At 70.1% G+C, this 57671-nt stretch carries 44 protein-coding genes (2 of these 44 cut by a window edge); 25 read left to right on the top strand and 19 right to left on the bottom strand.

Annotated features, from left to right (window positions below; all coding sequences use genetic code 11):
- Positions 1–413, top strand: partial view of a type I glutamate--ammonia ligase gene (gene glnA, locus AC1MFI_RS16170; RefSeq protein ID WP_479820922.1) — the final stretch only. The gene continues 928 nt to the left of window position 1, outside the view; only the last 413 of its 1341 coding nucleotides appear in the window; its start codon lies beyond the left edge, outside the window; its stop codon occupies positions 411–413.
- Positions 414–453: 40 nt separating this feature from the next.
- Positions 454–3462: a bifunctional [glutamine synthetase] adenylyltransferase/[glutamine synthetase]-adenylyl-L-tyrosine phosphorylase gene (locus tag AC1MFI_RS16165; protein WP_479818156.1), complete on the top strand. Its 3009-nt coding sequence runs from the start codon at positions 454–456 to the stop codon at positions 3460–3462.
- Positions 3463–3481: 19 nt separating this feature from the next.
- Here the strand turns inward: AC1MFI_RS16165 and AC1MFI_RS16160 are convergent, their stop codons facing one another.
- Both AC1MFI_RS16160 and glnA (AC1MFI_RS16155) read right to left on the bottom strand, forming a co-directional pair.
- On the bottom strand, positions 3482–5638 hold the full coding sequence (locus AC1MFI_RS16160; RefSeq protein ID WP_479818155.1) for an acyltransferase family protein: 2157 nt from the start codon (positions 5636–5638) through the stop codon (positions 3482–3484).
- A gap of 237 nt (positions 5639–5875) precedes the next feature.
- A complete protein-coding gene (gene glnA, locus AC1MFI_RS16155) occupies positions 5876–7300 on the bottom strand; it encodes a type I glutamate--ammonia ligase (RefSeq protein ID WP_400484411.1) in 1425 nt (474 codons plus the stop codon).
- A gap of 253 nt (positions 7301–7553) precedes the next feature.
- On the opposite strand from glnA (AC1MFI_RS16155), the gene AC1MFI_RS16150 reads away from it, so the two are divergent.
- Complete coding sequence (locus AC1MFI_RS16150; RefSeq protein ID WP_479818152.1) at positions 7554–7991, top strand: RDD family protein; 438 nt, start codon at positions 7554–7556, stop codon at positions 7989–7991.
- Between the two features lie 54 nt (positions 7992–8045).
- Here AC1MFI_RS16150 and AC1MFI_RS16145 read toward each other — a convergent pair whose 3' ends face one another.
- The 4 genes from AC1MFI_RS16145 to AC1MFI_RS16130 all read right to left on the bottom strand — a co-directional run bounded on the left by AC1MFI_RS16145 (position 8046) and on the right by AC1MFI_RS16130 (position 11045).
- Entirely contained in the window at positions 8046–8798 is a 753-nt protein-coding gene (locus AC1MFI_RS16145) for a DUF4191 domain-containing protein (protein WP_479818151.1), read from the bottom strand.
- A gap of 85 nt (positions 8799–8883) precedes the next feature.
- Positions 8884–9885 (bottom strand): lipoyl synthase, encoded by a 1002-nt coding sequence (gene lipA, locus AC1MFI_RS16140; RefSeq protein WP_479818149.1) that lies wholly within the window; start codon positions 9883–9885, stop codon positions 8884–8886.
- Positions 9882–10613, bottom strand: a complete 732-nt coding sequence (lipB, locus tag AC1MFI_RS16135) for a lipoyl(octanoyl) transferase LipB (RefSeq protein WP_479818147.1) — start codon at positions 10611–10613, stop codon at positions 9882–9884. Before lipB ends, lipA begins: the two co-directional genes overlap by 4 nt.
- A gap of 57 nt (positions 10614–10670) precedes the next feature.
- Positions 10671–11045: a hypothetical protein gene (locus tag AC1MFI_RS16130; RefSeq protein WP_479818145.1), complete on the bottom strand. Its 375-nt coding sequence runs from the start codon at positions 11043–11045 to the stop codon at positions 10671–10673.
- A 138-nt stretch (positions 11046–11183) separates the two neighbouring features.
- On the opposite strand from AC1MFI_RS16130, the gene AC1MFI_RS16125 reads away from it, so the two are divergent.
- A complete protein-coding gene (locus AC1MFI_RS16125; RefSeq protein WP_479818143.1) occupies positions 11184–13082 on the top strand; it encodes a serine/threonine-protein kinase in 1899 nt (632 codons plus the stop codon).
- A 12-nt stretch (positions 13083–13094) separates the two neighbouring features.
- Here the strand turns inward: AC1MFI_RS16125 and AC1MFI_RS16120 are convergent, their stop codons facing one another.
- The gene (locus AC1MFI_RS16120) at positions 13095–14012 is read right to left on the bottom strand and encodes a TIGR01777 family oxidoreductase (RefSeq protein WP_479818141.1); all 918 of its coding nucleotides are present in this window, start codon (positions 14010–14012) and stop codon (positions 13095–13097) included.
- A 162-nt stretch (positions 14013–14174) separates the two neighbouring features.
- Here AC1MFI_RS16120 and AC1MFI_RS16115 point away from each other — a divergent pair, with 162 nt between their 5' ends.
- Positions 14175–17564 (top strand): S41 family peptidase, encoded by a 3390-nt coding sequence (locus AC1MFI_RS16115; protein WP_479818139.1) that lies wholly within the window; start codon positions 14175–14177, stop codon positions 17562–17564.
- 85 nt (positions 17565–17649) lie between these two features.
- On the opposite strand, the gene AC1MFI_RS16110 is transcribed toward AC1MFI_RS16115, so the two are convergent.
- The 4 genes from AC1MFI_RS16110 to AC1MFI_RS16095 all read right to left on the bottom strand — a co-directional run bounded on the left by AC1MFI_RS16110 (position 17650) and on the right by AC1MFI_RS16095 (position 23439).
- Positions 17650–18081 (bottom strand): OsmC family protein, encoded by a 432-nt coding sequence (locus AC1MFI_RS16110; RefSeq protein WP_479818137.1) that lies wholly within the window; start codon positions 18079–18081, stop codon positions 17650–17652.
- Between the two features lie 205 nt (positions 18082–18286).
- Positions 18287–20101, bottom strand: coding sequence for a 2-oxoglutarate dehydrogenase, E2 component, dihydrolipoamide succinyltransferase (gene sucB, locus AC1MFI_RS16105; protein WP_479818136.1), 1815 nt, complete (start codon positions 20099–20101; stop codon positions 18287–18289).
- 143 nt (positions 20102–20244) lie between these two features.
- Positions 20245–21627 (bottom strand): dihydrolipoyl dehydrogenase, encoded by a 1383-nt coding sequence (gene lpdA / locus AC1MFI_RS16100; protein WP_479818134.1) that lies wholly within the window; start codon positions 21625–21627, stop codon positions 20245–20247.
- A gap of 264 nt (positions 21628–21891) precedes the next feature.
- Positions 21892–23439 (bottom strand): leucyl aminopeptidase, encoded by a 1548-nt coding sequence (locus tag AC1MFI_RS16095; protein ID WP_479818132.1) that lies wholly within the window; start codon positions 23437–23439, stop codon positions 21892–21894.
- Between the two features lie 214 nt (positions 23440–23653).
- Here AC1MFI_RS16095 and AC1MFI_RS16090 point away from each other — a divergent pair, with 214 nt between their 5' ends.
- From AC1MFI_RS16090 to AC1MFI_RS16070, 5 genes are all read left to right on the top strand, one after another.
- Positions 23654–24709 carry a proteasome assembly chaperone family protein gene (locus tag AC1MFI_RS16090; RefSeq protein WP_479818131.1) on the top strand — a complete coding sequence of 352 codons (1056 nt, stop codon included), beginning with the start codon at positions 23654–23656 and terminating at the stop codon, positions 24707–24709.
- Positions 24710–24887: 178 nt separating this feature from the next.
- Positions 24888–25757: a universal stress protein gene (locus AC1MFI_RS16085; RefSeq protein ID WP_479818129.1), complete on the top strand. Its 870-nt coding sequence runs from the start codon at positions 24888–24890 to the stop codon at positions 25755–25757.
- Between the two features lie 98 nt (positions 25758–25855).
- Positions 25856–27199: an MFS transporter gene (locus tag AC1MFI_RS16080; protein WP_479818127.1), complete on the top strand. Its 1344-nt coding sequence runs from the start codon at positions 25856–25858 to the stop codon at positions 27197–27199.
- A 123-nt stretch (positions 27200–27322) separates the two neighbouring features.
- A complete protein-coding gene (locus AC1MFI_RS16075) occupies positions 27323–28705 on the top strand; it encodes a DUF4192 domain-containing protein (protein ID WP_479818125.1) in 1383 nt (460 codons plus the stop codon).
- 347 nt (positions 28706–29052) lie between these two features.
- Complete coding sequence (locus tag AC1MFI_RS16070; protein WP_479820920.1) at positions 29053–30243, top strand: RNA polymerase sigma factor; 1191 nt, start codon at positions 29053–29055, stop codon at positions 30241–30243.
- 236 nt (positions 30244–30479) lie between these two features.
- Here AC1MFI_RS16070 and AC1MFI_RS16065 read toward each other — a convergent pair whose 3' ends face one another.
- The gene (locus tag AC1MFI_RS16065) at positions 30480–30701 is read right to left on the bottom strand and encodes a DUF7455 domain-containing protein (protein ID WP_400484429.1); all 222 of its coding nucleotides are present in this window, start codon (positions 30699–30701) and stop codon (positions 30480–30482) included.
- 251 nt (positions 30702–30952) lie between these two features.
- Here AC1MFI_RS16065 and AC1MFI_RS16060 point away from each other — a divergent pair, with 251 nt between their 5' ends.
- Entirely contained in the window at positions 30953–33061 is a 2109-nt protein-coding gene (locus AC1MFI_RS16060; RefSeq protein ID WP_479818123.1) for a DNA gyrase/topoisomerase IV subunit B, read from the top strand.
- Between the two features lie 61 nt (positions 33062–33122).
- Here the strand turns inward: AC1MFI_RS16060 and AC1MFI_RS16055 are convergent, their stop codons facing one another.
- Complete coding sequence (locus AC1MFI_RS16055) at positions 33123–34115, bottom strand: M56 family metallopeptidase (protein ID WP_479818121.1); 993 nt, start codon at positions 34113–34115, stop codon at positions 33123–33125.
- 7 nt (positions 34116–34122) lie between these two features.
- Positions 34123–34491: a BlaI/MecI/CopY family transcriptional regulator gene (locus tag AC1MFI_RS16050; RefSeq protein WP_400484432.1), complete on the bottom strand. Its 369-nt coding sequence runs from the start codon at positions 34489–34491 to the stop codon at positions 34123–34125.
- 218 nt (positions 34492–34709) lie between these two features.
- Here AC1MFI_RS16050 and AC1MFI_RS16045 point away from each other — a divergent pair, with 218 nt between their 5' ends.
- The 4 genes from AC1MFI_RS16045 (at position 34710) to AC1MFI_RS16030 (ending at position 42092) form a co-directional block, all read left to right on the top strand.
- Entirely contained in the window at positions 34710–36287 is a 1578-nt protein-coding gene (locus AC1MFI_RS16045) for a cytochrome ubiquinol oxidase subunit I (RefSeq protein WP_479818119.1), read from the top strand.
- Between the two features lie 90 nt (positions 36288–36377).
- Complete coding sequence (cydB, locus tag AC1MFI_RS16040) at positions 36378–37400, top strand: cytochrome d ubiquinol oxidase subunit II (protein ID WP_479818117.1); 1023 nt, start codon at positions 36378–36380, stop codon at positions 37398–37400.
- 20 nt (positions 37401–37420) lie between these two features.
- Positions 37421–40969, top strand: a complete 3549-nt coding sequence (gene cydC, locus AC1MFI_RS16035) for a thiol reductant ABC exporter subunit CydC (RefSeq protein ID WP_479818115.1) — start codon at positions 37421–37423, stop codon at positions 40967–40969.
- Between the two features lie 73 nt (positions 40970–41042).
- A complete protein-coding gene (locus AC1MFI_RS16030) occupies positions 41043–42092 on the top strand; it encodes a GNAT family N-acetyltransferase (RefSeq protein WP_479818113.1) in 1050 nt (349 codons plus the stop codon).
- Between the two features lie 44 nt (positions 42093–42136).
- On the opposite strand, the gene AC1MFI_RS16025 is transcribed toward AC1MFI_RS16030, so the two are convergent.
- Positions 42137–44746: a DNA gyrase/topoisomerase IV subunit A gene (locus AC1MFI_RS16025; RefSeq protein ID WP_479818112.1), complete on the bottom strand. Its 2610-nt coding sequence runs from the start codon at positions 44744–44746 to the stop codon at positions 42137–42139.
- Between the two features lie 124 nt (positions 44747–44870).
- On the opposite strand from AC1MFI_RS16025, the gene AC1MFI_RS16020 reads away from it, so the two are divergent.
- From AC1MFI_RS16020 to AC1MFI_RS16005, 4 genes are read left to right on the top strand one after another with little or no spacing between them, the layout of a single operon-like run.
- Complete coding sequence (locus AC1MFI_RS16020) at positions 44871–47696, top strand: bifunctional acetate--CoA ligase family protein/GNAT family N-acetyltransferase (protein WP_479818111.1); 2826 nt, start codon at positions 44871–44873, stop codon at positions 47694–47696.
- Between the two features lie 47 nt (positions 47697–47743).
- Positions 47744–48421 (top strand): DUF5998 family protein, encoded by a 678-nt coding sequence (locus tag AC1MFI_RS16015; protein ID WP_479818110.1) that lies wholly within the window; start codon positions 47744–47746, stop codon positions 48419–48421.
- A gap of 6 nt (positions 48422–48427) precedes the next feature.
- Positions 48428–49627, top strand: coding sequence for an alkaline phosphatase family protein (locus tag AC1MFI_RS16010; RefSeq protein WP_479818109.1), 1200 nt, complete (start codon positions 48428–48430; stop codon positions 49625–49627).
- Positions 49620–50399: a thymidine kinase gene (locus AC1MFI_RS16005; RefSeq protein WP_479818107.1), complete on the top strand. Its 780-nt coding sequence runs from the start codon at positions 49620–49622 to the stop codon at positions 50397–50399. The genes AC1MFI_RS16010 and AC1MFI_RS16005 overlap by 8 nt, the downstream gene beginning before the upstream one ends.
- Before the next feature lie 114 nt (positions 50400–50513).
- Here the strand turns inward: AC1MFI_RS16005 and sepH are convergent, their stop codons facing one another.
- Positions 50514–51851, bottom strand: a complete 1338-nt coding sequence (gene sepH, locus AC1MFI_RS16000) for a septation protein SepH (RefSeq protein WP_479818106.1) — start codon at positions 51849–51851, stop codon at positions 50514–50516.
- 188 nt (positions 51852–52039) lie between these two features.
- Between sepH and AC1MFI_RS15995 the strand changes: the two genes are divergently transcribed.
- Positions 52040–52363: a DUF4193 family protein gene (locus AC1MFI_RS15995; RefSeq protein ID WP_479818104.1), complete on the top strand. Its 324-nt coding sequence runs from the start codon at positions 52040–52042 to the stop codon at positions 52361–52363.
- A 33-nt stretch (positions 52364–52396) separates the two neighbouring features.
- Here the strand turns inward: AC1MFI_RS15995 and AC1MFI_RS15990 are convergent, their stop codons facing one another.
- Positions 52397–52873: a DUF3093 domain-containing protein gene (locus tag AC1MFI_RS15990; protein WP_479818102.1), complete on the bottom strand. Its 477-nt coding sequence runs from the start codon at positions 52871–52873 to the stop codon at positions 52397–52399.
- A gap of 210 nt (positions 52874–53083) precedes the next feature.
- Here AC1MFI_RS15990 and dut point away from each other — a divergent pair, with 210 nt between their 5' ends.
- The 4 genes from dut (at position 53084) to AC1MFI_RS15970 (ending at position 55728) form a co-directional block, all read left to right on the top strand.
- Positions 53084–53602, top strand: a complete 519-nt coding sequence (gene dut, locus AC1MFI_RS15985) for a dUTP diphosphatase (RefSeq protein WP_479818101.1) — start codon at positions 53084–53086, stop codon at positions 53600–53602.
- Between the two features lie 78 nt (positions 53603–53680).
- Positions 53681–54499 (top strand): DUF3710 domain-containing protein, encoded by an 819-nt coding sequence (locus tag AC1MFI_RS15980; protein ID WP_479818100.1) that lies wholly within the window; start codon positions 53681–53683, stop codon positions 54497–54499.
- Positions 54500–54506: 7 nt separating this feature from the next.
- The gene (locus tag AC1MFI_RS15975; protein WP_479818099.1) at positions 54507–54923 is read left to right on the top strand and encodes a hypothetical protein; all 417 of its coding nucleotides are present in this window, start codon (positions 54507–54509) and stop codon (positions 54921–54923) included.
- A gap of 10 nt (positions 54924–54933) precedes the next feature.
- Positions 54934–55728: a DUF3159 domain-containing protein gene (locus tag AC1MFI_RS15970; RefSeq protein ID WP_479818097.1), complete on the top strand. Its 795-nt coding sequence runs from the start codon at positions 54934–54936 to the stop codon at positions 55726–55728.
- Here the strand turns inward: AC1MFI_RS15970 and AC1MFI_RS15965 are convergent.
- On the bottom strand, positions 55725–56402 hold the full coding sequence (locus AC1MFI_RS15965) for a potassium channel family protein (RefSeq protein WP_479818096.1): 678 nt from the start codon (positions 56400–56402) through the stop codon (positions 55725–55727). The two genes, AC1MFI_RS15970 and AC1MFI_RS15965, sit on opposite strands and share 4 nt — an antisense overlap.
- On the bottom strand, positions 56399–57073 hold the full coding sequence (locus AC1MFI_RS15960; RefSeq protein ID WP_479818094.1) for a potassium channel family protein: 675 nt from the start codon (positions 57071–57073) through the stop codon (positions 56399–56401). Before AC1MFI_RS15960 ends, AC1MFI_RS15965 begins: the two co-directional genes overlap by 4 nt.
- A gap of 102 nt (positions 57074–57175) precedes the next feature.
- Between AC1MFI_RS15960 and AC1MFI_RS15955 the strand changes: the two genes are divergently transcribed.
- Positions 57176–57671: the 5' end (the start) of an APC family permease gene (locus tag AC1MFI_RS15955; protein ID WP_479818093.1), read on the top strand. The gene runs 1481 nt beyond the window's last position; the window shows 496 of its 1977 coding nt (coding positions 1–496); it begins with the start codon at positions 57176–57178; its stop codon lies beyond the right edge, outside the window.

Below are 57671 nucleotides of genomic sequence, written 5' to 3'. Positions count from 1 at the left end.
GGGGTCATAACAACCGCTCCGCCCTGGTCCGCGTCCCGCTCTACAAGCCCAACAAGGGCCAGTCCGCTCGCATCGAGTACCGCGGCATCGATTCCGCGAGCAACCCCTATCTCGCCTACTCGGTGCTGCTGGGCGCCGGCCTCAAGGGGATCGAGGAGGGCTACGAGCTGCCGCCCGCCGCCGAGGACGACGTCTGGAGCCTGACCCCGGCCGAGCGTCGTGCGATGGGGCACGCCCCGCTGCCCGCGAGCCTCCACGACGCGATCCGCGTCATGGAGGATTCGGAGCTCGTGGCCGACATCCTGGGTGAGCAGGTCTTCGAGAACTTCCTGCGGAACAAGCGAGCGGAGTGGCACGACTACCGGATCCAGGTGACCCCGTACGAGCTGCGCCGGAACCTCAACATCCTGTAGGGCCTGCTGACAGGCCTGCTGCGATGGCTAGTGTTGGCGCATGAGCCTTAACCGCAAGCTGATCAGTTACGGCTTCACCGACCTCGAGAAAAGCCGGCGCTTCCTGGATGCGCCGGAGCTGCAGGGGCTGAACGACGACGACCTCTTCGGAGGACTGGCGGTGGCCGCGAACCCGGACCAGGCCCTGCAGTCCTTCGTGCGGCTGCTGGCCGTGGACCGGAAGGCCGCCTCGGACGCGTTCTCCGACGAGGGGCGGCGGGGGCCGTTCTTCAGGCTCCTGGGGGCGTCCGAGGCGCTCGGCGAGTTCCTCATGCGGCATCCCGAGCACCTGGACGTCGTGCGGCCGGGGCCGGTCGCACCGCCCGTCGTGGCGCCCGAACATCTCAGATCGGAGCTGCTCCGCTCCGTCGGCGCCGATCCTGCCGGGGACAACCCGGTGGCAGGCGTCCTGGGGCTCGACGCCTACTGCGGTCTGAGAGTGGCCTACCGGCGGCTCCTGACGGACCTGGCCGTGCGGGATCTGTGCCACTGCTCGCCGGTCGACTACCTGCCCGTCGTCGGTCGTGAACTGGCCGACCTCGCCGCCGCGGCGCTGGAGGCGTCCCTCGCCGTCGCGCGGGCGGAGCTGGGCGAGGTGTACGGGCCCGACGCCGTCGCGCGGGTGAGGCTGGCAGTCATCGCCATGGGCAAGAGCGGTGCCCGTGAACTGAACTACATCTCCGACGTCGACGTGGTGTACGTGGTGGAGGGCCAGGACCTCGACGACACGACCCTCACGCGGATCGGTACCGGCCTGGCGTCCGGAGTGTCCCGCGGCGTCTACTCACCGGGGCCGGAACCGGCGCTCTGGGAGGTCGACGCGAACCTGCGCCCGGAGGGCAAGGACGGGCAGCTCGTGCGGACCCTGCAGTCCCACGTGTCCTACTACGAGCGGTGGGCGAAGACCTGGGAGTTCCAGGCGCTGCTGAAGGCCCGGGCCGCCGCAGGGGATCCGGAGCTCGGCCGCCGCTACGAAGAAGCCATCGCTCCCTTCGTGTGGGCTTCGTCGCAGCGGGAAGGGTTCGTCGAGGCCGTTCGAGCCATGCGTCGCCGCGTCACCGACAACATCCCCAGGGACGAGGAGGCCCGACAGCTCAAGCTCGGAGCGGGCGGGCTGCGCGACGTCGAGTTCACCGTCCAGCTGCTGCAGCTCGTCCATGGCCGGCTGGACGAGTCGGTGCGGGCCAGGGACACGGTCTCGGCGATCGGAGCACTGAGCGCCGCCGGCTACATCGGCCGTTCGGACGCCCTGGACCTCGATGACTCCTACCGCTACCTGCGGGTCCTCGAGCACCGGATCCAGCTCATGCAGATGCGCCGGACACACCTCATGCCGGAGGACGAGACCGCACTGCGGGCGCTGGCGAGATCGTCCGAAGGATGCATGGTCACCGTCCGCCCGAGCGCCCAGAGCCTCCACGACCAGTGGCAGCGCACCCGGCGGCTGGTGAAACGGCTCCACGAGTCGATCTTCTACCGCCCCCTGCTCAACACTGCGGCGACGCTCCAGCCCGAGGACATCCAGCTGACGGCCGAGGCCGCCCAGGCCCGGCTCGCCGCCCTCGGCTACCAGGACCCGCGCGGTGCCCTGCGCCACATCGAGGCCCTCACCGGCGGCCTGCGACGGCGGGCGATGCTGCAGAGGCAGCTCCTGCCCATCCTCTTGGGCTGGTTCGCCGACGGCGTCGATCCCGACGCCGGCCTCCTCGGGTTCCGCCGCCTCAGCGAATCCCTCGGCGAGAGCCACTGGTACCTGGGCATGCTGCGTGACTCCAATGCCGCCGCAGAGCGGCTCTGCGCCGTCCTCTCGAGCAGCCGCTTCATCACGGACCTGCTCGAGGTCTCGCCGGAGTCGACCCAGTGGCTCGGTTCCGACACGGCCCTGGTGCCCGTGAGTTTCGACGATCAGTGGCAGGAGATCCGGTCCAAGATGAGCCGGCATCCCGAGCCGGGCGAGGCCATCCGGCTGATCCGGCTCATACGGCGTCGAGAACTGCTGCGCATCGCCATCGCCGACAGCTCCAGCCTGATCTCGCAGGCGGAGGTGGGGGAGGCCCTGGCCGACGCGGACCGCGCGGCGGTCCTCGGCGCGCTGCACGTCGCGGAGAAACAGGTGTTCGGGCAGGAGGATCAGCTCACCGACGTCGTCGTCATGGCGATGGGCCGGCAGGGCGGCCGCGAGATCACCTACGGCTCGGATGCCGACGTCATCTACGTCCATCGTCCCCTGCCGGGCGTGGACGAGGCGGCCGCACAGAAGCAGGCCGAAGCGATCGTCGCCCGGTTGTCGGCCCTGCTCACCCAGCCGTGCAAGCCACCGGTGCTCGCCGAACGGGTGCTGGAGATCGATGCGGCACTCCGGCCGGAGGGCAAGCAGGGAGCCATGGTGCGGTCCATCGACTCCTACCGCGAGTACTACCGGCGCTGGTCCCTCGTCTGGGAGGCGCAGGCGCTCCTGCGCGCACGGCCCTTGGCGGGCGACGACGGGCTGGCGGCCGAGTTCCTCGACGTCATCGATCCCGTGCGCTATCCGCAGCAGCTCGGTGAATCCGACGTCCGGGAGATACGGCGCATCAAGGCCCGGGTCGAGTCCGAGCGGCTCCCGCGCGGGGCCGATCCGTCGCGGCACCTCAAGCTCGGGCGGGGCGCCCTCAGCGACGTCGAGTGGCTGGTCCAGCTCCTCCAGCTGCAGCACGCCCGGGCGATACCGGCCCTGCGGGTGCAGTCCACGCTCGCGGCCCTGGACGTCATCGCCGCTGAAGGCCTCCTTCCGGTCGAGGATGCGGCTCTGCTGCGCGACAGCTGGAGCCTGACGACGCGGATCCGTGCGGCGATCGTGATCTGGAGCGGTCGCGGTTCGGACGTGCTGCCCTCCCCGCGGCGGGACCTGGAGGCGGTGGCCCGGTGGTGCGGGTACGGACCGGGCAGCGGCTCGGAACTGGAGGAGGACTACTTGCGGATGACGCGACGCAGCCGGGCCATCTTCGAGCGGCACTTCTACGGGTACTAGGTCTTCCCGGCCCTGCCCGTCACCCCTCGGCCGCAGCGAGGCGTTCGGCGAGGATCGGCGACAGGGACCGCATGAAGGTGCTGGTCACATGGTTGGAGTCGAAGTAGACGTGCACGCCGCCGATCGCGGAATAGCAACGCCCGTCCGGGCAGAACTGGTCCTGCAGGTCGAGGACCGTCACCATGGGCGAATCCAGGGCCACGGCGGCATCGGCGAGGGGATCGCCCGCGAGCGCCTCATGTGACGGCAGGGAGCACGCCAGGGGCGAGGAGGCATTGTGGGTGAGGCACGCCGGGCCCATCGTGCCCTGCGTGAGGGGTGTGTCACGCAGGACATGGACGCGCACACCGGCGTCGACCCAGGGGCTGATGCGGGCGGCGAAAGCATCCCGGTACTGGCTGGCCTGGTCCCGACCCGACCCGTCGTCGATCACCTCGCGCGCGCCGAATGCCGAGACGAACACCGTGTCCGGTTTCTCCGCAATGATGCGGTCGGAGACTTCCTGGCTCCAGCCGAGGCAGGCCTCCTGCGACGGCGCGTCGGTCGGCTTTCCGTCGAACTCCGTCCGACGAACGCCGACGTAGGGACAACCGCCGACAAGGCTCTCCTGAACGTGCCATGAGGATTCCCTCGCCAGCGCGTAGAGGGCGGTCTTCCATTGTTCCGCGTGCGAGTCGCCCACGAACCAGACATCGGCGGTTGCGGGCCCCCCGCCGGCGAAGTCGCAGGTACTCAGGCGGGCACCGCCACTGACCACGATCGGGTCCTCGGCTTCAGCGCATTCCTCAACGGTGAACCAGGGCGCTTCGTCCGGCCCGACGTTCGCGAGCGCCGGTGGTCCGAAAGCATCACTGCAGTCCGGGTTGGAAAGGCTCTTCGCGCCGAAGCACGGACCACCCGACATCGCATCGAGCGCCGCCTGCTGGCGGTTTCCTGCAGCGCCTGCGGAGGCGGTCATCGCGATGGCGGCGAGGATCATCGCGAGCATGACCGACAGCAGGACGACCATGACCCTGCGGGTGCCGTAGCGGGCCAAGAGTGTCGTCCTCGCGGGGTCCTCGACGACGACCTTGCTCAGGGAAGCGAGCACGACCGTCCCCACCAGGAGGAGCACCGTGTCGAACGGCCGGAGCTCCCGTCCGAGGACGGCCGGCACGAGGAGCAGGGCCGGCCAATGCCACAGGTAGAGGGAATAGGAGACATCACCGAGGTGCTGCACCGGACGTACCGCGAGGACCGAGTTGGGTGACCAGGAAGGATGCTCCGGGCCCGCGGTGATGATGAGGACCGTACCCACCACGGGGACGAGCGCCAGATAGCCCGGGAACAGTGTCCGGTCGGTGAAGGAGACCGCCGAGAAGAGGATGAGGCCATAACCCACGCACTGCGCCATGCCGACGAGCGCGAGCCTCGTGGGGACGGGTCGGGTTCTGTCGCTCTTCCGTGCACCGAGGGCGATGAGCGCCCCCGCGGCGAACTCCCACGCCCGACCCGGCGTCACGAAGTAGGCTGCGCTCCTGCTGGTGTACGTGAGGTAGACGCAGAAGAGCAGCGAGAGCAGGAACACCAGGCCGAGTACCACCGTGAGCAGCGCGCGGTGCCGAAGGCGACGGCGGACGGCGAGGGTGAAGACGACGACGAGGAGGAGGGGCCAGACGAGGTAGAACTGCTCTTCGACCGACAGCGACCAGTAGTGCTGCATCGTCGACGCGGATTCGGTGTGCGCCGAATAGTCGACGGACTTGAGCGCCAGGACCCAGTTCTCGACGTAGAAGTTGGCGGCGAGTGTCTCCTGTGCGATACCGGCCCACCGCGTGAAGGGCATCACGATCCACGCAGCGACGAGTGAGACGACGGAGACGAGGAGGGCGGCGGGAAGGAGCCGGGCCGCCCGGCGCGCATAGAACGAACCGAGACGTATCCGTCCGGTGCGCTCGAGCTCGCCGAGAAGATGTTTGGTGATGAGGTACCCGGAGATGACGAAGAAGATGTCCACGCCCACGTACCCGCCCGGCAGCAGGCCCGGCGCGGCATGATTGGCCACGACGAAGGCGACGGCGAGGGCGCGCAGTGCCTGGATATCCTTGCGCGGCGCTCCGCCCTTCGTCGTGCCGGTGCGGGCTCCGCCGGCCCGCAGCCGACTCCGGCGTGCGGCAGCGTCCTGGGTAACTGTCATCGGTTCTCCTGAGGAGCCGCAAGAGGAACATTCAGCCCAGGTTCGGTGACGTTGATCAAGGACATATGCGGCCTCGACGAGTATACGAGCAGTGGCTGCCGACCGGGGTCATGGTGGATCGAAGCGATCATCGGAGTGTCGGCCCGTCAAGAAGGGATCGTCCTCGGCCCGGGCATGACGACGGCGGCCCCCCGCACCGGGAGACCGCCGTCGTCGTGCTGTCGCGAGACGCTACTGCTAGACGCCGTAGTAGAGCTCGAACTCGTAGGGGTTCGGGCGCATCGACAGCGGCAGGATCTCGACCTCGCGCTTGTACGCGATCCAGGTGTCGATCAGGTCCTGCGTGAAGACATCGCCGGCCTGCAGGAACTCGTTGTCGGCTTCGAGGGCCAGCAGGGCTTCCTCGAGCGACCCCGGTGCCTTCTGGATGTGCTTCGCTTCCTCGGCGGGGAGCTCGTAGAGGTCCTTGTCGATGGGCTCGGCAGGCTCGATACGGTTCTTGATCCCGTCGAGGCCGGCCATCAGCTGGGCAGCGAACGCCAGGTACGGGTTCGACGAAGGATCCGGTGCGCGGAACTCGATGCGCTTGGCCTTCGGGTTCGATCCCGTGATCGGGATGCGGATGCCGGCGGAGCGGTTGCCCTGCGAGTAGACCATGTTGACCGGGGCCTCGAAGCCCTTGACCAGGCGGCGGTAGGAGTTGACCGTCGGGTTGGTGAAGGCGAGGACGGCGGACGCGTGCTTCAGGAGCCCGCCGATGTACCAGCGGGCCATGTCCGACAGCCCGGCGTAGCCGCGCTCGTCGTAGAACAGGGGCTGTCCACCGCTCCACAGCGACTGGTGGCAGTGCATGCCCGAGCCGTTGTCGCCGAAGATCGGCTTCGGCATGAAGGTCGCCGACTTGCCCCACGCGTTCGAGACGTTCTTGACGATGTACTTGAACTTCTGCAGGTCATCCGCAGCGTGTGTCATGGTGGTGAACTTGTAATTGATCTCCGCCTGGCCGGCGCCGCCGACCTCGTGGTGCGAGCGCTCGACCTCGAGGCCTGCCTTGTCCAGTTCGACGCAGATCGCGTCGCGGAGGTCGGCCTGCTTGTCGACCGGCGACACCGGGAAGTAGCCGCCCTTGAAGGGTGTCTTGTTACCCAGGTTGCCGCCGACTTCCTCGCGTCCGCTGTTCCACGGAGCCTCGATCGAGTCCACCTTGTAGAAGCTGCCCTGCGGCGAGGACTCGTACTGGACGTTGTCGAAGATGAAGAACTCCGCCTCGGGGGCGAAGAACGCGGTGTCCGCGATGCCGGTCGAGGAGAGGTACGCCTCGGCCCGCTCTGCGACGCTGCGCGGGTCGCGGTGGTAGGGGTCACCGGTGCGGGGGTTGACGATGGAGAAGTTGAGCGCGAGCGTCTTCTCCGTCCGGAACGGGTCGATGAAGGCGGTCGTCACGTCGGGGATGAGCTGCATGTCCGATTCGGCGATGCCCTGGAAGCCGCGGATGGAGGATCCGTCGAAGAGCTGGCCATGCACGAAGAAGTCCGCGTCGACTGACTTGGCAGGAACGTTGAAGTGCTGCTGCACTCCGGGGAGGTCGGTGAACCGGACATCGACAAACCTGATGTCTTCGTCGGCGATGAACTTGAGGACCTCGTCCGCATTCTTAAACATCGATTCATGCTCCTAACGCATGGCTGGGGGAAACCCGGCGCCAGCGCGTGTCCCTGTACCGCACGGGAAGTCACGAGCTCGGGCAGGATGGAACGCTGCCGCCGACTCGCTCCAACTCTAGGAGCGGGCAGTTTCCCGCTGGTGTCGTCTTTGTTTCCGGGACGTTACATGAGGTGGACTGCGCTCCCCACCCTAGCGCGTCCGGCGGTGCGCGGGCATAATGCGGGTGCCCGCGGCCGGGTAGGCTGGAAACGTGGTCAACAGAGAAGACATCGGGTCGTGGATGGAAGGCCCGCCGCCGTCGGGCAACCAGCAGTGGCCCGGTCAGCGGCTCGGGCGGCCGGAGTCCGGCCCCGGCTCGATCGCGCGGTTCGGCCCGAGGGCGGGCGCGCTCCTGATCGACTGGGTGCTGTGCTCGCTGGTCTCCGCCGCGTTCTTCGGCTACGACGGCTTCGCCACGCTCGCCATCTTCCTCGTGGAGCAGATCCTGTTCGTCGGGTTCTTCGGATACAGCATCGGGCATCGCCTGCTCCGCATGCAGGTCCAGACCCTCGACGGAAGACCGGCCGGATACCTCACGGCGACCATCCGCAGTGTGCTCCTGTGCCTCGTCATCCCTGCGCTCGTCATCGACGTCGATCAGCGCGGTCTCCACGACCGGGCCCGTGGGACGGGCCTCTTCCGCATCTAGGCACGGCCGCGCCCGTGGGCCAGGCCTCTTCGCATGCCGACGCGAGCGGGAGGGTCACCGTCCGCGCATGGCCTTGCGGTCGGGCCGCGCCTTGAACGGATCGACGCCCTTCGGGACGGGCAGCTTCGTGCCCAGGGCCGTCAGGCGCTTGTCGACCGCGTAGACCTCCTGCTTGGTCAGCGTCTTCTTCAGCTTCTGCACGGTCTTGGGGACCTTCGCGAGCGGGACCTGCCGGTCGCCCCGGCCCGTCTCGATGACATGCACCGGCACGTTGGGGATGATGCGGGCCATCTTGCGCTTCTCGCCGTCGACGAGCTGCTTCACCCGCGTGGAGGGTCCCTCCGAGACGAGGATGACGCCGGGGCGGCCCACCACGCGGAACACGGCGTCCTGGGTCCGGGGATTCACCGCGACGGGCTGCTCCTGCAGGATCCACCCACGGCGCAGGACGCTCAGGGCCGCGCCCGCGGCGCCCGGCTTCCCCTCGATCTGGGAGAACGCGGCGCGTTCGGCCCGTCGGGACAGGATGAAGATCGCCGCGAGGAACGCGAGCGGTAGGGCGATGATCATCAGGGTGATGACGTTGTCGATCAGGAGGCCGATCAGCAGGCCCGCCGCGATGACACCGACGAACGCCAGCAGCATGAACCAGACGGCGCTGGGGTCGTTGCGCCGGGTCATCTTGAAGACCTCGACGACCTGCTTCATCCGCCCGGTCTTCTTCGGCCCCTTCTCGGCTTTCGGCTTCCGCGAGAAAAGACGGCGTTTGGGCGTGGGTGAGCCTGAAGGATCGATCATGTGCGACATAGTGCTTCGATTCTACGTGATGAGATCGGCAGGGCTGCCGGGTCGACGGCGGCGTTGTGCGCTACGGGAGGCGGCAGGAGATGCGTCAGCCGGCGAGGAGGGAGGACGCTTCCTGCGACGCCGAACCGGACTCGTCGAGATGCGCGAGTTCAGGGGGTAGCTCGAGGCCCTTCTTGCGCATGGCCCGCGCCCAGAGACGACCGGCGCGGTAGGAGGAGCGCACGAGCGGCCCGCTCATGACGCCGAGGAAACCGATCTCCTCGGCTTCCTCGCTCAGTTCCACGAACTCTCCGGGCTTCACCCAGCGGTCGACCGGAAGGTGGCGCTCACTCGGGCGCAGGTACTGGGTGATCGTGATGAGGTCGCATCCGGCCTCGTGCAGGTCCCGCAGGGCTTCGGAGATCTCCTGGCGGGTCTCGCCCATCCCCAGGATGAGGTTCGACTTCGTGACCATCCCGCGGTCGCGACCCTGGGTGATGACATCGAGCGATCGGTCGTAGCGGAACGCGGGCCGGATGCGCTTGAAGATGCGCGGTACCGTCTCGACGTTGTGGGCGAAGACCTCCGGGGCGGCGTCGCAGATGGCGGCGATGTGCTCGGGGCGGCCCGAGAAGTCGGGGATGAGGATCTCCACACCCGTACCGGGGTTCATGCTGTGGATCTGCCGGATCGTCTCGGCGTAGAGCCAGACGCCCTCGTCGGCGAGGTCGTCCCGGGCCACGCCGGTGACCGTTGCATAGCGCAGGTTCATGGACTGCACCGACTGGGCGACCTTGAAGGGCTCGCTCCGATCCAGCGGCTGGGGTTTGCCGGTGTCGATCTGACAGAAGTCGCAGCGCCTGGTGCATTCGGAGCCGCCGATGAGGAACGTCGCTTCGCGGTCCTCCCAGCACTCGAAGATGTTGGGGCAGCCGGCCTCTTCGCAGACCGTGTGCAGTCCCTCCTTCTTCACGAGGTTCTTCATGGAGACGAATTCCGGGCCGATGTTGACCTTGGCCTTCATCCAGTCCGGCTTCCGTTCCACCGGTGTCTCGGCGTTCCGCGCCTCGATACGCAGCATGCGGCGGCCCTCGGGTGCAAGGCTCACAGTGAAGCTCCTTCTGTGTCATGAACGGGACCGGCGGTGACGGCGGCGTCAGCAGGGTGGTCCGGGTGCGCGCCGGCCATGTTCCCGCCCACCAGCACCGCCTCATTGTTGCGCAGTTCGGCCTCGATGTGCGAAACGACCTCGGCGGGCGTGACGGTCCGGCCGCACTCGGCGGAGATGGACGTCACCCCGGCATCGCTGATCCCGCAGGGAACGATCTGCTGGAAGGGTGCCAGGTCGTTGCTGCAGTTGACCGCGAACCCGTGCATGGTGACGCGGTCCCTGACCCGGATGCCGATCGCCGCGATCTTCCGCGCCGGTCGGTCGTCCGCCGCCAGCCACACGCCGGAGCGTCCGTCGATCCTGATGCCCTCGATACCGAAGGGTCGCAGTGAGGAGATGATGACCTCCTCGAGGACATGGACGTATTCGGCGACCCGGGCCGGATCCCGCAGGGCGAGGATCGGGTAGCCCACGAGTTGGCCCGGACCGTGCCAGGTCAGTTTCCCACCCCGGTCGACCGGGACGACGGCGGTTCCGTCGAAGGGGCGTTCGTGGTCCTCGGTGCGCTTGCCGGCGGTGTAGACGGGCGTGTGCTCGAGGAGGAGGACCGTGCTGGGAGCCGTGCCCCCGACCACCTGCGCATGGAGGGTCTTCTGCATCTCCCACGCCTGGATGTACTCGATGTAGTCCGGGGCGAGGCCGACGCGCGACAGCACAAGAGTCATGGTGCAAGAGTAGTCCCGCGTACCGACACATTCCTCACGGGGGGATGCAGGCGCCGGTCACCCTTCATCCAGTCGGGGGCTCCCTGCCCGCCCCGGGACGTCGAAGGTGGCACCGAGCCGGACCAGGCGGCAGCCGCAGTCGGTCTGCCTCACTTCGAAGTGGAGCACGGGGGAGCCGGGACCGGCCTGAGCGCGGAATCTCCAGAAGTCAGCCCTGTAGCCGCGTGCCCTCTGCATGTCGTCTCCTCGTGGCGGAACGGGCAGCGCGCGCCAGGTGGACCAGTGACGGCTCTCCCCGATGACGCGCCACAGCGTTCCGCGCCAGTGCAGGTCGAGGGGCTGCCCAGTACCGTCGGTGTCCTCGAGTGTGAGCGCTACGGCCTCGTCGAACAGCCGCCAGGTGCCGACGTAGTCGGAGGTACTGGACGTCATGGCATACCTGTTCCTCGGAGGAGATGGAGGGTTAAAAATAGAACACATGTTCTATCGGATCAACCGGCCGGAGATCATCCGGTACTGGCACCTGTGGATAACGGAGAACACGGCGACCCGGTGGCCTAGAACAGATACATGAGTGAAGCAGCGCGACGGGGGCAGGCAGGGCAGCACCCGGGGTCGGAGGACGGCGAGGGGCGGCCGACGGTTCCCGGTCTGCAGGTGGGCCGACTGCTCGGACGCGGCGGCTCCTCCTCCGTCTGGCTGGTGACGGACGACGACGATCAGCGGTTCGCACTCAAGGTGGCGCAGGGTCGTCGGCCCGAGGAGGGCGCGGCCGGGACCCCGGCGGCGGACGACGGCGGCAGGCGGGGCAGGCGGGCCGCGAGGGTCCCCGGAGAGATTTCCCCTGGAGCACCACCGGAATGCCCTGGACTGCAAGCGGCAGCACCACCCGGCTCGGACGCGACGGACGAGGTAGCCGCGGAGCTCCGGCTGCTGCAGAGGTTCACCCACGACCACCTCGTCAGGGTGAAGCGCATCCTGGACACCGACCAGGGCCCGGGCCTGCTCATGGATCTCGCTCCGGGCGGTTCACTGCTGGCGCTCGTGACCAGTCGGGGTCCACTGCCCATCGCGGAAGTCGTCACCGCACTTGTTCCGATCGCACAGGTGCTCCATCATCTCCATGGCGCAGGTGCCCTGCACGGCGACGTCACGCCGGGAAACATCCTGTTCACGCACGAGGGCAAGCCGCTGCTCGGGGACTTCGGTACCGGCAGGCTCCTCGGATCGGATCACGGGAGGGGTGCGGGTACGCCCGGCTTCCTCGACCCGATCCGGACGGGTTCCTTCGACACGGGAGCGGACGTGTTCTCGCTGGCAGCGGTCTCCTGGTTCGCACTCACAGGGCGCATCCCCGGGCCCACGGAGCAGAGGCCTCCCCTCGCACGGATCATCCCCGACGTCCCTCCGCAGCTCATGCAGCTGGTCGAGGACGGACTGAGCTCCGATCGGGAGCGCCGGCCCACGGCCGACCACTTCGCCCGCATCCTGATGTCCAGTGCCGCCCCGGTGCCGGTGAACCTGGTGTCTGCCGTCCATCCCAGCGTGCTGCCCGAACTGCTCACCCTGCGCACCGCGACCCCGGCAGCCGAACGCGTACCCGGCCGGCGGCGACTGCTGCCTCGAGCGGCGGATCGGGCACCGGGCGGAACGGCCTCGCGCAGGGCGTCGTCGGGCAGCCGAGGTGTCGGTTCGGCGCCGTTCCGGCCGAGTGGCCAGGACGTCCCCGATGAGCCCGTCATGCGAGGGCGTGTCGCCTTCGCCGCCGGGCTTGCCGCCGTCGTCCTCCTGGTGTCAGGGATCGCGCTCACGCTCCAGGACATGCCCGGCCCGGCTGCGGCACCCGGAAGATCGGCCGGGGAGGGGATCTCCGGTGCAGCTACCAGCCCGGCTGCACCCCGTCAGGCGACACCGCAGGACGAAGCAGACATGTCGGAGGGGGGCGGTGCCGGTCAGCAGCCACCGGCGGAGGCCGCGCCACCCGAAGCAGCCGTCGAGGCCGCCCTGGCACCCGATCCCGTGACCGCCCTCGGGGGGCTGGCAGCACTTCGCGCGTCGGCTTTCGCGGCGGCTGATCCCGCGGTCCTCGCAAGGGTCGACGTCGAAGGATCGCCCGCCATGACCGCCGACCGGGGCGCCGTGGCCGCGCTGGCGGAATCGGGTACAAGCCTCCAGGACCTGTCGATCACCATCCGGGACCCGTCGCTGCTGGCCGAGGCAGATGTCGCGGCTTCGCCGGTCGGCGCCCTCACGGCCGTGGCCGCGCCCCCCGGCTCGACGGAGGTCGCACTGGTGAGGGCCACGGCCGCGCTCTCCGCGTACACCGAGACCACGACGACGGCGGAAGCGTCGTTGCCGGGGGCCATGCCCAGCCCGCTGATGGCAGCCGGACAGCAGGACCTGATCTTCATCCTCTGGGATGCCGGCGGTGGCTGGCGGATCCACTCCGTCGTCTCACCTCCGGCGTGAGCGGCCCGGTGATCAGGCGGGGACCGGGGCAGCCTTGCCGGTGACGGTACTGCGGACCCACTGGGCAAGCGCCTCGGGTGTGGGCTGGTCGAATGCGAAACCCGCTGCGGTCAGTACCCGCGGTTCCATCCGCGTGCTGACCAGCAGGAGCTCGAAGCCGAGTTGTCCGATGACCGCCGTCAGGACGGGAGCGGGCACCCGGAACCACACCGGGCGGTGGAACGCCCTGCCGAGCTGCAGCGTGATCGCGTCCAGGGTCGCCGGTGCCGGAGCGCTCAGGTTGACGGGACCGGACAGGGGAGCGGTGAGGAGGAACTCGAGCGCACGGACCTCGTCATGGAGGCTGATCCACGGCCACCACTGACGGCCCGAACCGAGCGACGTCCCGGCGAAGAGCCGGATGGGAATCAGGAGGTTGGGCAACGCCCCGCCACCCTTCGCCATCACGATCCCGGTCCGGGCGAGCACCACGCGGACGGAGTCCGGAGCAGCCAGGGCCTCGGCTTCCCATCTGCGGCAGATGTCGGCCAGCAGCGTTCCACCGGAGACCGAGCGCTCCGTCAGGACCTCGTCACCGCGGTCTCCGTAGTAGCCGGACGCCGACTGGCTGATGAATACCTCGGGCGGATTCTTCGCCTTCTGCATCGCCCGGACGAGCGTCCTGGTCGGCAGGATACGGGACGAATACAGCGTCTCCTTGTAGCTTCTCGTCCAGAGCCCTCCCGCGATACCGGCGCCGGACAGGTTGATGACGGCGTCGGCCTGTTCGACGGCGGCGACGTCGAGCTCACCCGCGGAGGGATCCCAGCGGATCTCCCCGGGGCCCTTGGGGGCCCTGCGGACGAGGCGCGTCACCTCGTGGTTCTTCTCGAGCTGACGGGTGAGGGCTGTTCCGATGGTCCCGGACGCGCCGGCGAGGAGGATGCGCATGATCCCATCGAACCACTTGTCAGGAGCGAAGGGTACCGCGGGTGCCGGGCCGCGGGCTCCGAGATGATGCGTCGTGCCTGGCGGCCACCAGGGCGCCCCGCGGCCGGCGACGGGACGCAGCGGCCCGCCAGGGAACACCGACCCGATGGCTAAGATCGACCAATGGTCTCCGATTACCTCCGCTATCCGCACGTCCACGGCAATTTCGTCACGTTCGTGGCCGAGAACGACGTGTGGGTCGCGCCGCTCGACGGGGGGCGCGCGTGGCGTATCTCCGCGCTGCAGCTGCCCGCCCGGAATCCCCGGTTCTCCCCGGACGGCTCGACCATCGCATGGACCGTCGTCCAGGGTGGGGCGCCCGAGGTCGTGGCAGCGGACACGGAAGGCGGGAGCTTCCGGCGGCTCACCTTCTGGGGTCACCAGAGCACCCGGGTGAAGGGCTTCACCGCGTCGGGGGAGGTTCTCGCCACCAGCGCCTTCCGCCACGAGGACTCGCGCCTGAGCTGGGCCTACCGGGTGCCGCTCGACGGTTCGGCGCAGTCCGTCCTGCCGCTCGGGCCGGTGGACGTCGTCGCCGAGGGGCCCGCCGTCGGAGACGGGAAGCCGGTGGTCATCGGCAGCGTCCTGACCCGGGAACCGGCCTGGTGGAAGCGCTACCGCGGCGGTACGGCAGGCAAGCTCTGGATGGACGCCGACGGCAGCGGGCAGTTCGTCCGGTTCCTCTCCGAGCTGGACGGCAACATCAGCGATCCGATGTGGGTGTCCGGACGCCTCGCCTTCCTGTCCGATCACGAGGGCCACGGCAACGTCTACTCCGTCGGCGCACGCGGGGAAGACCTGCGGCGCCACACGGACCACGACGAGTTCTACGTACGCCATGCCAGTTCCGACGGCACGGGGATCGTGTTCGAGTCAGCCGGTGCACTCTGGCATCTGCCGTCCCTCGACGGAGAACCCGTCCGGCTGTCCATCACGCTCGGGTCCGCCTCCACCGCGCGGCGGCCGTATCCGCTGAAGGTGGAACGCCACCTCGGCGCCGTCGTGCCCACCCGGGACGGGTCGGCATCGATCGTCGAGGCGCACGGGACGCTGCACTGGCTGACGCACAGGGACGGTCCGTCGCGTGTCGTCGAGGCCGCGCCGGGCGTGCGTGCGCGTCTCGGACGCCCTGTGGACCGCTCCCGTGTCGCGTACATCGCAGACACCGACGGCGAGGAGGCCCTCTACGTCCGCGACGTCTTCCCGCCATCGACGGAGCGGGCCCCGGCTCCGATCCGTGCCGCGGCGGAGGCCGGGAAGGGTACAGCCGCCGGGCCCCGCGACAGCGGCGACGCGGACGGCCAGGTGGCGCTGCTCGACGCCCAGGCGTCCACCGCGGCCGGCGCGCTGCAGCGGATCTCCTTCGAGGGGCGTTTCCGTGCTTCCGCGCTCGCCGTCAGTCCGGACGGTGACCGCATTGCCGTGGCATCCGAGACCGGAGTGCTGGAAGTCGTGACCCTGGCAGGCGGCGCGCGCCGAAGGATCGCCTCGACCGACCTCGGAGTCATCGAGGCCGTCACCTTCTCCCACGACTCCGCCTGGCTCGCCTGGTCCGAGCCGATGGCCCAGGAAGGTGCCCGCAGCCGGATCCGGCTCGTGGCCGCCGCGGGAGGCGCGATCGTCGACGTCACCGACGGGCGCTTCCGCGACTGGTCGCCGACCTTCACCCGCGACGGCAGGTACCTCGCCTTCCTGTCGGACCGCAGCTTCGACCCCGTGTACGACACCCACCGCTTCGACCTGAGCTTCCCCGCGTCGACGAAGCCCTACCTCGTCGCGCTCGCGGACGGGACGCCGTCGCCGTTCGGCCCGGGCGTCGCACTCGCGGAGGAACAGTCGGACGGTGGGCGGCGGACGGATCCGGTAGCGGACGGAACGGACGCGTCCCCGGCCGTCGTCGTCGACCCCGATCTCCTGATGGCGCGCACCATCCCGCTGCCCGTGGCCCAGGGCACGTACGACGACCTCCGGGCGGTGGACGGCGGGCTGCTCTGGACTGCCGGCGACATCGGCGGCGTCACGGGCGACGGCCGCGCCTCCTCCTCGGCGGAGGGCCCGGCACGCCGGCTGGAGCGCTTCGACCTCGCCCGCAGGACGGTCGAGGTCCTGGCGGCGGACACGGACGCCTTCGAGGTCAGCAGCGACGGCTCGACGGCGGTCCTCACCTCTGCAGGCAAGGTGACGGCGATCCCGACCGACAGCAGGACGGATGCCGACTCGCCCAAGCACATCGACGTCGCGCTCGGGCGCATCCGGGTCCTGCTCGATCCGGTCAGTGTGTGGCGGCAGGCCTTCGACGAGGCCTGGCGACTGCAGCGGGACTTCTTCTGGACCGAGGACATGGCAGGGATCGACTGGGCCGCCGTGAGGGCTCGCTACCTGCCGCTGGTCGACCGCCTGGGCACGCAGGACGACCTCGCGGACCTCCTGTGGGAGCTCCACGGGGAGCTCGGCACCTCCCATGCGTACGTCGCCCCGCCGCTCATCACGGAGCCCGGCGGCCACCAGGGCTTCCTCGGGGCGGACGTCGCACCCGCGGACGGTGGATGGGCCGTCACGCGGGTCTTCGACACGGAGTCATCGGACCCGCAGGCCGTCTCCCCACTGAGTGCCCCGGGCGTGGCGGTCCGGGCCGGTGACGTGATCGAAGCGGTCGACGGGGTCCCGGTGCCGCCGGCATTCGGTCCCTCGGTACTGCTGACGGGAGCCGCGGGCGTCACGGTCGAGCTGACGGTCCGGTCCGGGACGGCGGGTCGCCCGGCCGGGCGGCGCCGAGTCGCCGTCGTACCCCTCCGCAGCGAGGAGAGGCTGCGCTACCAGAACTGGGCCGCAGCGAACCGGGCGACCGTCCACCGGGCCTCGGACGGGCGCTTCGGCTACCTGCACATTCCGGACATGGTCGCGAACGGGTGGGGCCAGCTGCATCGCGACCTCGACCGCGAGACGGCCCGCGACGCCCTCGTGATCGACGTGCGGCGCAACCGGGGCGGGCACACCTCGCAGCTCGTCGCGGAGCTGATCGGGCGCCGGGTCACGGCGTGGTCCATGCCGCGCGGCGAGGCGGCCGGCACCTACCCGGCGCACGCTCCCCGCGGGCCGGTGGTCGTCCTGACCGACGAGTTCGCAGGATCCGACGGCGACATCATCACCCAGGTGGCGAAGCTCCGCGGCATCGGTCCGGTGATCGGCTCGAGGACCTGGGGCGGTGTGATCGGCATCGACGGCAGGTTCAAGCTCGCGGACGGGACCGGCGTCAACCAGCCGCGCTACGGGTTCCATGTGACCGGGGCAGTGGGGTGGGCGATCGAGAACCATGGAGTGGACCCGGATATCGAGGTGCCGTTCCCGCCGCACGCCTACGCCGCGGGCGAGGACCCGCAGCTCGAGCACGGCGTCGAGGTGCTGCGGGAGATGCTCGCCGAGATTCCCACCGACATTCCTCCCGCCAAGGAGGGCTACCCGTCCCGCAGGCCGGCCCCGCTGCCCCCGCGCCCCCAGGACCTCCGGGGCTGACCCCGGCGGAACGGCGCGGGCGGGCCCGGACGCAGAAAGGACCCCGGGCGCCGTCCGGGGTCCTTTCTGCTCGAAACGGGAGTGCTCAGCCCTGCAGCGTCGCCGTGAGGGTGATGTCCTTGACGGCGGCGAGGGCCTGCGACACGGGGCAGCCCTCCTTCGCAGCCTGGGCCACGCGCTGGAAGTCGTCCTCCGACAGGCCGGGTACGGTCGCATCGAGCGTCAGGCGGATGGCCGTGATGCCGGTACCCGGCTGGAAGTCCACCTCCGCCTTGGTCTCGACGCGCTCGGGGACCTTGCCCTCCTCGCCCAGGGCGTGGCTGAAGGCCATCGAGAAGCATGCGGAGTGTGCGGCCGCGATGAGCTCCTCGGGGCTCGTCTTGCCCTCGGACTGCTCGGCGCGGGCCCGCCAGGTGACGTCGTACGTGCCGAGGCCGGATGAGTCGAGCGTGACCTGACCCGAGCCCGTGGGGAGGTCTCCACTCCAGACGGTGTGGGCTGTGCGAACGGTAGCCATGGTTCTCCTTGCTGTCGAACGGACGCGGAGATCGCATCCGGTACTTCACCTCCATCCTAGGGAGCGGCGGAACGGAGTTCCATCGGAGCGAACCGACCTCGCCGGGTGCGCCCGATCAGGGGCAGGAGCCGGTCGTGCCGAGAATGGCAGAAGCCGCCTCCCTTCCGGGAAGCGGCTCCTGTCCGAGCTGGATCAGACCGTGGTGCTACAGGCCGAGGTCGGCCTCGAAGGCGCCACCTTCGAGGCGTGCCTTGAGCGTCTGCAGGAAGCGGCCCGCGTCCGCCCCGTCCACCAGGCGGTGGTCGTACGTCAGGCTGAGGTACATCATCGAACGGATGGCGATCGTGTCGTCACCGTCGACCGTGACGACCACGGGACGCTTGACGATGATGCCGGTCCCCAGGATGCCGACCTGCGGCTGGTTGATGATCGGGGTGTCGAAGAGCGCGCCGGCCGACCCGATGTTCGTGATCGTGAAGGTGCCCCCGGAGAGCTCGTCCGGACCGATCTGCCCGCTGCGGGTGCGCGACCCGACATCGGCGATCTTCTTGGCGAGTCCGCCGAGGTTGAGGTTGCCGGCGTCCTTGATCACGGGGACCAGCAGGCCCTTCTCGGTGTCGACCGCGATCGCGAGGTGCTCGGCGTCGTGGTAGGTGACTTCCTTCTTCTCCTCGTCGAAGGAGGCATTCAGCTTCGGGTGCTGCTTCAGTGCCTCGGTGACGGCCTTGGAGATGAACGGCAGGAAGGTGAGCTTCGCCCCGTTCTGGGCCAGGAAGGTGTCCTTCGAGGCCGTACGCAGCTTGGCGACGCGGGTCATGTCGACCTCGATCACCTGGGTCAGCTGAGCGGAGACCTCGAGCGACTCGCGCATGCGCTTGGCGATGGTCTGCCTGATGCGGGGAGCCTTCTCGACGGTGCCGCGGAGCTTGGAGGGCTCGACGGCGGGAGCTGCCGGCCTGGAGGGCGCTGCCGGTGCGGCGGCCGCCAGCGAGGTCTGCGGGGCTGCTGCGGGCTCGGGCTGCTGGGCGCTCTGGGCCTTCTGGGCCTCGGCTGCCTCCAGGACGTCCTGCTTCCGGATACGACCACCGACCCCGGTGCCCTTGACCGTGGAGAGGTCGACGTCGTTCTGGTTCGCCAGGCGGCGTACGAGGGGCGTCACGTAGGCGGAGGCGTCCGAGCCCGTGGATTCGTCCGCTGCGGCGGGCTTCTCCTCGGCTGCGGCGGGCTTCGCCTCAGGGGATCCGCTGGCGTCGTCATCGGGCTCGGACGTACCCGAGGCACGCGCTGCCTCCTGGCCGGCGCCGGGCTTCTCGGTGGGGGCGTCGTTGCGCTCCTCGGACGGTGCGGCCACGAGCGGCTCACCTGATGCGGCTTCGACCTTCTTCGGTGCGGAAGCACCGGATCCGATGACGGCGAGCACGGCGCCGACCTCGGCGGTCTCGTCCTCGTTGACTCGGATCTCCTGCAGCTTGCCGGCGACCGGCGAGGGGATCTCGGTGTCGACCTTGTCGGTGGAGACCTCGAGCAGGGGCTCGTCGACCTCGACGTCGTCGCCGATGGCCTTGAGCCAGCGGGTCACGGTGCCTTCGGTGACGCTCTCACCCAGGGCGGGGAGCGTGACTTCGGTGCCCTCGCCTGGATCACCGTCCGCGGTAGCGGCCTCCTGCGGGGCGTCCTCGGCTGCCGCAGGCTCTGCGGCGGGCTGCTCGGGCTCGGCCGGAGCCTCCTCGGCGGCGGAAGCCGCGCTGCCCGCATCACCGCTGCCCGCATCACTGCTGCCGGAGCCGTCACCGATGCGCACGAGCGGCGCGCCGACCTCGGCGGTCTCGTCCTCGGCGACGAGGATCTCCTCGATCACGCCGGCGATCGGCGACGGGATCTCGGTGTCGACCTTGTCGGTGGAGACCTCGAGAAGGGGCTCGTCGACCTCGACGCGGTCACCGACCTGCTTGAGCCAGCGGGTGACAGTGCCTTCGGTGACGCTTTCACCGAGAGCGGGCAAGTTCACGGATTCAGACATAATGCGCCCGTTTCTCCTTTGTAGATCGTTCCTTGGCAGCTGGTCGACGAGCGGGGCCCGTTCAGCTGGACGTGCTTGAAATTCCTGCTTCCGAGCTTAGTCCACGCCCTCGGGGCGTGGACCAAGCCGGGACGGTGCGTGCCTCAGCCGTGCAGCGGCTTGCCGGCGAGGGCGAGGTGGGCCTCGCCGAGGGCCTCGTTCTGCGTCGGGTGCGCGTGGATGAGCGGAGCGACGTCCTCGGGGTAGGCCTCCCAGTTGACGATGAGCTGCGCCTCGCCGATCTGCTCGCCCATCCGGCTGCCGAGCATGTGGACGCCGACGATCGGGCCGTCCTTCTCGCGGACGAGCTTGACGATGCCACCGGTGCCGATGATCGAGCTCTTGCCGTTGCCGGCGAGGTTGTACTCGTGCGTCTCGACGCGGTCGTCGCCGAACTTCTCGCGGGCGGCCTTCTCGGTGTAGCCGACCGAGGCGATCTCGGGATCGCTGTAGGTGACCTTCGGGATGTTGAGGTCGGCGACGACGACCGGCTTCAGGCCGCCGATCTCCTCGGCCACGAAGATGCCCTGCTGGAAGCCGCGGTGGGCCAGCTGCAGGCCGGGGACGATGTCCCCGATCGCGTAGATGGTGCCGACACCGGTGTGGAGACGCTCGTCGGTGATGACGAACCCGCGGTCCATCGTGAGCCCGGCCTCCTCGTAGCCGAGGTTCTGCGTCACGGGCCCACGGCCGACGGCGACCAGCATGAGGTCCGCTTCGAAGGTCTTGCCGTCCTCGAGGGAGACGACGACGCCGTCGTCGTTCTGCTCGACGGACTTGAAGCGCGTCCCGGTGTTGAACTTGATGCCGCGCTTCTTGAACGCCCGCTCGAAGTTCTTGACGATCGAGGCGTCCTCGTTCGGGACGAGCGAGGGGAGCGCTTCGATGATGGTGACGTCCACGCCGAAGGACTTCCACACGGACGCGAACTCGCAGCCGATGACGCCGCCGCCGAGGATGATGGCGGTCTTCGGCACGAAGTCCATCTTCAGGGCCTGGTCCGAGGTGATGACCTTGCCGCCGATCTCCAGGCCGGGAAGGCTGCGGGAGAAGGAACCGGTGGCGAGGATGATGTGCTTGCCGGTGTAGACGGTGCCGTCGACGTCGATGGTGTTCTGCGATGCGAGCTTGCCCGAACCCTCGATGACGGTGATGCCCTTGGACTTGATGAGCCCCTGCAGGCCGCGGTACTTGCCCGCGATGATGCCGTCCTTGTACGCGTTCACCGCGTTCATGTCGATCGACTCGAAGGAGGCCTTCACCCCGTACTTCTCCGAGTCGCGGGCGCCGTCGGCGATCTCGGCCGAGTGCAGGAGGGCCTTGGTGGGGATGCAGCCGTTGTGGAGGCAGGTGCCGCCCAGCTTGCCCTTCTCGATGAGGCCCACGGTGAAGCCCAGCTGCACTGCGCGGAGGGCGGCCGCGTAACCGCCGCTGCCTCCACCGAGTACCAGGATGTCGAATTCTTGCGCAGTTGCCGATCCGGCCACTTGAACGCTCCCTCGCGTGGTCTGTTGACGCGCAGGACGCGTCGGTTGATAGATCTTCTGCTGATGCGGTCGCGGTGCAGGATGCACCGGCCCGATCTGCTCTCGTTTTTCACCCTATCCCCAGAACAAGCCGGCATCCACTCGAAGTGCATGTCGCAAACGCCGGAGGGCCCCGATGTGCGCAGTGTCACGCACGGGCGCGGACCGGCCCGGGACGGGGACGACGGGGTGCCGTGCCGCCGCCGCCACGGCACCCCGTCCGTGCTAGGCGGTGCGTGCGAGGACGTCCTCGACGTAGGCCAGCAGGGTGCGGACCCCGACACCGGTTCCGGCCTTCGGGGTGTAACCGTAGGGGGCGCCTTCGTTGAAGGCGGGCCCGGCGATGTCGAGGTGCGCCCACGGGATCTTCTCTCCGTCGACCTGGCCGACGAATTCCCGGAGGAAGACGGCGGCGGTCATCATGCCGCCGTGACGCTCGCCGATGTTGGCGATGTCGGCGACCTGCGAGTCGAGGCTGGGACGGAGCTCCTCCGGCAGGGGCATGGGCCAGAACTGCTCGCCCGCGCGGTCGGCCGCGGCCTTCACGGCGTCGCGCACGCCGTCGTCGCCCATGACGCCCGAGACGCGCGTGCCGAGTGCGATCATCTGGGCGCCCGTGAGCGTCGCGATGTCGATGATCGCGTCGGGGGACTCCTCGCTCGCGGCGGCGAGGCCGTCGGCCATCACGAGCCGGCCCTCGGCGTCGGTGTTGAGGACCTCGACGGTGCGTCCGCCGTAGATCGAGAGCACGTCCTCGGGGCGCTGCGCGGTACCGGACGGCATGTTCTCGGCGAGGCAGAGCCAGGCCGTGACCTTGGCGGGAAGGCCCAGCTCGGCGACCGCGAGCAGGGTGGTGAGGACGACGGCGGCGCCGGCCATGTCCAGCTTCATGGTCTGCATGCCGGCGGCCGGCTTGAGCGAGAGTCCGCCGGAGTCGAACGTGATGCCCTTGCCCACGAGGGCGAGGTGGACGGCGGACCTGGCGGGGGAGTACTCGACCTTGACCATGCGCGGCGGCCGTGAGGAGCCCTTGCCGACGCCGAGGATGCCGCCGTAGCCGTCCCGCTCGAGGCGCTTCTCGTCCATCACGGTGATCTTGACCGGCAGCCCGCGTGAGAGGTCCTTCGCGGCCTGCGCGAACGTCTCGGGGTAGAGGTGGCTGGGGGGCTGGTTCACGAGGGAGCGGGTGGCGTTGACGTTCTTGCCGAGGATGACGGCGCGGCGGAAAGCCGGGGTGAGGTCGGCGTCGTCGGCAGCGGAGGTGTGGACGACGACGTTGCGCACCGCGTCCCTGTCCTTGTCGGGAGCGACCGTGCCGTCCGGCTTCATGCCCGACTTGTGGCCCTCGTAGCTGTAGGCGCCGAAGGCGGCGCCCTCGGCGACGGCGGTGGCGGCGGCGACGGTGTCCGCGGGGAACGCGAGGACCACGGTGTCGAGGCCGGTCAGCTGGCGGATCGCCGCACCTGCGGCGCGACGCAGGGTCTCCGGGACGAGCACGGCGTCCGGCGCGACGGGCCCGACGCCGGAGAGCACGAGGGAGTCCGCGCCGGTCTCGGGCAGGCCGGGGAGGCGGCGCACCTCGTCGGCGGCACCGCTGATGCCGAGCACCTGGAGGGAATCCCCGAGGGCACGCGCGGCCTTCGCGGGCAGCGGGCTGTCGAGCAGCACCGGTCCCTCCGCCCCTTTGGCGACCCCGATCACGAGCGCGTCGCTCGGAATCTTCTTGAGGTCCTTCGCGGAAGCGGTCAGGTGTAGTTCGGTCGTCTTGATCACGGAATCTGTCTCCTCGTGTCCGGATGGGTTGTCCAGATGCAGCAACACTCACGGTCTCCCGGTATCTGGTGGTCCGGGAACCGTCCTGACGATCGTAGTCTCTGGCCCGCCGCCCACCGTGGCCCGTCCTCCGCTGTTCGTGGCACCACGCTCCGGAATGAAGGAGATGCGGCCGGTGTTGGAACAGGCAGGACCCGACCGCCAGGAGAGAACCATGCTGGATCCACGAACCCTGTACAACACCGATGCCGACGTGTTCGGCGACCCCACGAGCAGGGGCCTGCCACTGCTCGTGAGCCTGACCGGCTTCATGGACGCAGGCCAGGTCGTCTCGCAGGTCAGCGAGGAACTCCTCGAGGTCCTCGAGCACGAGACGGTCGCCGAGTTCGACGCCGACCAGCTCATGGACTACCGGGGTCGCCGCCCCAGGATCACCTTCGTCGAGGACCACCTGACGGACTACCGGCCGCATCGACTCGAGCTGCACCGCCTGTACGACGGCCTGGGCGAGCCGTTCCTGCTCCTCACCGGCGTCGAACCGGACCTGCAGTGGGAGCGGTTCGCGAGCGCCGTCGTCGGACTCGTCGAGGACCTGGAGGTGTCCCTCATTTCCTGGATCCACGCGATCCCGATGCCCGTCCCGCACACGCGCCCCATCGGGGTGACGCTGCACGGCAACCGGTCGGACATCATCGACGGCATGAACGCCTGGCGTCCCACCGCCGAGATCCAGGCGTCCATCGGCCATGTCCTGGAACTGCGTCTGATCGAGGCGGGGCACGACGTCGTCGGCCACGTGATCCACGTGCCGCACTACCTCTCCGAGGCCGAGTACCCTCCCGCTGCGGTGGCGGGGCTCGAGTACCTGGGCGCCACCGCGCGGCTCGTGCTGCCGACCGACCGGCTGCGCGAGACGGGGCGCGACGTCGAGCGGCAGATCGCCCGGCAGGTCGGCAACTCGGCGGAGGTGCAGTCGGTCGTCGCATCGCTGGAGAAGCGGTACGACGAGTACGCAGAGGGAGCCGAGCGCCGCTCGCTGCTGGTGAAGGAGAACAGCGAGCTGGCCAGCGCCGAGGAGCTCGGCGCCGCCGTCGAGGCGTACCTGGCGAGCCCGCAGGCGGAGGAGGAGTCCACCCTGCTGTGGGACACGGAGTTCCTCGGTACGAGTCCGATCGACTACGGCAGCCGCGGCGACCGCGAGGAACCCACGGCGCCCGAGGGACACGACGACGACGGCCCGTCCGGGCCGGAGCCGCGCTCCCTGGCCTAGTCGTCCCTGGCCTAGTCGTCCCTGGCCTAGTCGTCCCTGGCCTAGTCGTCCCCGGACAGGACGTCGGACCCTTCAGGGCTAAGGGCCCTGACGGCTGTACCGGCGGAGGACCAGACTGAGCGCGTCGGCACGGTTCGGTGCCGGTTCCCGCGATCGCGCCCGGAAGAGCAGGTGCCAGATGAACAAGCCAATCGTTGTCGGAGTCAACGGGTCGGGCGGCAGTGAGGCAGCTATGCTGTGGGCGCTCCAGCGCGCTGCCCGGAACAAGGTTCCCGTCGTCGCGGTGCACGCGCTCGATGACCGGTGGGTTTCGCCGGAGTTCGCCTACCAGGACGTGATCAGGGAATCCGGCATGCAGCTGTTGCGGCAGGTCCGGGAGGATGCCGCCAAGAAGGAGCCCGACGTCGACGTCCGGATCAGGCTGGGGCACGGGAGCCCGGCCTTCGTGCTGCAGGAGCTCTCCCGGGATGCCTCGATGGTGGTCATCGGATCGCACACCCGGACCTGGCCTGATGGAGGACCCATGACGGACCGGGCGCTGCAGGTGGTCGCTGCATCGGACATTCCGGTGGTCGTCATTCCGGCGGGCCAGGGACCGGCGGGCACCGGGGTGGTGGTCGGGGTGGACGGCTCTGAGGAATCACTGCAGGCGGTGGCACTGGCGGCGGCGGAAGCCGACCGCGAGGGGGACGGGCTCACTGCCGTGCTGGCATTCCGGCGCCCGTCCTGGTGGGCTCAGCGCGGGATGCCCGGGAGGGGACTGGCCGAGTCGATCGAGGAGGAGGACAGGATCGTCCTGGCGGAGTCCGTCGCGGGCCTGACCGACATGTATCCGGACCTCGCAGTGCACCAACGGCTCGAAAGGAACGAGGACCCGGCGAGGGCGCTGGTGGCAGCTGCAGCGCATGCCCGGCTGCTGGTCCTCGGCAGCCGTGGTCGCGGAGGCTTCAGCAGGCTCCTGCTGGGCTCCACCGCGCATGCGGTTCTGCAGCGGGTGCCGTGCCCCACCGTCGTGACCCGCGTGCATGCTGTGAAGCAGCAGGAATAGCCCCAGGAGAAGGAAGCTCCCCTGGACTCCCTGCGCCGGGCCCGACGCGCACTGGGAGTGGGAGTGGGGCGTCCGGTGCGCCGCGCGATAATGGGGGAGTGAATTCTTCGAGGGCGCTCCTGGTCTGGGCAGCAGGTGTGGCGGCCTACCTCGTCGCAGTCACCCAGCGCACCACCTTCGGGGTGGCCGGACTCGAGGCGACGGACCGCTTCGGCGCCTCCGCATCGCAGCTCTCGATCTTCACCGTGGTGCAGCTGCTCGTGTACGCGGGTCTGCAGGTGCCCGTCGGAGTCCTCGTGGACCGCTGGGGCCCCCGGGCGCTCATCGTGACCGGCGGGGTCCTGATGGCGCTCGGGCAGGCGCAGCTGGCCTTCGCGGACTCCGTCGGCGCGGGCATCGTCGGTCGACTGTTCGTGGGCGCCGGGGACGCCACGACCTTCATCAGCGTCCTGCGGCTGCTGCCGGCGTGGTTCGAACCGCGGCGGATCCCGGTCCTCACCCAGTGGACCGGCATCATCGGACAGCTCGGCCAGGTGGTGTCGGTCGTCCCGTTCGTCGCACTGCTGGCGACCGTCGGGTGGCAATCGGCGTTCCTCTCGGCAGCGGCCCTCTCGGTTCTCGCCGTCGTGCTCTCGGTGGTCGCCATCCGTGACTCGCCCCATGCGGGCAGCGAGCGCATCGCCCAGACCCTCAGGCAGACGGGAGTCTCCCTCGCGGAGGCGTGGAGACAGCCGGGTACGCGCCTCGGCCTGTGGTCGCACTTCACCATCCAGTTCCCGGGAACGGTCTTCGTGCTGATGTGGGGCTACCCCTACCTGGTCCGCGCCGAGAAGGTCGGCGAGGGCGCAGCCTCGGCCCTCATGACGCTGTTCGTGGCGGTGGGCATCGCCTGCGGGCCGCTCCTCGGCCGCTATGTCGGGCGCCACCCGCTCCGGCGATCGACGATGGTGCTCGCGATCGCCGCACTCATGGCCGGAGCATGGCTGTCCGTGCTGCTGTACCCGGGGCCCGCGCCACTGCCGCTGCTGACCCTGCTGGTCATGGCACTGGCCGTCGGCGGGCCCGGCTCGATGATCGCGTTCGATTTCGCCCGCACCTTCAACCCCGCAGCCCGGATGGGGACGGCGACGGGCATCGTGAACATCGGCGGATTCATGGCGTCCCTGCTGTCGATGTTCGTCATCGGCGTCGTCCTGGACGTCCTCCTCGGCAGCGGGTTCTCGGAGGGCGACCTGTATGCACTGCCGTCCTTCCGCCTCGCGATGGCGGTGCAGCTCGTGGTGCTCGCGACGGGTGCGGTGGCCGTCGTCGTCGCACGGCGAAGGGTGCGACGTCGTATGGCCGAACAGGGCGTGGTCGTGCCGCCCCTGCGCCACGCCCTGGCCCGCGAGCGACGCCGTCGGCGTGAACGGAAGAGCGCGCGGAATCCCCGGCGCGGCTAGGCGGGAGGCTCTGTCCACTGCTGCCGGATCTCACCGTGGCGTTGCTGCCGGGTGCCCCGCGGCGTTGTCCACATAGGCGCCCCGCACCGACCGGACACGGCCCCGGCCTAGCAGGCTGTCCGCATGTCATCTCCCACGAGCCCCGCGCAGGGCAACCCCGCATCCCCGTCCTTCACCGTCTCCTCGCCGGAAGACATCCTGTCCTACGTGCCGCACGCGCTCGGGTTCATGCCGGGTGAGAGCCTGGTCGTCCTGACCACGGCCGGCAAGCGGCTGGGCGCCACGCTGCGCGTCGACCTGCCTGCGGACGGGGCCGATCCCCTCGTGTTCGCCGAAGGGGTGATGTCGTTCCTGCAGGGTGACTCCGCAGCGGACGGCGCGCTCGTGGTCGTCTACACGCAGGAGGACTGGGGGGAGCCCGCGCCCCCTCCGCGCGCGGCCCTGGTGCAATGCGTCGAAGCCGCCCTCGGCGCTGGGGGCCTTCCCCTCCGCGGCGGATGGTTCGTCTCGCGTTCGGGGTGGCGCGACTACTTCTGCACCGACGGGGCGTGCTGCCCCTGGCCGGGGCACCCCCTCGACACGGTCGTGCACAGCGCACTCAATGCGGAGTTGATCTTCGGCGGAAGCTCGTTCGACGTGTCGGCTCCGGAGGCGGTCCTGCGCTCAGCGCCGTCGATCGCGGCTCGGAGCATTGCGTCGCCGGCGGCCTGCAGCGCGGTTGAGGACGCACAGGCGCACTACGCTGCCTGCTGCTCCGGCCACTGGACGGCGGTAGCCCAGTTCCGTGCCACGGCTGCCCTGTGGGACGCCGTCCTGGTGCAGCCGGAGGGTTTCTGTGTCGAGGCCGAACCGGAGGTGGCGGGCTTCCTGCTGGCGAGCATCGAATCGCGCACCGTCCGGGACTTCCTCCTCGCGAGCGCCTGCCTGGGGTCGATCGCGGCCCTCGACGGCGCCGCACGATCCGGTCTGCTCGAACCAGGCCGGCATGCACCGCCCGGACCCGTCGGCGGCCCTGATGGCTCCACGGTGTGGCTGCTGCCCGAGGTCCGCACCGCAGGCGGCCTGCATCGCCGTGTCTCGGCGGCGCATGCCGGCCTGGCCGCAGCGGAGGCCGCGGCCGCAGCAGGGACGCAAGCCTCCCAGGAGGTAAGGCCGGACGAGGACGCGGCACTGCTGTACGCCGACGTCCTCGCCGGGCGCTACACGGGGGCCATCGCATGGCACCGTGTCGATGCGATGACCGTCATCCTCACGCGGATCGCCGAGGTGTCAGACGGCGAGTCGCGCGCTGCAGCGCTGACCATGTCCGCATGGTTCGAGTATGCGCGTGGGCGAGGTTCACGGGCTGCGGTCTTCCTGGATGCCGCAGAGCAGGCGGTGCCGGGGTACAGGCTCGCGCGCCTGCTCCACGAACTCCTCCGGCGCGGAGGATTGCCGGCCTGGGCGCGGCGCCGCTCGACCGCCTGGATCGCCGGTGTGCCCGTCGCACCCCGGAGTGCCGTGTAACCGTGCCGTGTAGCCGTGGCGGCAGTGTCGAGGAACAGGCCGTGAGCGGTGGTGGCCGGCCCGATGATAATTTCCGGCGCGGCAGCGATCGTGAGACAATGAAGGTTGAGACCCGGTTGGGTCCGTGCACCAGAACATCACCGAGTATTCCACGACGGCCCCCGCCCACGGGCGGTGTCCGGGGGAATAGCGAGGGCGACAGGACCGTTCCCTAGGGAACCGCCCCGTCGGTACCGTCTGGAGAAAAGCGCGGACTTGACAGGGTCATAGTGGTGTTGTCCCTCTGATGGCACCACACACCGCCGTACGAAAGGTTCTCTGTGTCGGTCAAGAAGACAGCAGCACCGGTGTCGACAGACGCCGGTACCACCACTACCAAGCGACGGGTAGCGGCCAAGAAGCCCGCCACGAAGGCTGCTTCCTCCGCTGCGGCCGCGAAGGCTTCGACCTCTGACGCCCAGGGTTCGGTGGACACACTCGATGGGGCGGATCCCGCCGTCGATGCAGCGGTCGACGTCGATCCCGAGGACCTCAAGCCGGAGGCGGCCGAGGTCGGCACCAGCACCGGCTTCGTCTACTCCGACGCGGACGACGACGACGCCCCGGCCCAGCAGGTCGTATCCGCCGGCGCCACCGCGGACCCCGTCAAGGACTACCTGAAGCAGATCGGCAAGGTGGCACTGCTCAACGCCGAGCAGGAAGTGGACCTCGCCCTGCGCATCGAGGCGGGCCTGTTCGCCGAGGAGAAGATCGCCGCGGACCCGGACATGGATCCGAAGCTGAAGCGCGAGCTCGAGTTCGTCATCCACGACGGCAAGCGGGCGAAGAACCACCTGCTCGAGGCGAACCTCCGCCTCGTCGTGTCCCTCGCCAAGCGCTACACGGGCCGCGGCATGCTTTTCCTCGACCTCATCCAGGAAGGCAACCTCGGCTTGATCCGTGCGGTCGAGAAGTTCGACTACACCAAGGGCTTCAAGTTCTCGACCTACGCCACCTGGTGGATCCGCCAGGCGATCACCCGTGCCATGGCGGACCAGGCCCGCACGATCCGCATCCCCGTGCACATGGTGGAGGTCATCAACAAGCTGGCGCGCGTCCAGCGGCAGATGCTGCAGGACCTCGGCCGCGAACCGACCCCCGAGGAGCTCGCCCTCGAGCTCGACATGACGCCCGAGAAGGTCGTGGAGGTGCAGAAGTACGGCCGCGAGCCGATCTCGCTGCACACTCCCCTCGGCGAGGACGGCGACTCGGAGTTCGGTGACCTCATCGAGGACTCGGAAGCCGTCGTTCCGGCCGACGCCGTGAGCTTCACCCTCCTGCAGGAGCAGCTGCACTCCGTGCTCGATACCCTCTCGGAGCGGGAAGCAGGCGTCGTGGCCATGCGCTTCGGGCTGACCGACGGCCAGCCCAAGACGCTGGACGAGATCGGCAAGGTCTACGGCGTGACGCGTGAGCGCATCCGGCAGATCGAATCGAAGACCATGTCCAAGCTGCGCCACCCCTCGCGGTCGCAGGTGCTGCGGGACTACCTCGACTGACCACCGGTCGTCACGAGGACATCGGAGCAGGGCCCTTCCTTCGGGAGGGGCCCTGCTGCGTCGGTGCGACGCAGGGGAGGACCCCGAGGGTCCCCCTGCGTTTGCGGCCGTCCGGGAACGTCGTCGCCGGCCCGGAACGCAGAATGGGCCCCCTCCGAGGAGGTGGCCCATTCTCATTCTTCAGCGCCTGTACACGGGGCGCCTGTCCTGGACGGGTGGGGTGTGGCGTCCGATGGTCAGTCGACGGCGACGGCCGGCTTCTCGTGAAGCCGCTGCGTCTCGTCCTGCCACTCCGAGGTGAGCGGCTTCAGGTTTGCTTCGACGGCGCGCGCATGGTGGCCGCAGAACAGAAGCTCTCCACCGGAGGACTGAAGGACTGCCCGCACGTAAGCCTGGGCGCCGCATCGGTCGCAGCGGTCCAGGGCAGTGAGTTCGCGAGTTGCTACTGCGGTGGTCATGAATGCCTCCTCATGTGGATCGTGTACTCATATAACCACTATTCGTCACCGTCCCTTCGCAGGCTTGGCCTCCTTTCGCTCCGGGCGTACCAGGGGTATGGATCCCCGCAGTATGCGCCGCAGGGCCCGGCGGGACGCGCCTGCCGCCCCGTGTCGGTGGTCCGTAATAAACTGGAGGCACTCTTCCCCGCAATCACCCTCCTGACGCCTGTCCTGGATCGTGCCCGTTCCGCCAAGGAGACCCTCCCACCGTGACACCCCCCACCTCGGACTACACAGCCCGGCACCTCTCGGTCCTCGAAGGCCTCGAAGCGGTGCGGAAGCGTCCCGGCATGTACATCGGGTCCACGGACTCGCGCGGCCTCATGCACTGCCTCTGGGAGATCATCGACAACTCGGTCGACGAGGCCCTGGCGGGCTACGGCCAGAGCATCACCGTGATCCTGCACGCGGACGGCTCGGTGGAGATCCACGACGACGGCCGAGGCATCCCGGTGGACATCGAACCGAAGACCGGCCTGAGCGGCGTCGAGGTGGTGTTCACCAAACTGCATGCCGGCGGCAAGTTCGGCGGCGGGTCCTACACCGCCTCGGGAGGGCTCCACGGCGTGGGCGCGAGCGTCGTCAATGCGCTGTCCTCCCGCCTGGACGTCTTCGTCGACCGCGGCAGCAAGACCTACGCCATGTCCTTCCGCCGCGGTGAGCCGGGTGTGTTCAAGGACGGCAGGACGCCGTCGCCCGCCTCCGCCTTCGAGCCCTTCCTCGACGGCTCGCGCCTGGAGGTCGTCGGATCGGCCAAGCGTGGCGTGACGGGTACGCGGATCAGGTACTGGGCCGACCGGCAGATCTTCACGCCGGATGCGACGTTCTCCTACGAGGAACTGCAGACCCGTGCGCGGCAGACCTCCTTCCTCGTGCCGGGCCTGCGGATCGCGCTACGGGACGAGCGGAAGCTGCCGGGCACGCCGGGGGAGTCCGGCCCGGTGGAGGAGGTCTTCCAGCACGATGGCGGGATCTCCGAATACGCCGAGTTCCTGGCCCTCGACGCGGCCGTGACGGACGTGTGGCGATTCCAGGGGTCCGGCCGCTTCAAGGAATCGGTGCCGGTGCTCGACGAGCGCGGGCACAGCCAGATGGCCGAGGTGGAGCGGGACTGCGACGTCGACATCGCCCTCCGCTGGGGCATCGGGTACGAGACGACCGTCCGCAGCTACGTCAACATCATCGCCACCCCGAAGGGCGGAACGCACCAGAGCGGCTTCGAGCAGGCGCTGCTGAAGACCTTCCGCAAGGTGATCGAGGCCAATGCGCGCAAGCTCAAGGCGGGCAGCGACAAGATCGAGAAGGACGACGTCTTCGCGGGACTGACCGCCGTGCTGACGGTCCGGCTCGCGGAGCCGCAGTTCGAAGGCCAGACCAAGGAGATCCTGGGGACGTCCGCCGTCAAGGCGATCGTGGCGAGGGTGGTGGAGAAGGAACTGCAGGCGCGGCTGTCCTCCCCGGCCCGTAACGACAAGGCGCAGTCTGCCCTCCTGCTGGAGAAGGTCGTGGCGGAGATGAAGTCGCGCATCTCGGCAAGGGTGCACAAGGAGACGCAGCGGCGCAAGAACGCCCTCGAGACGTCGACCATGCCTGCCAAACTGGCCGACTGCCGGATCGACGATCCGGAGCGCTCGGAACTGTTCATCGTCGAGGGCGACAGCGCGTTGGGGACCGCCAAGCTCGCCCGGTCCTCCGACTACCAGGCGCTCCTGCCGATCCGCGGCAAGATCCTCAACGTGCAGAAGGCATCCGTGGGGGACATGCTGTCCAACGCCGAGTGCGCCGCCCTCATCCAGGTCGTCGGCGCCGGCTCCGGGCGGAGCTTCCAGCTCGATGCCCGGCGCTACGGCAAGGTAATCCTGATGACCGACGCGGACGTCGACGGAGCCCATATCCGCACCCTGCTCCTCACGCTGTTCTTCCGGTACATGCGCCCGCTCGTGGAGGCCGGGCGCGTGTATGCGGCCGTCCCGCCGCTGCACAGGGTGGAGGTGATCAACGGCGGCTCGAAGGCCAACGAGATGATCTACACCTATTCGGAGGCGGAGCTGACGCGCCTCCTGGCGGCGATGGAGAAGCAGGGCAAGCGGTACAAGTCCCCGATCCAGCGTTACAAGGGACTGGGGGAGATGGACGCGGGGCAGCTGGCCGAGACCACGATGGACCCGAGGCACAGGACGCTCCGTCGCGTCCGCATCCAGGAGGCGGAATCGGCCGAGCGCGTCTTCAACCTGCTGATGGGCAGCGACGTCGCTCCGCGCAAGGACTTCATCATCGCGGGAGCCTCGTCGCTCGACAGGGATCGCATCGACGCCTGAGTGCGCGAGCCGGCTCACGCCGGCGGGGACCACCGCGGCCTCCGGCCGGCGCCCCGGCTGCTCAGCCGAGCAGTTCGGGAGCGACCAGCAGGACCGGCGGCACCACCATCAGCATGCCGGCCGCGGACAGGGCCAACCCCTGCTGAACGCGGTTCAGGGGCGGCAGGGGCGTGAGCAGGCGGCGTATCCGGTGGGCGGTCGATCGGGCGTCGGTGATGCCTCCGGTGACGTCCGCCGCTCCGACGGCCTTGCTCCGGCCCTCCTCGGCGAGGGGATCCTCGAGCGCATCGGGCGTCGACGGGAGGGCCCCGGAGCCGACGATGGCGATGGCACGGACGAGCGTGGGTTCGTCCACATGGCGCAGGGCCTCGTCATCGGCCAGCATCTCGATCAGTTCACTCACGGCCCGCTGCGCGAGCCGGGAGGTCGGGAGCCACGGGAGCGCCGACCGCCAGGCCGCGAAGGCCCACAGCAGGAGGTGGTGGCGTTGGTGGAGGTGCGCGTTCTCGTGTGTGAGGACGGCGTCGAGTTCGGCCTGGGTGAGGAGGTCCATGAGGCCGTCCGACATGACCGTCACCGACCTGGCGCCGCCGGGAAGGCAGTAGGCCACCGGTGCAGGGTGGTTGATCACGAGCGTGGCCGGCTGGTCGACGGCGGGGGAGCTCAGCAGGTTGAGCATGTCGCGGTGGCGGCTCCGCTGCCGGCGGATCCGGACGAAGGTCAGCGCCAGGGTGAAGACGAGGTGCCCGAAGAGCAGGGTCGCCGCACTGATCGCGAAGACATGGATCACGCCGAGGGTCTGCGCCGACCCGTCGTCGACCAGGATGTCGAAGAAGCCCGCCGACGCCGAGATGAGGTTGTCACCGAGGGGCTCGAGCCCCCAGACGAGCATCGCGCCGATCATCGACAGGCCTCCCGCGAGGGCGATCGACTGCCAGAGCACCATCGCGGTGAACGGTGCGCGGGCGGGCCAGGAGGCGCGCGAGAGCGCGATGGGAGCGGGCCACGCGAGGATGATCGCGAGAGCCGCGAGCAGATAGGAGGCCCAGAACACGGTCCGGTCAGCTGCCGCCGAGCAGCTTGCGCAGGGTCTCCGCCTCGGCCTCGGACACGCTGCCGATGAAGCGGGCGAGGACCGCCTCCCGGTCCGGTGCGGTCACGAGCACCTCGTGCATGAGCTCGGCGGTGTGGTCCTCCCGGCTCGTCACCGACCTGTACCGATGGGGGCGGCTGTCGCGCTCCCTCTCGACGAGGCCCTTCTTCTCGAGCCGTGACAGCACGGTGAGGACCGTCGTCACAGCGAGTTCGCGCCCTACTTCTCCCGAGGGCGCCTCCGCGATGGCGTCCCGCAGCTCATTGGCGGTCATCGCCTCCGGCGTTGCCCACAGGAGGTCCATCACCGTGCGTTCGAGGTCACCGAGCGTTGCCATGTTCTTCCTTCGATCAATACGTGATCCGCGTCCTCCCGGGACCGGATCCGCTCCCCGTGGGGAGTACTGCGTGTGCCTCTAACGTACAACCTCGGAGCGAACAATTCTACTCCACGTAGAAGAGCTCTCGGATTTGTTCTACGATACGTAGAAGAAACTCTTCTACACTCTGTAGAAGATGCGCCGGGGCCGGCGCGAGGCACTGCTGAAAGGGCCTGATGGAAGCCTTGGAGATTGCCCGGTGGCAATTCGGAATCACGACCGTCTATCACTTCATCATGGTCCCGCTGACCATCGGGCTGGGGCTCCTGGTCGCGATGATGCAGACCATGTGGCACCGCACGGGCGAGGAGCACTACCTCCGCATGACGAAGTTCTGGGGGAAGCTCTTCCTCATCAACTTCATCGTGGGGGTCGCCACCGGTCTGGTGCAGGAGTTCCAGTTCGGCATGGCGTGGAGTGAATACAGCCGGTTCGTCGGTGACGTCTTCGGCGCACCGCTCGCGATGGAGGCACTCCTGGCGTTCTTCGTCGAGTCCACCTTCCTCGGGCTCTGGATCTTCGGCTGGGGTCGGCTCCCGCGCCTGATCCACCTGCTCTCGCTCTGGGCCGCCGTGCTGGCGTCCGTCTTCTCGGCCTACTTCATCCTCGTCGCGAACTCGTGGATGCAGCATCCCGTCGGCGTCGAGATGATCGACGGCCGGCCCGTGATGGTCGACGCCTGGGCGGTGTTCACGAACAACACCGCACTGGTCGCCTTCCCGCACACCCTGTTCGGCTGCCTCGCCGTCGCCGGCGCCTTCCTCCTCGGGATCAGCTGGTACCACCTGTGGAAGAGGCGCCACGACGGCCTGGACACGGTCGGACCCGACGGGACGATCGTCGTCGGCGGCACCACGGGCGCGAGGGACGCGACCGACCACAAGGTGTGGCTGCGTTCGGCGCGGGCCGGCGCCGTGGTCGCCATGATCGCGTTCGCCGGCACGGGCATCACCGGCGACCTGCAGGGCAAGCTCATGTTCGACCAGCAGCCCATGAAGATGGCGGCCGCCGAGGCCGCCTGCCATGACGGCACGGGCTTCTCGATCCTCTCGGTCGGGAACCTCGGCGCGCAGAGCTGCGACGACATCACCGCGGTCATCGAGGTGCCGGGCGTGCTGTCCTTCCTCGCCAACGGGGACTTCACCACCGAGGTCAAGGGCGTCAACACCCTCCTGCCCGAGTACCAGGAGAAGTACGGCACCCATCTGCCGGACGACCCGATGTACGGGGACCTGGCGGGCTCGGAGATCGACTACCTGCCCGTCATGGAGGTCACCTACTGGGGTTTCCGCATCATGATCGGTTTCGGGGCGATCGCCGCTGCCGCCGCCGCTGCCGCCCTCTGGGTACTGCGGAAGGGGACCGTGCCGGAGTCGCGCTGGCTCATGCGGCTGGCGGTCTTCGGGATCCTCGCGCCGTTCGGGGCGAACATCGCGGGCTGGGTCTTCACGGAGATGGGCCGGCAGCCCTTCGTCGTCGCGCCCAATCCGGACCCGACCGGCATCGACGGCGTCTTCATGTTCACCGCGGCGGCGGTCTCGCCCGGTGTCTCCCTGGCGGAGCTGGTCACCTCGCTCGTCCTGCTGACCCTGGTGTACGCCGTCCTCCTCGTCGTCGAGGTGAAGCTGCTCTTCACGTACGTCCGCGGCGGCACCGCATCCGCCATGCCTGAGCTGGTCCACGCCGGTGACGACGCGTCCGCGCCGGACGGCGGCAGGAAGGACGACGGCGACGTCCTCGCCTTCGCCTACTGACCCGCCCGCCGGGCCCTCCTGCCAGGCCGCCGGCGCCGGCCGCCGAGGCCCCCTACTCCTCATCTCTCCGATCGAACGGAACGCTCTCCCATGACCGAGGCCCTGCCTACCCTCTGGTTCGTCCTGATCGCCGTGCTGTGGGCCGGCTACCTGTTCCTCGAGGGTTTCGACCTCGGGGTCGGGATGCTCATGAAGCTCATGGCCCGCAACGACACGCAGCGCCGTGTCCTCCTCAACACCGTCGGCCCCGTGTGGGACGGCAACGAGGTGTGGCTGGTGACGGCCGTCGGCGCCATGTTCGCCGCCTTCCCGTACTGGTACGCCTCCCTGCTGTCGGCGCTGTACCTGCCCTTCCTCCTCGTGCTCCTGGGCCTCATCTTCCGCGCGGTCGCCTTCGAATGGCGCGGCAAGCGTAACAGTGACGCATGGCGCAACCGCTGGGACTGGGCGATCGCCCTCGGGTCCTTCACCGCCGCGGCAGGAATCGGCGCGGCCCTCGCACTCACGACGACGGGACTGCCGCTCGACGCCAACGGCGATCGCGTGGGCGGGCCCTTCGCCTGGGCCACCGCCCCCGCGCTGCTGGGAGCGGCGGCCGTCGTCCTGTTCTGCCTCGTGCACGCTGCGGCGTTCGTCGCCCTCAAGACGGAGGGCGGAGTGCGCGGCCAGGCGGACCGACTGTTCCGCCGGCTCCTGCCCGTTGCGATGATCCCCTTCCTGGGGTGGGCGCTCCTCGTCCAGCTCACCACGGGCTCCGTGGTCACGTGGCTGCTCGTCGTCCTCGCAGCGGCGGCGTTCACGGCCTCCTACCGCTGGTCCCTCGCAGGGCGCGACGGCCGTGCCTTCGCTGCGCTCGGAGCCGGGATGCTCGCGCTCGTCGCATCGATCTTCGGCGCCGTCTTCCCCGTCGTCCTGCCCTCGACCCTGGACACGGCGTTCGACCTGACAGTCGCCAACGCCTCGTCCTCGCCCTACACGCTCGGCCTGATGAGCATCGTCGCGTGCTTCGGGGTGCCGCTCGTCCTCGCCTACCAGGCGTGGACGTACTGGGTCTTCCGCCGGCGCGTCTCGGAGGCCAGCATCCCCGCGGCACACGACGTCCCAGCCCTGTGAGCGGAGCCACCGGGACATCCGTGCCCGAGATACGACCCGTCGCGGCGCCGACGGACCACGCTGCCGCCCGGGAGGCCCGGGCCGTCTCCCCGATGGCAGTGCTGAGGTCGGGCGGGCCGGCGGGAGCAGCGGGTTCGACGTCGGCCCTGTACCTCCTCGGAATCCTCGCCGCCACACGGGCAGCGGGGCTGGTCCTCATGGCCCAGGCCCTCGCCCTCGGCATCGCCTCCGTGGCCGCCGGATCGCCCGACGTCCGGGCGGTCCTCCTGCAGGGCGTCCTGGGTGCCGGCCTGCGCACCGTCGCGGCCTGGGGGCAGGACGCGACCGCGGCGCGCCTCGCCCTCGGGGTCAAGGAACGGATGCGGGAGGCCGCGCTGCTGCGCGTCCTCGACGACGGCGGCACCACGCGTGCGGACGCCGGCGGCCAGGGATCCCTCGCGGTGCTGCTCACGCGCGGGCTCGACGGACTGGACAAGTACTACACGCAGTACCTGCCCGCGCTCATCACCTGCGCGGTGGTCCCGCTCCTGGTCGGGGCACGCATCCTGGCGGCCGACCTGGTCAGCGCCCTCGTCATCATCCTCACGGTGCCGCTCGTGCCGGTCTTCATGGCGCTGATCGGCCTCCATACGCAGGAGCGCACGCAGCAGGCCGCGGCCGCGCTCGGCCGCCTGTCCGACCACCTGCTCGAACTCGCCCGGGGACTCCCCGTCCTCGTGGGACTCGGCCGCGCCGCCGAGCAGACGCGGGCCCTCCGTGACATCGCCGGCGCCTACAGCTCGCGCACCATGATCACGCTCCGCACGGTCTTCCTCTCGTCCCTGGCGCTCGAACTCATCAGCACCATCTCGGTCGCCGTCGTCGCCGTGTTCGCCGGGGTCCGGCTGATCCACGGGGACCTCGGCCTGGAGACGGCCCTGATCGCGCTCATCCTGGCGCCGGAGTGCTACGGGCCCCTGCGCGACGTCGGTGCCGCCCATCATGCCAGCGAGGACGGCGAGGAGTCCGGCGCCCGCGTCCGTGCGGTGATCGACGCTCCCGTGGCTGACGGGGCCGTTCCCGCACGGGCGCCGTCCCGGGCCCGTGTAGCCGGGGACGGCGCTTCGGGCGGCATCGCCGTCACGGGCCTGGGGGCACGGTACGACGGCGTCCTCCGGCCCGTCTTCGAGGACGTCTCGTTCGTCCTCGCGCCCGGCTCCATCACCGCACTGCGCGGAGCGAGCGGGTCCGGCAAGTCCACGCTCATGCGCGCACTGGCCGGGGGAGCGGCGGTCCCGGCAGGCCTCCGGTTGGAGGGGCAGGTGACGGGGCTCGAGGAGGGCGTCGTCGCCTGGGTCCCGCAGCACCCGGAGCTCCTGATGCAGACCGTGGGGGCCGAACTCGCCCTGTACGGCGGTCCCGGGACGGACTCCCTGGCCGTCGAGGACCAGCTCGCCGCCGTCGGTGCCGCAGGGCTCGCCGATCGGCGGGCCGGAGAGCTGAGCCCCGGCGAGCTGCGGCGCGTCGCCGTCGCCCGGGCGCTGGTGAGGGCGCAGGACCCGTCGGTCCGCCTCCTCCTGCTCGACGAGCCGACGGCGCATGTGGACGAGGGAGCCTCCGAGGCGATCCGTTCGGCCATCGAGGCGCGCCGGCCGGGGCTCGCCGTCCTGCTGATCGCGCACGACGACGAGACGGCCGCCCTGGCCTCGGCCGAGGTCCGGCTCGGTGCGGAAGCCGAGACGGAGGCAGGACCGTGGACCTCCGGCAGCGATGCGCCGGCGCCCGCGGTCCCCGCACCCGCAGCGTTCCCGGCGCGGGACAGCGTCGCCGGAGGACCCGCCGCAAACCGTGGGCCACGGCGGGCCGACGCCGCCGGTGCGGACGGACCCGAGCCGCGACCCACCGCGGTCGGCCCGGTGGCCTGGCTCCGCTCCGCGCGCGACGTGCTGGCCCTCGTCCAGCCGTGGGATCGCCGGTTCCTCGCGGCCGCGGCGCTGGGCCTCGGCGCCTCCGGCTTCGCGGTCGCCCTGACCGCCCTGAGCGGCTGGCTGATCGTCCGGGCCGCTGAGCAGCCCCCGATCCTCTACCTGCTCACCGCCATCGTCGGCGTCCGGTTCTTCGGCATCGGGCGATCACTCCTGCGCTATGAGGAACGCCTCTGGCTGCATCGGGCCGTGTTCCATCGGGCGGATGACACCCGGCTGCGCCTGTGGACGGGCCTGCTCCGGGCGGGACGCTCGTGGCGTACGATCGCCCGCGGCTCCGGAGGCATCGAGCGGCTCGTGGGCGACATCGACGAGCTGCGGGACCTCTCGTCGCGTGCCCTGCTGCCCTTCGTCACGTCCGTCCTCACCGGGCTCGCCGCGCTCGTCACCACGGCCCTCCTGCACCCTGCCTCCCTCGGCTGGCAGGCTCTCGCCGTGGGTGCGGCCCTCGTCGTCGCCCCCGTCATCGCGGTCGTCCGCGAGCAGGCAGCCGGTGCTGCGGCCGTGCAGGTGCGGGCCGACGCCCTCGAACGCATCACCAGTCTCCTGCGTGCCGCTCCGGATCTCAGGGTGAACGGCGCCCACCGGGCGGCCCTCGACCTGACGAGGCGGTTCGACGAGCGGGCCGCCACGGCAGCCGGACGGTCGGCTGCTGCTGCGGGGGCCTCGACGGCGGTGATCGTCGCCGCCTGCTGTGCTGCCTCCCTCGGCATCCTCGTCACCGCAGCCGGCCTGCCGGCGGACATCACGGCAGTGCTCGTGCTCATGCAGCTCGCGCTGATCGAACCGTTCGTCGCCGGAGCCTCCGCCGTGCAGCACTGGGGCCCGCTGTCCACGGTCTCGCGTCGCATCCTGCCGAGGCTCGGCCCCTCCCGGGACTGGCGGCAGGACACCGGCACGGGCGGGGACCGGTCAGGCGCCCCCGTGCGGACGATCGGGCTGCAGGGCGCCTCGGTGGGCTACGAGCCGTCCCGACCGGTCGTCGCCGACGTGGACCTCGCCCTGGTCCCCGGGCGCTGGACCGCCCTCACCGGACCCTCCGGCAGCGGCAAGTCCACCCTGATCGGGGCATTGCTGGGATTCCTGCCGCTCGAGGAGGGCAGGCTCCTCGTGGACGGCGTGCCTGCTGCGCCCGGGAGCGTGCCACGGATCGCCTGGTGCCCCCAGGAGAGCCATCTCTTCGACTCCAGCCTCCGCTCCAACCTGCAGCTCGCCCGGTCGGCCGGAGACCCCGCCACGGAGGAGGAGCTCGAGTCCGCCGTCCGCGCCGTGGGACTGTCGGACATGGTGGGCGGCCTCGAGCACGGGCTGGATGCTCCCGCAGGAGCCGGAGGATCCCGCCTCTCCGGCGGGCAGCGGCAGCGCCTCGCGGTCGCCCGCGCCCTGCTCACCCGGTCCGGCGTCGTGCTCCTCGACGAGCCCACCGCCCACCTCGATGCCGACGGTGCCCGCTCCTTGCTCGAGGACCTGCGGGCCGGGCTCTCCGGGCACGCCGTCCTCCTCGTCACCCACGACCGCGACGAGGCGGCATTGTGCGATGAGGTGGTGGCGCTGGACGCTTCGCCCCGCCCCACCCTCTCCGCCGGAGCGGCGCGCCCGCGCTGATCGTGGCCGGCGGCCCGGGGCTCGATCCGCAGGAATCAGGGCAGGCGGACGCGCCCTGCCATACGCTGGAGGGATGACGCCCGAGACACCCCGACAGGACGCCGTCCCCGCCAGCGGGCAGGGCCCGGCTGCGCCGCCCCTGCCCGGAATCCTGCGCTGGCGGCCGCTCGGTCACGCGGACATCGACCCCTGGCTGGCGCTGATCCGTCGGATCGCCGTGCAGGACGAACCGGACTGGGTGGAGCAGCGCGCCGACCTCGAGCAGGCGCTGCGGGCGTCGAAGAACGATCCGCGCCGGGACACGATCGCAGGGTTCGACGGCGACGGCGTGCCGCGCGCCTTCGGGCGGCTGTCGATGAACCCCGGCTCCTCCCTCGTGCACGGCGCCGGTGGTGTCGACCCGGCATGGCGCCGGCGCGGGATCGGACGTGCCGTCCTTGCCTGGCAGGCGTGGCTCGCCGGGATGCGGCTGCGGGAGACCGGGCGGACGGAGGGGACCTTCCGCAACTATGTCGAGGAGCGCAACGCCTCGCACCTGGCACTGCTCAGGGCGAGCGGCAGCACCATCGTCCGGTACTTCACCGAGATGACCAGGCCCCTCGACCAGCCGATCCCCGAACTGCCGTTCCCCGCCGAGCTGAAGCTCGTGAGCTTCGCCGAGGGTACCGATCGCACCATCGCCGAGCTCGTCCGCCTCGCGCACAACGACGCCTTCCAGGACCACTGGGGGAGCGAGCCCCGTGACCAGGAGTCCTGGCAGTTCACCGTCAGCCACCCGGAGTTCCGCGCGGACTGGAGCCTTGCGCTCCTCGATCCGGCGAAGGGCGAGGTGGTGGCGTACCAGCTCGCCAGCTACGACCCCGATTCCAAGGAACTGCTCGGCCACTCCGAGGGGTACACGGACCTGCTGGGCGTCCGGCGCACCTGGCGGGGCCGCGGTCTCGCACCGGCGCTGCTCGCGGAGGCGATGAAGCGCTATCGCGCTTCCGGCATGGAGAACGCGGGACTCGGCGTCGACACCGAGAACCCCTCCGGGGCCCTGGGCCTGTACGAACGGATGGGGTACGTGCCGACCCAGCGTTCGATCGTCTTCGACCTCCCGCTCACGGCGCCGGCCGGGTGACCTGCCCCGTCCGTACGCGCCGGCCCTACCCCGGGCTGCAGCAGTTACAGCAGCGTCCCCTGGGCGTCGTCGTCCCCGCCACGTCCTGAGCGCACGGGCTCGTCCGGGCCCTCCCCGACGCCCACGGCCGCCCCGGATCCTGCGATGGTGCCCGTGGCAGGGCGCGGTGCTCGGACGAGTCCGAGCAGGCTCGGGCCGACGGCATCGATCTGCTGCGTCAGAGGAACGCCGGAGCCGTCGCGCCGCCCGTGCTCCGTGGGCAGCGCCCGCGCCACACCGTTGGCCGACGCCGCGCGGGCGGGTCCGTGGCCGGCCCACGCGAGCGAGAGGGCTTCCTCCCCGCGGAGGAACCGGTGCGCCCGCACGCCCGCCGTGGCCCGGCCCTTGACCGGGTATTCGGCGAACTCGGTGATCTTCGCCGAGCCGGCGGAGGTGCCCGGCAGTGCGTCATCCGCCGCGGTGACCGTCACCACCACACCCTGGTCGTCCTCGGGAGCAAGCGCCCCGAAGTGCAGGACCGCGTCTCCTGCTGCCAGCTTGATGCCGGCCATGCCGCCGGCGGTCCGTCCCTGCGGGCGCACCGACGCCGCTGGGAAGCGCAGCAGCTGCGCCCGGCGCGTGATGAACACGAGGTCCTCGGAGTCCGGGGCGGAGGCGATGCCCACCACCCTGTCCTTCGGCTTGAGGGCGATGACCTCCCAGTCGTCCCGGTTCAGCGGGTACTCCGGCTGGACGCGCTTCACCACGCCCTGCGACGTGCCGAGGGCCACCACAGCATTGAGCGGTGCCAGTCCCACGAGGCTCTCACCCCGTTCGAGGGTGATGAACTCCGACGACGGCACCCCGCCGGCCAGGTTCGGCACGCCGGCGGTGGGCGGCAGGGCGGGCATGTCCAGGACCTGGAGGCGGATCATCCTGCCCGCGGAGGTGACGGCTCCCACTTCACCGCGGGCTGTCGAGGGGAGCACGGACCGGAAGGCGTCGTGCTTGATGCGCTGGCCGTCGCCCAGGGGCTGGCGGTCGGACGTACGAGCGAGCTGTCCGGAGGCGGAGAGCAGGACCCAGCAGGGATCGTCGGCGATCTCGAGCGGCATCAGCGCCTTCGCGCCCTTGCCTGCGGGAGCCGGCAGCACCGACCCCTTGAGCGGGGCGGCGGCCTCCGACTCGAGCAGCACCGTGCGCCGCGGCGTGGCGAACTGCTCCGACAGTTCGCCGAGCTCGTCGGACACGAGCGTGCGGAGCCGTTCCTCGGACCCGAGGACGGCCTCGAGCTCGGCGATGTCGAGCCGGAGTTGCTCCTGTTCCTTCTCGAGCTCGATCCGCGAGTACCTGGTGAGCTGGCGCAGCCGGAGTTCCAGGATGTGGTTCGCCTGGATCTCGGAGAGGTCGTAGATGGACATGAGCCTCGTTCGCGCCTCCGAGGACTCGTCCGAGGACCGGATGATCTGGATCACCTCGTCGATGTCGACGATCGCGACGAGCAGGCCCTCCACGAGGTGCAGGCGGTCGAGCTTGCGCTGCAGCCGGTAGGACGTGCGGCGGCGCACCACCAGGATCCGGTGGTCGACGTAGACCTTCAGCAGCTCGACGAGTCCGAGCGTGCGCGGCTGCCCGTCCACGAGGGCCACGTTGTTGATGCCGAAGGAATCCTCCATCGGCGTGAAGCGGTAGAGCTGGGCGAGCACCGCGTTGGGGTTGAAGCCGTTCTTGAGCTCGATCACCAGGCGGAGGCCGTGCATCCGGTCCGTCAGGTCGACGATGTCCGAGATGCCCTGGAGCTTCTTGGCGGTGACGGCGTCCTTGATCCGCTCGATCACCTTCTCCGGACCCACCGTGTAGGGGAGTTCCGTGACCACGAGGCCCGTGCGCCTGGCCGACAGCTGCTCGACCGTCACGGTGGCGCGGGTCTTGAAGGAGCCTCGCCCCGTGGCATAGGCGTCCCGCACGCCGTCGAGGCCCACGATCTTGCCGCCGCTCGGAAGATCGGGTCCGGGGACGAAGCGCGTCAGGTCCTCGAGGGAGGCGTCCGGGTTCGCGATGAGGTGGCGTGCCGCCGCGACGACCTCGCCGAGGTTGTGCGGCGGCATGTTGGTGGCCATGCCCACGGCGATCCCACTGGCGCCGTTGACGAGGAGGTTGGGGAAGGCCGCGGGCAGCACTTCGGGCTGCGTGAGCTGGTTGTCGTAGTTCGGGACGAAGTCGACGACGTCCTCGTCGAGGTGGTTCGTCATCGTCAGGGCGGCCGCGGCCAGGCGGGCCTCGGTGTACCGGGCGGCCGCGGGGCCGTCGTCGAGCGACCCGAAATTGCCGTGCCCGTCGATGAGGGGGAGGCGGAGGGAGAAATCCTGGGCCATGCGCACCATGGCGTCGTAGATGGCACTGTCCCCGTGCGGGTGGAGCTTCCCCATGACCTCGCCGACGACGCGCGCGGACTTCACGTGCCCGCGGTCCGGGCGCAGTCCCATGTCGGTCATCATGTAGAGGATGCGCCGTTGGACGGGCTTGAGGCCGTCGCGCGCGTCGGGCAGCGCACGGGAGTAGATCACGGAGTACGCGTACTCCAGGAAGGACTCCTCCATCTCGGCTTCGACGTCGATGTCGATGATTTTCTCGGTGAAATCCTCCGGCGGGGCGGAGTTCTGGCGCCTGGCCATGTGCGTGGCGGTTCCTCAACAACTCGGGTGTGCGAAGCGGGTGGTCGGCGGGCATCCGCGCGCCGCGGGCGGTTCCGGCCGCGGTTCGACCCATGGCCGAGGGGATGCCGACTACCCTGAGTCTATGGTGGCGGACGGACAATACCCGGAATATTGGGAGGCTGATGTCGTCCTGCGTGACGGCGGGACGGCTCACCTGCGGCCCATCTCGCCCCTCGACGCCGACGCGGTCCAGGCGTTCCACGTCCGCCAGTCGCAGAATTCGATCTACCTGCGGTTCTTCACGTACAAGGCGAAGCTCAGCGCGAAGGAGCTCAAGCGCTTCACCGAGGTCGACCACCGCGACCGCGTCGCCTTCGTGATCACGCGCGGCGAGGACATCATCGGGATCGGCCGCTACGACCGCCTGGACGATCCGCTCGAGGCCGAGGTCGCGTTCAACGTCTCGGACTACCACCAGGGCCGGGGGGTCGGCTCCATCCTGCTGGAGCATCTCGCCGCCGCCGCCCGGGAGAACGGCATCCGCCGCTTCTCAGCGGAGGTCCTGCCCGAGAACCGCAAGATGATCACCGTCTTCGCCGAGGCCGGCTACGAGGTCGAGCGGCACTTCGACGACGGCGTCGTGATGCTGAGCTTCGACATCGACCCCACGCGCAGGTCGCAGGCCGTGATGGAGGCGCGCGAGCACCGGGCCGAGGCGAGGAGCATGGCGGAGCTGCTGACGCCGTCGTCGGTCGCCGTGATCGGCGCCAGCCGCGAGTGGGGAACGGTGGGGTACGCGCTGCTGGAACACCTGATCGACGGCGGCTTCACGGGACGCGTGTACGCGGTCAATCCCGAGGCCTTCGAGCTGAACGGCATGATCTCCCACGCCTCGCTCGCCGAGGTGCCGGAGCCGGTCGACCTCGCCGTCGTCGCGGTGCCCCACGAGCAGGTGGACGCCGTCGTGGACGAGTGCGCGCGCGCAGGGGTGAAGGGGCTCCTCGTCGTGACGGCCGGCTACGCGGACGGCGACGGCGACGGGCTCGCGCGGCAGCGCGCCCTCGTGCACAAGGCCAGGGCGCACGGCATGCGCGTGGTCGGGCCGGCGTCGCTCGGTCTCGTGAACACCGACCCGGCGGTCCGGCTGAACGCCTCGATGGCGCCCGACCTGCCCCAGCGCGGTGCCCTGTCCCTGTTCAGCCAGTCCGCCGGCCTCGGCGTGCTCCTGTATGCGAGCGCACGGCGCCGCGGACTCGGGGTCTCCTCGGTGATCTCGGCAGGCAACCGCGCGGACGTCTCGGGAAACGATGCCATGCAGTTCTGGGAGGACGACCAGACCACGCGCGCCGTCGGGCTGTACTTCGAATCCATCGGCAATCCGAGGAAGTTCTCGCGCATCGCCCGTCGCCTCGCCAGGACCAAGCCGGTGATCGTCGCGAAGTCCGACGTCACGGGACTGCAGCTCCCACCGGGCCACGCCGTGCGTACCACGCAGGCGCCTCCCGGAGCGCTCGACTCGATGCTGCGGCAGTCCGGGGTCATGAGGGTCGAAACGACGGAGCAGCTGATGGACATCGCGCAGATCGTCGCGAGCCAGCCGCTGCCGCAGGGCCCGGGCGTGGCCGTCTTCAGCAACTCCTCCGCTCTGGGCAAGGTGGTGGCCGACGGCGTCGTCTCGCAGGGGATGACGGTCGCCCGGCTGGACGCCGACCTCCAGCTCGACACCGGGCAGTCCGTCGCCCTGCCCGCCCTCGCTGCGACGGTGACGGATGCCCTCCGCGACCCGGCGGTCCACGCCGCGGTCGTCACCACGCTGCCCGCCCGGGGACTGACCGCCGATGCCGTGGCCGCCTGCCTGCAGCACTGCGCCGAGCAGGCAGGCAAGCCCGTCGTCGCCTCCTTCACCGGCATCCTCGATGCAGGGATGCAGCTCGACGGACTGGTCGCTGCCACCGCGCCGTCGTCGTCCCCGTCCGCGAGCGCGTCGGATCCGGCGCGGGAAGGGGCCGCGCCCGTGCGCGTGCCGCTCGATGCCGCCGACCCGGGGGCCCGATCGGGGCCAGCCGGGCCCGCGCCCGAGGAGACCAGCCCGGTCCTTCCCCTGCAGCGCGGACTGCCGTGCTTCCCGAGCCCCGGTGCGGCACTCGCGGCCCTCGGCGCCGTCGTCCGGTACTCGCAGTGGCGCACGCGCGACCACGGCGAGTTCCTCGACCCCGAGGGCGTCGACGCGGACGAGGCCGTGCGCGTGCTCGCGGCCGTCCGCAAACGCGTCTCGGACGTGGAGCTCAAGCGCCTGACGCCGGACGAGTGCGGTGCGCTGCTGGGCGCGTACGGCATCACCCTCCTGCCGTCGGCGCGCTTCACCTCGGTGGACGAAGCCGTCGCCCACGCCGAACGCCTGGGATGGCCCGTGGCGCTCAAGACCATGGACGAGCACCTGCGGCACCGGCTCGACCTCGGCGGTGTGCGGCTGAGCATCGACACCCCCGAGTCGCTGCGGCGCAACATCGCGCAGATGGAGAAGGTGCTCGCACCGTTCGGCAGCTTCGGGATGGAGGTGCAGTCCATGGCGCCGTCCGGCCAGGCCTGCAGCATCCGTGCCATCGAGGACCCCCTCATGGGTCCCGTGGTGTCCTTCGGACTGGCCGGCGACGCCGTCAACCTGCTCGACGACTGGGCCCACGGGATACCGCCGCTGAGCACCGGGGACATCGCGGATCTCGTCCGGGCGCCGCGCGCATCGCGCAAGCTCTTCGGCTACCAGGGCCTGCCGCCGGCCGATGTCGCGGCGGTCGAGGACCTCGTGGCACGCGTGGCCCTCCTCAAGGACAACCACCCCGAGATCGCGAGGCTCGACCTCAATCCGGTCCTCGTCGCGGCATCGGGCCTCACCGTCCTGAGTGCGGCCATCGACGTCGGCAACCCGCAGCGCCGCACGGACAGCGCCCGCCGCGCCATGCGCGACTGACGCCCCCTGGTTAGGCACAACGCCGCCCGGTGGGGGAAACTGGGGGCATGACCCCATCGCTTTCCGCCCAGTGGCGTGACCTCGATGCATCGCTCGAGCGGGCAGGCTTCTATCCTCGGCTCGTGGCCGACGTCGTCCACGACGCCCTCGACGGACGTGAGCCGCTGTCCCACGTGGCCCACCTCGAGACGCACTTCGAGCGCACCGAGGTGCACCGGCACATCACCGTCCTGGTGCTCACCGAGGACATGCTGGTGATCACGCACGTGGACGACCAGCAGCTCGACGACGCCGGCGAGCAGGTCATGGCACAGGTCTCGACGGAGTCCGTCCCCGTCAGCCAGATCCGCTCGGTGGTCCTCAGCTACCTGTACGCCCAGCCGCAGGACTACAAGCCCAGCGACCAGGTCCGGGAGATGACGCTGGCCATCGCCTGGTCGGGAGGGCAGCGCCTCGACATCGGACCCGCCAGCTGCGGCGACCCCCAGTGCGACGCCGACCACGGCCTCACCGGCACGGTGGCGCAGGAGGACATCGTGCTGCGCGTCAGCGCCGAGGCCGACGGCGTCCAGGCGGTGCAGAACGCGAAGGGATTCGCCCGCGCCCTGCGGAAGGTCAACACCGCGAGCCCGGCGTCCGGCGGATATGTCGTGGCTCCCGAGGCGACGCCGCGCCGCCAGCCCGGCTTCGGCGGACGGTTCAACCGGGCGCACCACCAGCGGTAGCGGTTGATGGCTTTCCTGCACACGGAGCCCCTTCCGGCTCCGCCGGCCTACGGCGTGTCCACCGTCGCCGAGGTGATGACGAGCTCGGCTGCCGCGCTCGGCGTCGACGGCTTCACCAACGCCCTCGCACTGCCCGCCTCCCGTCGCATCGCCGTCGTGATGGTGGACGGCCTCGGCATGGCGCTGCTCCGGAAGTATGCGGCGCACGCGCCGTTCCTGCGGGAGAGCCTCGACTCCGCCCGCATCCTCTCCTCCGCGTTCCCGTCGACCACCGCGGCCTCCCTCGCGAGCCTGGGGACCGGCCTCGAGCCGGGGCGGCACGGCATGGTGGGCTACGACGTCCTCGATCCCGCCCAGGGGCGCGTGGTGAACATGCTCGGCCGGTGGGACGCGGAGGTGGACCCGCTGGCCTGGCAACCGCACCCCACGGTGTTCGAGAGGGTGTCCGAGCACCTGCCCGTGGTCACGGTGAGCCAGCCCCGTTTCGCGGAGTCGCCGATGACCCGCGCGGCGCTGCGGGGCGGTACCTTCGTGGGAGCGAGCACCATCCATGCGCGCATCGACGCCGCCGCCGAGCAGCTTGCCAAGGTGCCGTCCATGCTCATGTACTTCTACGTCAACGACCTGGACAAGGCGGGCCACCGGCACGGCGTCGACTCCCCGGAGTGGGTGCGCACGCTGGAGGACCTGGACGCCGCCCTCAGGCTCCTGGCCCGCCGGGTGCCGTCCGACACCCTCCTGCTCCTGACGGCGGACCACGGCATGGTGGACGTCACACCCTCCCAGCGCATCGACTACTCCGAGCGCGCGGACCTGCTGGAGGGCGTGGCCCAGACGGGTGGCGAGCCCCGCATGCTCCACCTGTACCTCGACGCCGGGCTGTCGGCGGACGCTCGTGGGACGCTGGCCCTGCGCTGGCACGAAGCCTTCGGCTCGCAGGCGTGGATCCTGACGCGCGAGGAGGCAGTCGACCACGGCTACTTCGGTGCCGTGAGTGATGCCGTGCTTCCTCGTATCGGTGACCTCCTCGTCCTGGCCCGCGAAGGAATCGCTCTCATCGATGGCCGGCGCGGGCAACCAGCCGCCTTCGAGATGGTGGGACAGCACGGTTCCCTGACCCGGGCAGAGCGGGACATTCCGCTGTTGACACTGAAGAAACCCGCCGGCGGCCAGCGCCGGGGGAGCAAGGGGACCCGCCGTGGCTGAGCTGTTGTTCTTCTCCGGGACCATGGACTGCGGCAAGTCGACCCTCGCGCTGCAGATGGACCACAACCACAAGGCCCGCGGGCGGCGCGGGATCCTCTTCAGCTCGCACGACCGCGCCGGCGAATCGATGATCTCGAGCCGGCTCGGACTGCAGGTCCCGGCCGTCGAGGTCTTCCCCGACACGGATTTCTGGATGGAACTGACGCTGCGCCAGACCATGGGTGCGCGGATCGACTATCTCATCTGCGACGAAGCGCAGTTCTACACCACGGACCAGATCGACCAGCTGGCACGGATCGTGGACGAGATGGACATCGACGTGTTCAGCTTCGGCATCACCTCGGACTTCCGCACGCGCCTCTTCCCCGGCTCGCAGCGCCTCATCGAGCTCGCCGACCGCGTCCAGGTGCTGCAGGTCGAGGCCCTGTGCTGGTGCGGCAAGCGGGCCACCCACAACGCCCGGACGGTCGACGGCGTGATGGTGGTGGAGGGCGACCAGATGGTGGTGGGCGACGTCGACCAGCCGCTGGACCAGGATTCCGCCGCGACGCCCGCAGCCGGCGCGCACCCGCCCCGGGACCCGGATGGCGAGCAGGCGGTCGGCTACGAGACACTGTGCCGACGCCACCACATGCGCCGGCAGACCTCGAGGACGTCGCCGTCGCTGTACTCCAACGAGGTGCCGCTCCCGTTCGAGGAGCGGACCGCTCGGCAGGTCGGGAACGGTCCCACGCAGTTGCAGGGAGCCGATCCCGGCGCCGGGGGCGCCTGAGCCAACGACAGGTTGTGAGGGACAGCGTGCAGCCGGGGCGAGCCCCCGCAGCGTGTAGCCAGGTCGTGCCCGTGAGCGAGGGAAGGCCACGCCGTTCGGGGGCCTGGTCCCGCGCTAGTCTCCCTTGCGCCCGAAGACGATGTCGTCCCAGCTGGGGACGCTGGACCTCTTCGGCTTCACGCGGCGCTCGGGACCCGCCTCCGCGGCGTCCTTGCCGGGCGCCGTCCCGGTGTCCTTCCCGGTGTCCTTGTCCCGTCCCCTGCCCGGGGTCCGTCCCATGGTTCGTCCGGTGTCCCGGGACACCGCGTCCCCGGGTCCGTCGGGCGCACCGGTGTCGGCCGCCCCTCCCGCAGCGGGAGGCTGCAGCCGGCGCATGGGCTGCGCGAAGATGCTGATCTCGCGCGTGTCGGTGCTGACCCCGTCGTACAGCTTCGGAGTGCCGTCCTGGTTGTGCGTGGGCTCCGCGCCGTCGTCGAGGATGTCGTCCTCCGCAGCGCGGGGCGCCAGCGCCAGGCCCGGCAGGAGGTCGGCCCGCTCCTCGGGAGCATCGGAATCCGCGCCGTCCTCGTTCCTCGGATGCGCTGCGGGGATACCGCCCCGCGACAGCAGCTCGGCGAGGGCGTCGTCACCGTCCTCGTCCGCGCCCAGGCGCTGCCCGCGCCGCGACCGCAGGACGTCCAGCAGGCCGTCCTGGTCGGCGTTCGCCGGTTCCGGCGCCTCGTCCTCCTTCTCCGCCTCGAAGTCGAACACGCGGTCCGCCACGGCGCTGAGCCGGCGTGAGGGGAGGGGGCCGTCGAGCGGCTCCAGTTCGCTGAGCACCTGGGCCCACCGGTTGCCGTTCGCGACGGTCTTCCGCGTGGGGTTGTAGGTCCACCGTGCGGGAGGCTGCTCGCCGAGATCCACGGTCGAACCGTCGGGCAGGTCGAAGGAGGCCTCCACGTGCCAGGAGCCGTCCTGGCGGCGCCACGAGTCCCATTCGAGCGACGCCGGATCGATCCCGTAGCTCTGCACGCGGAACGCGACCATGTCGCCGAGCAGTGCCGGGCTGTCGCCGAAGGCGGAGCGGTAGCCGTCGTGGCTGGGAAGCGGTGTCGCTACCTCGACGCGCTGCGCGAGGTAGGCGACGTAGTCGCGCTCGGCACGGACGGGGCCCTCGTAGCGCTCCACGTGGGCGAGGTCCAGGCCCGATTCCGCGGCGACCTGCTCCGCCGTCGCGCCTGAGCGGATGCGCGACTGGATGTCGCGTGGCGTCAGGTGGACCGGCGTCTTCGCGGGCTTCTGGCGGGGCTCAACGGGCACGGCGGGCGCAGGTGCCTTCGGCGCTCCGGCCGTCCCGGTGCTCGCGGCGCGCAGCGCATCATCGATGGGCAGCCGATAGGGCGCGCCCTGCTCGCCGCTCAACAGCAGATGTTCGCCATCCTCATGGACACCCACCAGGCGTAACTCCTGCATCAGATCCTCCAGCCGACAATAATTCCTAGGGGAAACTTTGCCATTGAATGGCAGCCTTTCCTACTACGCGGTAAGGCGTGGCGGGCGGCGCAGCAGGAGCGGGCACAAATCCGGGCCGCTCAGCGTTGTCGCAGCCGGAAGAGCACTTGCCGGTACGGCCAGACATGATGGAGCGTGAAAAGACAGGTATGGCACGAGATGACCACGCGTCGCACAGGACGGGCGACGACGGCGGAGACACCCGCAGCGGCGGGCTCCACGAGCGCAGTCCTGTCCGGCAGACCGCTCCGGCGGCGGCATTCACGGATGTGTTGATCGACGACGACGAACTCGAGGCGGCCGATTCCTTCGACCTGCCCGGCGCGGATCTCTCCAGCGAGGAGATCTCGGTGCAGATCCTCGCGGCGCAGGCCGACGAGTTCACCTGCGCCTCGTGCTTCCTGGTCCGCCACCGATCGCAGATCGCCCTCGACCGGGGCGGGCAGCTGTACTGCGTGGACTGCGAGGGCTGACGGTCCCCGGCCCCGATCCGTGGGCGAGTGCGATCAGCCTGCGAGTGCCGCGACGAGGCGCTCGGGAGTGCGGGAGGACGCGAGCCAGTAGGGCGTGCGGTCCTCGGGATCCCTGACCTCGATCTTCACCACCGGCGAGATCCAGCCCCGGATGCAGAGGTAGGCGAGCCCGTGGAGGCCTGGGCCGCGCTGATGGGTGGCGTCCTCCCCGGTGAACCACTCCACCGCCCCGAGGTACTTCCGCTCGATGCTCGCGCGCCCGACCGTCAGGGTCGTCGCCGTGACGGTGATGCGCGGGGTCGACAGGATGAGCAGGGTGAAGACGATGATCGCGACCACGATGGCGGCTCCGTAGCCGACCTCCATGGAGATGGGCGCGAACATCACGATGGTCGCCGAGGAGAAGCCTGCCGCGATGAGCCAGATCCAGGGCGAGGGCCACAGCCGCTCCTCGTACAGGACGGCCTGGTCAGGTGAGTTCTGGGGTGCTTCCCCCGGCGCGCTGGACATGACACCAGCATTCCACCAATTGCGTGCGGTCTCATCCCGGCCGCCACCGCCCAGCGCGCCGGGCAGGGGTGCCGGGGTGCGGCGGCGGGTGCGCGCGAACCCCCTCCGGGGCATGCCGAGCGCGTCGGAGCCGACCCGCGGAACTGTCAGCTGCCGCTCCGGCAAAGGCGCTAAAGTGGGGGGCTGGTAACCGGATAGCTTGCGTGGGAGATGCGGTCAATGGGTACACAGCAGGACCTCCCGGTCCAGATCTTGATGCTCGACGGCGGTCTCGAGCCACCCGCGTACGCCACCGACGGCGATGCGGGCGCGGACCTGCGCACCGCCGTCGACGTCGTCCTCGCGCCGGGCGAGCGCGCGCTCGTCCCCACAGGACTGGCCCTCGCCCTCCCGCGCGGCTACGTGGGCCTCGTCCACCCGCGCTCGGGCCTCGCGGCACGGCACGGCGTCACGGTCGTCAATGCGCCCGGCACCATCGATGCCGGGTACCGGGGTGAGGTCAAGGTGTGTCTCCTCAACACGGACCGGGACGAGACCGTCCGCTTCGTGCGCGGCGACCGCGTCGCCCAGCTCGTCATCCAGCGCGTCGAACACGCGGTGTTCGAGATCGTCGGGGAGCTGCCCGACAGCGTGCGCGGTGCGGGTGGATTCGGCTCGACCGGGGGTTTCGCCACCGCGGGCCCCCATCCCGCAGCCGCTCCCGCACCGCTGCCCCTCACGGGCGGCTGACGGCGCCCCGGAGGCCCCGGAACGCTCCATCGAAGATCGCACATACTCGAGCACGAAACCCAGGAAAGGACCCCGGACATGGCTTTTGGGCGGCTCAGGAAGAAGAAGCAGGACGAGGCCGAGGCCTCGGTCACGGAGGACGCGGCGGCGCCCGGCGAGGAAGCGGAACCCGTCCCCGAGCCGCAGGAGACTCCGACCGGCGCTGCTGCGCCGGAGAGCGCCGGAGATGCTGTTCCCGCGCCGCCGGCCGGCCACGTCCGGAGTGCGGACTACGACCGCGCCACGCTCGGACCGTTCGACGTCTCGGAGCAGGACACCGGGAGCGGCTACATCGATCTCGGCGCCCTGAGGATCAACGCGACCGAAGGGCTGCAGCTGCGCCTCGAGGTCGAGGAGCGCAGCAAGCGCGTAATCGCCGTGACACTGGACCTGGCAGGCTCCACGCTGCAGCTCCAGGCGTTCGCCGCACCCAAGACGGAGGGGCTCTGGGACGAGATCCGGGAGCAGATCGGCACGTCGGTCGGCGCGCAGGGCGGGACGGTCGAGGAACGGCCCGGTCGCCTCGGGACCGAACTCCTCGCCAAGCTGCCTGCACAGACCCCGGACGGTCAGGCCGGCTACCGCGTGGCCCGGTTCGTCGGCGTCAACGGCCCGCGCTGGTTCCTCCGCGGAGTATTCGGCGGACCCGCAGCCCTCGAGCAGGGCGCCGCGGCACCCATCGAGAAGCTCTTCCGCAGCGTCGTCGTGGTGCGCGGCGACCACCCGCTTCCTCCACGCGAGCTGCTGCAACTCCGCCTGCCGAAGGACGCGACGGCCGGACCGCCTGCCGCTGCGACACCCGTGCGTCCGGATCTCAACCCGCTCGAGCGCGGCCCCGAGATCACCGAGACCCGCTAGCCCTCCCATGCCAGCACGGCAGTACGCACCCGGAGCCACCGGTCCCCACGGGCCGGTGGGTCGGTCCGTACCCGCGCCGCACCGTGCTGCTGAGCCGTCGAAGCCCGCGGCTCCACGGCCGAGCGTGCGGCCGGCCGTCCCCGAGGCGCTGCCCGAGCGCGGCAGGATCAAGGCACGCGGGGTCATCGACAGAATCACCGTCGCACCCGTGACGGCCCCGCCGTCGTTCACGGTCCTCGCCAGGATCGACTGGAACGGCACGCCCGAGGACGTGCGCATCGTCTGGATGGGCCAACGGCGCGTTCCGGGCATCGAGGCCGGAGTGTCCCTGCGGCTCGAGGGGATGCTGAGCCGGGTCGGCGGCACCCCGACCGTGTACAACCCCCGTTACGAGATCATCGGACGCCCCGAGGAGTACGAGTGAGGAACCCGACATGAGCCATCCACCGGACGAGCCCGTAGCAGTCCCGGATCCTGCGGGCGACGGCTCCGGGCCGGCAGCACGGAACGAGGGCGGCCAGCGGTCGGGACCGACGGCGGCCGAGCTCGCGACGCAGTATGCGGCGAGGTCCGGCGTGCAGCGAGACGACGCCGGCCGGATCGACGTGCTGTCCTCGATCGGAGGCGTGCAGGGCCTCGCGGAGAGCATCGCACCGGGGCTGGTCTTCACGGTCCTCTTCACCTTCACCACGGACCTGCGCCTCTCCCTGATCGCGGCGCTGGCGGTCTCGGCGGTGTTCACGGCCATCCGGCTCGTCTCGCGGACCCCGGTCACGCAGGCCCTCGCCGGGCTCGTCGGCGTCGCCTTCTGCGCCTTCGTGGCACTGCGGACGGGCAACGCGGAGGACTTCTTCCTCCCCGGTTTCTTCATCAACGGCGCGTACATCGTCGCGATGGCCGCATCGGTCTTCTTCCGCTGGCCCTTCGCCGGCCTCATCTTCGGGTTCATCCGCAACGAGGGCGTGGAGTGGCGCAGGGACCCGGCACGTGTGCGTGCCTATTCGATCGCGACCTGGATCATCGTGTCCGTCCTGGCGCTGCGACTCCTGGTGCAGGTGCCGCTCTACCTCGTGGAGAACGTCGCAGCCCTCGGCTCCACACGGGTGGCCATGGGCCTGCCGCTGTACGCGCTCGGCCTCTGGCTCGCGTGGATCGTCTCGCGTCCGCGTCCGCGTACCCCGGGCACCGCCGGCTCCGGCACCGCCCGCGGGGTCCTGCCGGGGAGCTAGCGGGGGTCTTCGTCGCTGCGGGCGGAGAGGGCCACCCGCAGCTCGTCCTCGGCCGCGATGGCCGCGAGGAAGAACATCTCGTCGCCGCCCTCGACCACGTCGTCGGGGCTCGGGGTGACGGGGGAGTCGTCCCGCAGCACGGCCACCACGGCGCAGTCCTCGGGCAGGCGGATGGAGCCGATCGTCCCGCCGACCAGCGGCGAATCCTGCGGAACCGTGAACTCGACGATCGAGGACACCCCGGTCTGCAGCGTGAGCAGGCGCACCAGGTCGCCGATCTCCACGGCTTCCTCCACGAGCGCCGTCATGAGCCGCGGCGTGTTCACGGCGACGTCCACGCCCCAGGAGTCGTCGAACATCCAGTCGTTCTTCGGGTTGTTGACGCGCCCGACGGTGCGGCCCACGCCGAACTCGCTCTTCGCGAGCAGCGACACCACGAGGTTCACCTTGTCGTCGCCCGTCGCGGACACCACGACGTCGGCCTCGTCGAGGCGTGCGTCCTTGAGGGTCGTCAGCTCACAGGCGTCGCCGATCAGCCACTTGGCGCCCTTCAGCCCACTGCGCCCGATCACCTCCGGCTTCTCGTCGATGAGCAGGATCTCGTGCTTGTTCCCCAGCAGTTCCCGGGCGATCGAGGACCCGACGCTTCCGGCCCCGGCGATGACGACCCTCATGGCTTCTCCTCCTGCGGCGCTGCGGCGAGGATGCGCGTGATCTCGTCCGTCGCCGTCGTCTTCATCATGGCGTGCAGGATGTCGCCCTGCTGGTAGCTCGTCTCCGCCGTCGGCAGGATGCCCTCCCCGAAACGGGTGATGTAGGCGATCCGTACGCCGCCGGCGGCCTCGATGCTGCGCAGCGAGCGTCCGAGCCAGGCATCGCTCACGGCGAGTTCGGCGAGGATCAGGCGGCCCGAGGTCTCCCGGAAGTCGCCGTTGATGGTCTGTTCGGGCAGGATGCGCCGCAGCACCTGGTCGGCGCTCCACCGCACGGCGGCCACGGTGGGGATCCCGAGGCGCTGGTAGATCTCGGCGCGTCCCGGGTCGTAGATGCGCGCGACGACGTGAGGGACGTGGAAGGTCTCCCTGGCGACGCGCGTGGCGAGGATGTTCGAGTTGTCCCCGCTGGACACCGCCGCGAAGGCGTACGCGTTCTCGATCTCCGCGTACTTGAGGGTCTCCCGGTCGAAGCCGACGCCCGTGACCTTGCGCCCGCCGAACGAGGACCGCAGGCGGCGGAAGGCGCGGTCGTCCTGGTCGATGATCGCCACCGAGTGACCGGATTCGTCGAGCGTGTGGGCGAGGCTGACGCCCACCCTGCCGCATCCCATGATCACAAAATGAGCCACCGGGGGCACCCCTGATTCCTGGTCTAGATCCTGCTGTTCCCTGCCGTACCAGCACCAAGCCTAGTGGCTGTCGATCCGCGTGGACGCGCTAGTGTTTGGGCTGTGCTGACATTTCTCGAGGCCGTCAAGCGGGTGCTGGTGGGCAAGCCCTTCGCCAGCGACAGGCTGAGGAACAGGAGCCTGCCCAAGCGCTTCGCCATCCCCGTCTTCTCCGCGAGCGCGCTCTCCTCGGTCGCCTATGCGCCGGACGAGATCCTCCTGACGCTCGCGCTGGCGGGCGTGGCATCGGTCGCGATCTCACCGTGGATCGGTCTCGCCGTGATCGCCGTCCTGCTCGTCGTCGTCGCCTCCTACCGCCAGGCCGTGCACGCCTATCCGTCGGGCGGCGGCGACTACGAGATCGCCAGGCGGAACATCGGCCCCCGAACCGGCACCACCGTCGCGTCCGCGCTCATGATCGACTACCTGCTCACCGTGGCCGTCTCCGTCTCGGCCGCCGCCCAGTACGTCGTCTCGCTCGCCCCGTCGCTGGAGGACGTGCGCGTGCCGCTCGCCGTCGTCGGCGTCGCCCTCCTCGTGCTGCTCAACCTCCGGGGGA

It is taken from the genome of Arthrobacter sp. BC5 (assembly GCF_056680255.1).
Note: the sequence above shows the minus strand (reverse complement) of the source record. Positions and strands in the feature narration are given on the sequence as shown.

Excerpts from the sequence above, each read along its gene's own strand:
- AC1MFI_RS16165 (WP_479818156.1), top strand. The coding sequence starts at position 454 with ATGAGCCTTAACCGCAAGCTGATCAGTTACGGCTTCACCGACCTCGAG.
- AC1MFI_RS16160 (WP_479818155.1), bottom strand. The coding sequence starts at position 5,638 with ATGACAGTTACCCAGGACGCTGCCGCACGCCGGAGTCGGCTGCGGGCC.
- glnA (WP_400484411.1), bottom strand. The coding sequence starts at position 7,300 with ATGTTTAAGAATGCGGACGAGGTCCTCAAGTTCATCGCCGACGAAGAC.
- AC1MFI_RS16145 (WP_479818151.1), bottom strand. The coding sequence starts at position 8,798 with ATGTCGCACATGATCGATCCTTCAGGCTCACCCACGCCCAAACGCCGT.
- lipB (WP_479818147.1), bottom strand. The coding sequence starts at position 10,613 with ATGACTCTTGTGCTGTCGCGCGTCGGCCTCGCCCCGGACTACATCGAG.
- AC1MFI_RS16130 (WP_479818145.1), bottom strand. The coding sequence starts at position 11,045 with ATGACGTCCAGTACCTCCGACTACGTCGGCACCTGGCGGCTGTTCGAC.
- AC1MFI_RS16125 (WP_479818143.1), top strand. The coding sequence starts at position 11,184 with ATGAGTGAAGCAGCGCGACGGGGGCAGGCAGGGCAGCACCCGGGGTCG.
- AC1MFI_RS16120 (WP_479818141.1), bottom strand. The coding sequence starts at position 14,012 with ATGCGCATCCTCCTCGCCGGCGCGTCCGGGACCATCGGAACAGCCCTC.
- AC1MFI_RS16115 (WP_479818139.1), top strand. The coding sequence starts at position 14,175 with ATGGTCTCCGATTACCTCCGCTATCCGCACGTCCACGGCAATTTCGTC.
- AC1MFI_RS16110 (WP_479818137.1), bottom strand. The coding sequence starts at position 18,081 with ATGGCTACCGTTCGCACAGCCCACACCGTCTGGAGTGGAGACCTCCCC.
- sucB (WP_479818136.1), bottom strand. The coding sequence starts at position 20,101 with ATGTCTGAATCCGTGAACTTGCCCGCTCTCGGTGAAAGCGTCACCGAA.
- AC1MFI_RS16090 (WP_479818131.1), top strand. The coding sequence starts at position 23,654 with ATGCTGGATCCACGAACCCTGTACAACACCGATGCCGACGTGTTCGGC.
- AC1MFI_RS16085 (WP_479818129.1), top strand. The coding sequence starts at position 24,888 with ATGAACAAGCCAATCGTTGTCGGAGTCAACGGGTCGGGCGGCAGTGAG.
- AC1MFI_RS16075 (WP_479818125.1), top strand. The coding sequence starts at position 27,323 with ATGTCATCTCCCACGAGCCCCGCGCAGGGCAACCCCGCATCCCCGTCC.
- AC1MFI_RS16065 (WP_400484429.1), bottom strand. The coding sequence starts at position 30,701 with ATGACCACCGCAGTAGCAACTCGCGAACTCACTGCCCTGGACCGCTGC.
- AC1MFI_RS16050 (WP_400484432.1), bottom strand. The coding sequence starts at position 34,491 with ATGGCAACGCTCGGTGACCTCGAACGCACGGTGATGGACCTCCTGTGG.
- AC1MFI_RS16045 (WP_479818119.1), top strand. The coding sequence starts at position 34,710 with ATGGAAGCCTTGGAGATTGCCCGGTGGCAATTCGGAATCACGACCGTC.
- cydB (WP_479818117.1), top strand. The coding sequence starts at position 36,378 with ATGACCGAGGCCCTGCCTACCCTCTGGTTCGTCCTGATCGCCGTGCTG.
- AC1MFI_RS16030 (WP_479818113.1), top strand. The coding sequence starts at position 41,043 with ATGACGCCCGAGACACCCCGACAGGACGCCGTCCCCGCCAGCGGGCAG.
- AC1MFI_RS16025 (WP_479818112.1), bottom strand. The coding sequence starts at position 44,746 with ATGGCCAGGCGCCAGAACTCCGCCCCGCCGGAGGATTTCACCGAGAAA.
- AC1MFI_RS16020 (WP_479818111.1), top strand. The coding sequence starts at position 44,871 with ATGGTGGCGGACGGACAATACCCGGAATATTGGGAGGCTGATGTCGTC.
- AC1MFI_RS16015 (WP_479818110.1), top strand. The coding sequence starts at position 47,744 with ATGACCCCATCGCTTTCCGCCCAGTGGCGTGACCTCGATGCATCGCTC.
- AC1MFI_RS16010 (WP_479818109.1), top strand. The coding sequence starts at position 48,428 with ATGGCTTTCCTGCACACGGAGCCCCTTCCGGCTCCGCCGGCCTACGGC.
- sepH (WP_479818106.1), bottom strand. The coding sequence starts at position 51,851 with ATGCAGGAGTTACGCCTGGTGGGTGTCCATGAGGATGGCGAACATCTG.
- AC1MFI_RS15995 (WP_479818104.1), top strand. The coding sequence starts at position 52,040 with ATGGCACGAGATGACCACGCGTCGCACAGGACGGGCGACGACGGCGGA.
- AC1MFI_RS15990 (WP_479818102.1), bottom strand. The coding sequence starts at position 52,873 with ATGTCCAGCGCGCCGGGGGAAGCACCCCAGAACTCACCTGACCAGGCC.
- dut (WP_479818101.1), top strand. The coding sequence starts at position 53,084 with ATGCGGTCAATGGGTACACAGCAGGACCTCCCGGTCCAGATCTTGATG.
- AC1MFI_RS15980 (WP_479818100.1), top strand. The coding sequence starts at position 53,681 with ATGGCTTTTGGGCGGCTCAGGAAGAAGAAGCAGGACGAGGCCGAGGCC.
- AC1MFI_RS15975 (WP_479818099.1), top strand. The coding sequence starts at position 54,507 with ATGCCAGCACGGCAGTACGCACCCGGAGCCACCGGTCCCCACGGGCCG.
- AC1MFI_RS15970 (WP_479818097.1), top strand. The coding sequence starts at position 54,934 with ATGAGCCATCCACCGGACGAGCCCGTAGCAGTCCCGGATCCTGCGGGC.
- AC1MFI_RS15965 (WP_479818096.1), bottom strand. The coding sequence starts at position 56,402 with ATGAGGGTCGTCATCGCCGGGGCCGGAAGCGTCGGGTCCTCGATCGCC.